This window comes from Bradyrhizobium sp. (genome assembly GCF_049519115.1).
Lineage (GTDB): Bacteria > Pseudomonadota > Alphaproteobacteria > Rhizobiales > Xanthobacteraceae > Bradyrhizobium.
The window spans coordinates 1-56,969 of the sequence record NZ_JBEKRB010000028.1; the positions used below are offsets into that span (position 1 = coordinate 1).

Below are 56,969 nucleotides of genomic sequence, written 5' to 3' on the forward strand. Positions count from 1 at the left end.
TTCGCTCCACGCTTCCTCCCCACACTCGGTCGCCCTCATGCAGTTGCGCTTCACTTCGCTCGTTGTGATCAACTCACGATGGGACTTGCACCCATAAGAGTGCGCCCATGCTGGGCGCACCACGCAAAAGAAAGCCCCGGCCTCATCCGGCGGGGCTTTCCAATTATTGGATCGGAACAATCAGGACTGGCTCGGTACTTTCTCAGTACTTGGCAACGAGCGGCATATTGAAGTGATAGTTGATGCGCGCCGTGACGAGATCGACATCCTGGCGGATGCGATCGTTACCAAACAAGGTACCCGCCGCGCCGGTGTTGCCGTTATTCAGGAAGGTGTAGGAATTGGTTTGCAGGAAGATGTGGTCGTATTCGATCGCAAACGACCAGTTCCTGGCAAAACCATATTCGAGACCGACGCCGACCGTACCACCCCAGCGGCTGCCGTCGCTGGTGCTGGAAACCAGGACGTTAGTGGTAGTCGTGAACGAGCTGTAGCGATCCGAAACCACCGCCGCGCCGCCCTTCAGATAGACGAGGAAGTTGTTCGCAGCGAAGCCGATCTGGCCGGTGAACAGGCCAAACACGTCAACCTTCGACTCGTTGGCAAAGGCTGGAAAGGCGACGCTAGTATTGCGGCCTTTCAGGTCTGCCTAATCGCCTTGCGCTTCAAGACCGAACACCCAATTCGTGCTCTGCCAGCGATAACCGATCTGACCACCGGCAACGCCACCGTCCGCGTTGTGGCATCCTTCCGCAGCGACGCTGGTATCAGAAAGTTCACACGCGCGCCGACGGCTTGCCACGTTTGTCGGCAAGCGTTGCTGAACAGGCACAGATTTGCCGACATCGCGGCAACATCGTGCATCACTGCGCGTTTCTCGCACAGGGTTCCCTTCGATCGCTGGCTTCGCTGAGCAAGTTCCCACTGTTGTGTTGATGTACGATTCGCAAAAGCGCATCTTGATTCGCTCTTAACGCCAAGATCGGCGTCGCGACGCACGCGCAGCGGACAAAGAAGCGCTGAAAGCGTTGTGGCAACAGCCGTCGCATCAGACGAAGCATGAGTGCGCCAGCGACGATGAATCGGCCGGTCTCTCGATGGATGAACCGAACTGCCGTTGATCAGGACCGGACCGACGTGCCCTCCTCCCGGATACCGCCCTGCAAGATCGATCTCGTCGGGTGCCGTTTGGCAGGGTTGGCCACTTGTGCTGGTGGAACCAATAAGACTAATTTTGAACCCAGATAGACGCGGGCAAAGACCCGCGCATCGGGGGAAACAGCATGATGTCTTTCTACGTCAACCGCCGCAGGCTTCTTCGATCGTCGCTCGCACTCGCGGCTGGGGGCCTTGCCGCTCCCGCGCTGACCGGGCGGGCGGAAGCAGCCGTGTTGAAATTGAAACTGTCCTCCTCGCAGGCCAACGATCCGAAGTTTGCCAACGGCAAGGTCTATTACGACAACCTCGTCAAGCAAATCGCAGCCGCGAGCCTTGCCGGACAGGTGGAAGTGACGTTCTTCCCCGACAATCAGCTCGGCCAGGAAATCGACGTCATCAACTCGGTCAAGCTCGGCGTGATCGACATGATGGTTTCCGGCTCCTCCATTGCCGCCAATCTGGTGCCGGTGGTCGGTACCTATGACCTTGGCTACCTGTTTTCGTCGTTCCCGCAGCAAACCAAGGCGTTTGACAACGGTGCGGCCGCGCCGATCGAGCAGGCGCTGCTCAAGGGCGCCAATATCCGCATCATCGCCTGGGCCTATAATTTCGGCTCCCGATCGGTGCTGGCGCGCAAGGCGGTCAACGCGCCGGAGGACCTGGCAGGACTGAAGATCCGCACCCTGCCAAACCCCGTGATCACCGAGTGCCTGCGCCTGATGGGAGCTGCCGCCACACCGATGGCGTTTGGCGAGATCTACACCGCGCTCCAGGCCGGCGTGCTCGATGGGCTGGAACATGACCCGCCAACCATCGTCGCCTCGAAATTCTACGAGACCGCGAAATTCTACTCGCTCACCCAGCACAATTTCTCGCCGCTCGCGATCTACTTCTCTGAAGCGACCTTCAATCGCATGCCGCCTGCGACGCGTGACACTTTCCTCGATGCAGCCAAAAAGGCGGCCGCCGACACCCGCGCCCATGGACTTGGCGTGGAGAAGGAAGCACTGACACAACTGAAGGACAAGGGCGTCACCGTAATCGATTGCGACCGCGAGGCGTTCCGCAAGCGCGTCGTCCCGCAGAGCGAAGCCTTCGTCAAGGCGCATCCGGACGCCAAGGGTGTGGTCGATTTGATCCGCGCCACCGCGGCGTGACGATGCGGAACGCGGCAATCACTTTGCCCGACGCGCCGGCCGCCGCCACGCGGCGGATCACCGGCACGCTGCTGAAGTTCACCGACACGATCGCGGCGGGCTTACTCGCCGCCGACCTCGCGGTCGTGATCTACTCGGTGCTGGCCCGCTCGCTGTTCATCGCCCCGGTCGAATGGGCCGACGACGTCGCACGCGGGCTGATGGTGGCCTCGAGTTTTTTTGGCGCGGCTTCCGCACTCGCCCGCGGGGAAAATCCCGGCGTGGTGTTTTTCCGTTCGCTGCTTCCAGAAAGCTGGCAGCGCGTCGTTGACGACGTGGGCGCCGCGCTGGTGCTGGTCGTCGCGGCCTACGTCGCCTTCCACGCCATCGAACTCGGCTGGATCACATCAGGCCAAACCACCGGCTCCGGCCTGCCATTACAGCTGACCTTCTACCCGATGGGACTGGGCGCGGCCTGCATGACGGTGTTTGCCGCCGAGATTCTGTTCGAGCGAGACTGGCGGCGTGTCTCTCGCGCAGCCGTCATTCTCGCCGTTGTGGTTGGCATCTTTTTGTTGGGCGATACGTTCGTCCCAGATGCCATGCCGTCCTCGGGCGCGCTGATGCTATGGGGCTTTGCGCTCACGCTCGCCGGTGGCCTCCCCATCGGCTTTGCGCTGGCGCTCGCGGCGCTGATCTTCATCTGGGCCGAGGGCACTCTGCCCGGCGTGATCTTCGCCCAGCAGATGGCCCGGGGCATCGACAATTTCGTGCTGCTGGCGATTCCGTTTTTCCTTCTGGTTGGCTACCTGATGGAAGCCAACGGCATGTCGGTGCGGCTAATCGAACTTTTACAACGCCTAGTCGGGCGGATGCGCGGCGGCCTGAACGTGGTGATGGTCACCGCGATGGTGCTGTTCTCGGGCATCTCCGGCTCGAAGATGGCCGATGTCGCGGCGGTCGGCGCCGTGCTGATTCCGGCATCGCGCAAATCCGGGCAGAACCCCGGCTCATCGGTGGCGCTGCTGGCGGCATCCGCCGTGATGGCCGAGACCATCCCTCCTTGCATCAATCTGATCATCCTTGGCTTTGTCGCCAATCTCTCGATCGGCGGCCTGTTTGCCGCGGGACTTCTTCCGGCAGCGTTGATGGCCGCGGCCCTGATCGGCGTGTCGGTTCTATTCGGCAACCCCTCGACGGCGCCTGTGCCTGCGCCTCAGAATCGCGCGGCGACGCGGCAGATGTGGCTTGGCGGCGGCGTTTCGCTCGGTCTGATCGCGATGATCTTCATCGGCTTCAAATCGGGCTTTGCCACCGCGACCGAAATCTCCGCCTTCGCTTCCTTATACGCCATCGTGGTCGGAGCTTTGGTGTTCCGCGAACTGACGGCGGCCGCCGCCTGGCGCAGCTTCGTCCACGCGGCCGCGCGCTCCGGGCTCGTGCTGTTCATCGTCGCGGCGGCGCAATCGCTCGCCTTTGTCTTGACGTTGCAGCAGGTGCCGCACGCCGTCGGCGAGTTCATGGTGGGATTGTCGCATGAGAGCGGTACCTGGCTCTTCATGCTGCTGTCGATTGCGATCCTGATCGCGATGGGCTCGGTGCTGGAGGGCGCGGCGGCGTTGATCATCTTCGGGCCGCTGCTGGTGCCTGTGGCCGGTCATCTTGGTATCGCGCCGCTGCATTATGGCGTGGTACTGGTGATCGCGATGGGCATCGGCCTGTTTGCGCCGCCGCTGGGCCTCGGGCTTTACGGCGCCTGTCTCATCGGCAAGGTTCCAGTCGAACAGACGGTACGGCCGATGCTGGGCTATCTCGGATTGCTGTTTGCGTGCCTTTTGATCATCGCCTTTGTGCCTGATATCAGCACGTTCCTGCCGAAGCTGATGGGTTATTGAACCGGGCAGTTGAACGATGAAAATTCTCCTCACCCACACACCCCATATGCGCGACAACTACTACGGCGCCCGCGCGCTTGCCGGTCTCACCTCGCTCGGCGAGGTGGTGCTGCATCAGGGTGACGAAACCCTCGAAGGCGAGAAGCTGATTGCGGCGGCGCGGGGATGCGACCTCATCGTGGCCGATCGCGCCACTGCCTTGCCGGCGCCAATTTTCGACGCCCTGCCCTCATTGAAAGCAGCGCTGCGCTGCGCAGTCGATATCCGCAACATCGACATTGCTGCGGCATCGATGCACGGCATCCTCGTCACCCGCGCCAAACCGGGCTTCGTCGAGTCCGTCACCGAGCTGGTGTTCGGCTTCCTTGTCGATCTCAACCGCGGCATCTCGCGCGCTACCGCCGCCTATCAATCTGGGCAGGCGCCGACTGCACACATGGGGCGGCAGTTGGCCGGCACCACCATCGGCATCATCGGCTATGGCGCGATCGGCCGTGCGGTGGCGCCACTCGCAGCGGGCATGGGCATGCGGGTGCTGATTTCCGACCCCTGTGTGACCGTCGATGAGCCGGACTTCGAGCAGGTCGATCTGGCGACGCTGCTCGCAAGCTCCGACCATGTGGTCTGCCTTGCGGTTGCCAACGAGGCGACCGAGAAACTGATGAACACCGAGGCCTTTGCGCGGATGCGCCGCAACGCGGTGTTCATCAACGTCTCGCGCGGCAACCTGGTCGACGAGACCGCCCTTGCCGCCGCCCTCGCCGAGGGGAAAATCGCCGGCGCCGCGCTCGATGTCGGCCGCGCTCCGGATCAGATGCCGACGCCTGCCATTGCAGCCATGCCGAACGTGATCGCGACGCCGCATATTGGCGGACTTACTCCGCCCGCCATCGAGGCGCAGGCGCTGCACACCGTGGAACAGGTGCGTGCTCTCGTCTCTCGCGCGGTGCCGGACGGCGCCGTCAATGCCGCAACCTGGACCCGCAAGATCTGATCGCGTTGAGACGACCGACGCTCAGACGCTCAAATCTGATCGCCGAAAGGCGCCCCTGTCACAAGATGATGACAAGGGCGCTCTTCGGCTCGCGGATGCGTTACTTCAATGCCCGTCAGTGCCACATGTGCTCGAATTGATGATGGTGACCGAAGCCGTGATCCGAGAACTCGTTGCCTCCGGTCTCCCCGATGGGCGAACTTCCGTTGCTGCCCTGCATGCCGCCTGCCCCGCTGCTTCCTGCGCCGCTGTTGCCTGCGCCGCCGCCGCCAGCCGCGCTACCGGAGTTACCGCTGATCGCCGCCGTCAAGGTTGCGACGGCCGCGCTGATCGCGCTCGAATGTCCGCCTTCCAGGGCCTGGACTAGACTGGCGATATCGCCGGCGATGGCACTGGAAAGCGTTGACGTCGAAGTTCCACCTGAATCGGTCCCGGAACCGGAGCTAGTAGAACCGGAGCTACCGGCCGACTGGGTCGCATTCGGATCCGGATTCGAGACCCCAAAGCCGTTGTTGGCCAGTCCGTCGACCGGGTTTGCCGTCGGGTTATCATTGCCATCAACCGCTCCGGAAACCGGAACGGTGGTTCCGGCGGTGGCCGCCCCCGTCGTGGTGGCGCCGGCGGCAGTGGTCGCGGTGCCTACGAACGAACCGCCTCCGGTCGGCAAATTGTTGCCTGAGACGTCGTTGGCGTCAGCAACAAAACCGACCCCTGCCGCGACCAACTGAGCGGCGTTGGTGGCATTCAGGCCGTTGGCCTCGACGCTTTGCAGGGCGGATACCGCGTTCGCGGTGTCGGTTTTGAGCGTACCTGAGAGCAATTCGTTGTCGAACCGATCGCCGAACACCCCGCCTTGCGAACCGGTGAAGCTCGCCCCAAACTCGTTGTAATTGTTGATCTCAGTGATCAGCGACTGGACTTGGGAAGCGGTCGGCTGAACCGTACCGTTGGCGATACCGCCAAGCGTCGTGTTCAACTGATTGGCTTCCGCAATGAACTGCGACCAGAAGTTGGTTTGAGCCTGGTTGTCCTGAAACTGCAGGATGGTGCCGCCGTGGTCGTTCACCCCGCCGATGCCATTGAGGTAGCCGGGCATCTCGCCAAATCCACCCGTGCTCGCGCCGAAGGTCTGATTTGGCTGCGCGCCGTTGTTGGCAACGGAAACGTCGCCGGCCGCGGTCGCCAGGGCGGCATCGTTATTCACGATGTCGACGATGTCGAGAATGTTGTCATTCGTCGACCGGGCGGCGTCATTGGGATTGGTCGCATACATCGGATCGAATTTGTTGATCTGCATTTCGATCTGGTTGAGCGCCGTTTCGAGGTGAATCGTCGTCAGGGCCTGCTCTTGTTGAGCCGTCAGCGCCTGTCCCTGCGGGGACATGCCTGCCTGCTCGTTCGCCTCGATGCTGGCGAGAGCCGTCGGACTGTTGATGATGTTCGTCAGGCCCGTCACGATCGCCTGCATGTCGGCGTTGAACTCGGTGAGATTGTTCGCATTCAATCCTCCGACCTCAAGATCGTGGGCCGCGTTGAAGACGGAACCGATCTGCGCAAGGGTCGGAGGCGCCGTGGCCGAGCCCTCGGCCGCTCCAAGGCTCGCGGCTGAATCGCTCCCTGTCGGCAGCGCCTGGAAGCCGACATTGGTAAAGCCGGTACCACTTTGGTAGGCCGCCCCGTTCAACGCGCTTGCCAATGTGGCATCGCCGTTCACTTCCGACAGAATTTGCTGCTGAGTAAGTGCGATGGTTCCTTGCGCCGCGACCTCGGCTGCGCTGTTGCCGACCGACAGCGGCGCCTCATGCTGCAGCGTCGCCAGCTGACCCTGCATGGTCTGAAGTTCGGCGATCAAGCCCGGATCTGTAATCGCCTGACCGCCAACGGTAATCGCATTCGGATTCGCCAGCATCGCGGTGACATCGGCCTGCACGGCGTTGATGTCCTGCAGATACATCGGCTCATAGGGCTGTTCATTGTTGGCACTCGACGCTTCGAGCTGGGTAGAACCTGTCCAGAGCCCGCCATCGGAAAGGCGGACCGCGTCGTTGAAAACCGCGCCGGCCTGCGCCAGATCGGTCGACGTATTCAGAGCGCCCGCAATCGTCGTGGTGAAGTCGTTGCCGACCTGGGTGATCGATACCCCATCCAACCCTTCAGTATCCCGGATCGTCGTTGGAACTGTGATCATTTTTATTTTCTCCCTCTGCCTCGCAACACCAAGTGCATCGCATTGTTTGCGGCGACTGTGTCAGGTTGGCGGCCTTGAGATGCCTTCGCTCGGGTATTGTCTGGACGATGACGAATTGACAACGAAACGCCCGTGAGCAAGTCGTCTTGCTCGGAAATGCGACAACGCTTCGCCGCCATCCTCGTGCCTCGAAATCACACGCGCTCCGTCACCGATGTCACGATGCGGCGAAACAAACGTCATGTTGCGCGACGAAATGTGCCTGCAAGGTTGGAAAAATGAGGCAACGCCATGTGCAGGCGCGCGAACAGACGATGTTTCGCGCGCGCAGGATTGTGGCAACGATCGAAATTACAAAAACGATTCACTGCTCGACGAAGGCGCGGCGCATCTGATCGGCGATCGGCTTGAAGAGATAGCTCATCATCGTCCGGCTTCGCGTCTGCATGAAAATCTCGGCAGGCATTCCCGGCACGAGCTGTTGACCGGCAAGTCGCCGGCGCTCCTGGTCCGACAGGACAACTCTCACCGTGAAATAAGGCGCGTTGGTCTGCTGGTCACGGCTGGTATCGGCCGAGACATAGGAGACGGAGCCGGTGAGCTGCGGCGTCACACGCTGATTGAAAGCCGAAAACCGGACAAAGGCCGACTGACCGGTACGCACCTGGTCGATATCCTTGGGTTGAAGCCGCGCCTCGATCTGCAAGTCTTCCGTATCAGGAACGATTTCCATGATGGTATCGCCGGCGCGAATGACTCCGCCAATGGTATGCGCGGCCAGCTGATGAACGACACCGGCTACCGGGGCGTGGATCTCGATACGGTCGAGCAGGTCGCGCGCCGAAACGCTGCGCTCAACGAGTTCGGCCTCCTTGCCCTGGGCTTCGCCAAGCTCTTTCACGACATCGGTGCGAAAATCCTGATCCGCGCGGACCATCTGCAACTGGGTCTCGCCGATCTTTGATTTCGTCTCGGCTATCGAGGACACGATCTGCCCGCGTTCGCCTTCGATTCGCGCGGATTCCCGCTGCAACGTCGTCAGCCGGGTCAGCGGAACGAGGTGCTTGTCATACAGTTCCTGCACGCCCGTCAACTCGCCCGCAATCAGTTCCAATTGCCTGGCCTTGGAATCGAGCTGCGCCTCGAGGCCCACGATTTCCTCGGTCAATTGCGCAACCCGACCCTGCAACAGATCCTTCTGGCTTTGGCGCGCGGTGAAGCGAGCCTTGAACAGCGAATCCTCCGACGCAAGCAGGCTTTTTACCGTCTCATTTCCCGAACGTGATGCAAGCTCTACAGGAACTTCTATCCGAGCAAGACCATCGCGCTCGGCCACCAGACGAGCGATTTTCGCCCCCAACTCATCGAGCTGCTTGCTCACCATTTGCAAGCCGGCTCGGGCCTGGGTCGCGTCCAGCCGCAACAGGAGTTCGCCCGGCTGCACCCGGCTGCCATCCTGTACACCGATGTCAGCGACAACGCCTCCGGTCGGATGCTGGATATTCTTGACGTTCGATTGCACGACGAGATTGCCGGGCACGACGACCGCGCCCGCGAGCGGTACGAACGCAGCCCAGCCTCCACCCAGAATCCCGCCAACCAGGAGAACCCGAAGGCCGACGCGCAACTCGTGTTCGAACGCCCATCGAACGCCCGTCTGCAGGCTGTGATCGGACCCGTCAGTGGGGGGCGCAGCACCGTCACGATCGAGAATGAAGGCGGCGCCCTCCATCAGACCGTTTCGGCACTTGCCGATCAGCTCCGCAACCGCGGTGTTGACCTCGGGCCGGGCGGCTGGCGCCGCGGCGCGGTCGCCGTCAACTTTCGGCAGCGGCGCATCCTCGCGCGAAGCGATGTTCGGCGCGGGCTTGCGCAGATCCATGTAGATGGGATCGCTCGGAAAGATAGGGGGACTTTGCCGGTGCGGTGGCCACACGACCGGCTCAACCGGGGGATTGCTGCCGTCTTCGGCCTGGACCGGAGCCTTGGTGCCGAACGACTTCATCCAGAGATCGATCGCAAGCTTGACGGTGCTCTTTGGTTTTCGTCTCGGACGAGCCGGTTGTGGTTTGCGCGGCGCCTGACGTTTCCGCGTTTCGCCGCGCCCGGACGAACCAGGCTGATTCCGGTTGTCGCCGCGCTCGCTATGGAGCGCTTGGCGCAAGCGCTGAAGTTCGAGAATCAGCGCTTCACCCTGCGGTCCGACGCGGTCGGCATCCGCCTCGCTGCGCCAGTTCCGATCAGATCCATCGAGGTGTCGATGATCTTGAGAGTACGGCATGGCTAGACGCTTTCCGGGGCTACGGCGCGCGGCGCAGGATTAGGCGCGGCGCGCGGCGCGGGATTAGGTGCGGCGCGCGGCTGCGGCCGGGCTGGCGCGCCTTGCGTCCTGGAGGCGCCCACGCGCGCGAAGACCTCCTGGCACGAGCCGAAGGCGATCGACTTTCCTTCGTAAAGCACGAGCGCCATATCCAACGCGGCAATCACGCTTGGACGATGCGATATCACGATGACGATGCTCTTGTTCTGCCGCAGGATCTTAATGGCGCGGCTCAACGCGTTCTCACCGTCGGCATCCAGGTTAGCATTAGGCTCGTCGAGGACGATCAGAAACGGGTCGCCATAGACCGCGCGTGCAAGTCCTACTCTCTGCCGCTGGCCCGCCGACAGCGACGAGCCGCCCTGACCGATCTGGGTCGAATAGCCATTGGGCAGCCGCACGACAAGATCGTGCACGCCCGAGATCTGCGCCGCCTTTATGATCGCCTCGGAAGTCGCGCCTTCATCGAAGCGACAGATATTTTCGGCGATCGTACCGTCAAACAAGGCGACGTCTTGCGGCAAATAGCCGATATGCCTTCCGAGATCCTCGCTTCGCCATTGATCAATCGCCGCGCCATCAAGTCGAACCGCGCCGCCCTTGGCCGGCCAAATTCCTACCAGCGCCTTGGACAGCGAAGTCTTGCCGGATGCGCTGGCTCCCAGCAAGGCCAATCCCATGCCGGCCTTGAGCGAGAAACTGACGCTCGAGACGATGGGCGTGTCGCTGGCAGGTGCGGTGACCGTGAGCTGCTGGACGGCGAGTTCGCGGCACGGGCGCGCCAAGGACACTGCCGGGACAGGAGGTCTCGCCGTTGCCTTGCAAACCTCGCGCAGCCGCGCGATGCCCTGGCGTGCGGCGACAAGCTGCTTCCAGCTGGACAATGCGACCTCGACCGGCGCCAATGCCCGTCCCATCATGATCGACGAGGCGATCATGATGCCGCCCGAAGCGCTGTCGGTGACGACCAGATACGCCCCCATTCCCAACATCCCGGACTGCAGGACATAACGCAGCACCTTGGCGCCCGAGCCGAGATTGGCGAACAGGTCGCTGGCGCGCATATTTTCCCGCAGGTATCGCTCGTTCGATTGCGACCACCGCGCCTTGAATCGATCCGTCATGCCGAGCGCGCGGATCACCTCGGCATTGCGCTGGATGGTACCCACGAGCTCCTGCCGCTGTGCGCTGGATTCCGTCGCGGCCCTGGCCGCATCGCGCGACAGGCGTTCAGTCAGGAACATCATGGCCACAATGGAGATGGTGCCGATCAGCGCGGTTACGCCGATCGCGGGGTGAAACAGAAACAGTCCAATCAGGAAGATTGGAATCCAGGGCATGTCCAGGAACGCCGTCGGACCCATGCCCGACATGAAGGCGCGAACCTGCTCGAGATCGCGCGATGGCTGCTGCATGGCCGACGGTTTCACGCCGCGAAGCGGCAACGTCACCAGCGCATTGTGGATCGCCTCCTGAAGGCCGACATCAAAAAGCGTCGCCACACGGCACAACATGCGTGATCGCAGCGCTTCGAAATATCCCTGAATCAGGTAGGCAAGCAGCACCATCAGCGAGAGACCCGTCAGCGTTGCAAGATTCCGGCTCGGAATGACGCGGTCGTAGACCTGGAGCATGTAGAGAGAGCCGGACAGCATCAACAGATTGATCACGCCGCTGAATGCGGCAATGCCGGTCATTCGTCGCGCGCTCTCGCGCAGACCGTACAATACAGGATCGCCCGCCGCCGAGGCAGCCAGCCAACTGCTCGGTCCGAACCGTAAAGTCTGTCGCAAACGATCTTGCACGGTGTTCCCCCTCTCTTCCGTCTCCTCGTCGTTCGCCAGTCCAACTTGCTTTGGCGACAGATGCTGTCCATTTTCCGGCAGCAATTGGACCGTGGACGGTCCCTGCTGCGGCTTTCTGACCACGAGACGATCGATCAAGCGAGCCAACTCGAAGAGTTCACTTGTAGACACGCGCGGCGGCTTCGAGCGGCACGACAGCGGCGTCAGGCGCGCCCAAACACGATGCAACGAGGATGCCGCGCGCCTTGATCGAAGTCATAGAATCGTCCGGCTATCACCTTGCTTGGGCAAGCATCGGCCCTTGTCTCGGCCGATTGACGCCATGAAACTGAATAACTCTTTATCCCGAACTGAATAACTCTTTATCCCGTTCCGTCGACGGTGTTGGCGGGACAGCGCCACATGCAACAAAAGGGAAAAAAAATGGCAAGCTTAGCATGCTTTGCGCATTCGCTCGGTAGTATGAAGATCGACAGGTAACCAACCACGCGCAAATCGGCACATCGTTCGCGGCGGCATCGCCGTTGGACGGCGGGGCCGCACGTCGACGAACAAGGAGATGATTTTGATCGCCGGCCAGGCGATCTCTCACGAGGGGGACGGATAGTTGAGTAAGCGTCAGTTTCGTACCGTACAGCCGCGCTTGGATATATCGAGTGTAAGGCCGTGTTACGCATCTGCCCGGCGCGCGACGGCCGCGCGCCGCACTGGACTTAGGAATCGCCGCTTTCGTAACGAGGGAGCGTGCGGATGAGACAACGCAGGACCGATTACGGCACGATCATCCTGCACTGGCTGCTTGTCGCAGCCGTCGGGGCTGCGTTTGTCAGCGGCCTGCGTATCGCGACGGAGGCGCCAGGCCGAACGTGGATCAACTTGTTCGACGCGCTGCTGCCGCGGACCAATGTCTGGACCCTGCACATCGAAGCAGCTATCGCGCTGGTCGCGATTGCGGTCGCCTATACGGTCTATTTGACCCGATCCGGCCTGAGCCGCCGTGTTCAACTGGATAAAATCCGTCTGCGTACCTTGATTGGACGAAAGCAAGGCCGGCTTGGTGCCGTCAGCGTCGTTCTTGCGTGGTTCTTCTTCCTCGCGATGACGATTCTGATCGCCAGCGGCGGCCTTCTCTATTTTGGTCTGCTCGCGGGCCAAAACGTGGCGGCCGCACATTGGTGGGCGAGCTGGGCAATTCCGGTCTTCACCTGCCTGCATATTCTCGTCCAGGTCATGATCGGCGGCACGTCGCAGCTGTTTCGTATTTTTCGTCCCCAACGCCTGCCGCCTCCTCCACCCCGCCTTGATGCAGTGGAACTGCTCACATTGCTCGTCGAACAGTCCGAGCAGCCGGCGCCGCAATCCCGGCAACCACACCCGCAGCGGAAGGCGGCGCCCGGCACCGCCAAGCAGCGCGACGCTACATTGCAATCAAACCCTCTCGTCGTTGCGGCGTCGGTAGCGATCCTCGGCACCTGGCTCATGATCGCAACGGACTGGCTAGTGGTTGACGGCTTGCGCGTGCACCGTATCGCGAGCGCGCAGGCCCCGATTCTTGACGGCGACACATCCGACCCGGCCTGGCGCAACATTCAGCCGTTCTCGCTGATGACCAATCAGGGCGACAATTTCGACGGCAAAGGCGAAACCAGAATCAATATCCGCGCGGTGCATGACGGCACCTGGGCCTATTTCCTGTTCGACTGGGACGATCCGACACGATCGTTGAAGCAACTGCCGCTCATCAAGCGGGCCGGCGGCTGGCAACTGCTTCACGACGGCTTTGAGCGAAGCGACGAGCATGCCTATAATGAAGACAAGTTCGCCGTCCTGTTTACGACGCTGGACCTGACATTGGCAGGCGACCACACCTTCCATGCGAGTCCGCAGCCGATTGACGGTGTGCCCGAGACGATGACCGGGAGAGGCTTGCACTACACGCCTGCTGCCGGAATTTACGCCGACGTGTGGCAATGGAAGGCCACCAGCACTGGTCCGAGCGGTTGGATGGATGACGATCATTTCGGTCCGCCGCTGGAGCCAACCCCTACGCAGTTACGTAACGCCGCCCCGTACAGGGGCGGGTTCGAGCCCGACCCGGGCACTGCGAACTATTTCAACAATTTCGACGCGCATCTGGATCCGGCGGACCGCGATCAATTGGTCAAGCCACTTCGGCTGCCGAAGGATCTCGCCGCAACATCAGCGGCAATGGGAACCATAGATCTCGATCCGGAGGTCGGCGAGAACGAAGGCGCGCGCTGGTTCATGACGGAGGCCGAATCCGTCCCGTATACGAGGGAACTGGATCGTCAGATACCGGTCGGCACCGTCATTCCCGGGGTCATCATATCCGGGGAGTTTTCAGGCGATCGCGCCGACGTTCGATGTGCGGGGCGATGGGCGTCCGGTCACTGGTCGCTCGAGGTCGCGCGCCGGCTCGATACGCACAGCAAGTTTGACGTGCCGATCAAGACGGGCGTCTTCATGCGCGTCGCAGCCTTCGACCACAGCCAGATCGCGCATACGCGGCACGTGCGACCCATTCGTATTGAGGTGGAGTAATGACAAAGATTTGCAAGGTGGACTTCAACAACGAGACGTTTCTCATGAATTGCGGCGATCTCCTGCTCGACGGCGCACTGACGAGTGGCGTCGAGCTGCCCTACGACTGCCGCAGCGGCATTTGCGGGTCCTGCCGGGTACGCCTCGTGGACGGCAAGGTATTCGGCGGCACCGATGAGAGCAGCGACATGATCCACGCCTGCCAGGCGCGGGTAGTCTCGGATCTCAAGGTGGTCGCCGAGCCGACCCCTGAACCGGTTTCGATACCGGCGCGCGTGTCCGAATTGGTCCGGCTCGCGCCCGACGTCGTCGGCGTCGGCCTTGAACTCCCACAGCCATTCCGGCATTTGCCGGGCCAATATTGCAAATTGCAATTCCGCGGTTTCGCGGAACGCTGCTATAGCCCGACCTACCCTCTCGAAGGCCCCCCGAATATTCGCCGGCTGCATTTTCACATCCGCCGCCTGCCGCATGGAACTGTATCATCGGCGCTTGGAAGCAAGATTTGTGTCGGCCACCGCGTCAGGTTGACGGGTCCATTCGGCAGCGCCTTTCACAGGCGCGAACATCGCGGTCGCGTGGTCCTGGTCGCCAGCGGGACAGGGTTCGCGCCGATGTGGGCGATCGCGGCTGCGGCCATCACCGAGCGGCCGCAGCGTGAGCTGACGTTTGTCGTTGCCACTCGAAAGCTGAAGTCGTTCTACATGCACAGCGCGCTATGCCGGCTGGCACGATTTCCAAATGTCACCATCGTCCCGGTCGTATCGGAACCGCAGAGCGTCTCATTCGCTATCAGAAGCGGCCGGCCGATCGATTACCTGCCGTCGCTATCGCCGGAAGACGTCGTCTATACGGCGGGTGCGCCCGCCATGACCGAAGCTGTGGCAGCGATCGCGAAGGCGGCAGGCGCCAGATGCTACACCGACCCGTTCTCTCCAAACGATAGCGGAGAATCCTACAACCTGATGGCACGTTTCGTCGGCTGGCTGGACGGTTCGAAAAAGGACCCCGAAATTCTGCACGCCGCGTAGGACGCGTTGTGCCCGCGCAGCCGTCACGAGCCGATCATCATTCCAGCGCTCGACGGCCTGACGCTCCGCCTGCCAGACAAACAAGTGTGATGCCGAAGTGCGGGCTTTTTAGCTGCGCCGCACCGGCCCCTAAACTCTGATCTCGTGAGGTTTGAGATTGGACGGATGGCACCCTCGGCGCTTATTGCCTCATAAACGTGAGCCACCCGAAAATACCAGGAAAAGCCGAGGGGCCGCGCCGCCAGCCGCGGCCAAAACGCCCGCGCGGTGGCATTGTTGTTGCAACGACGGACGGCGTTGAGCTTAAGGAGACACCATGGAACATCACCTGCCTTCGACACCCGGCAATGTGCATTGGGGTCTGTGGGATGCCGCGCTGCCGCCTGTCTTGAGGATCGCCTCCGGCGATCGCGTGACCATCGAGACGCTGTCCGGCGAGCCCGAGGACATGCCGGAGCCGGCGTCAGGCTTCCAGGTCTTGCCGGATCACAAGGAAGTCTTGGCAACGACGTCTCGCGGTCCGGGGCCGCATCTTTTGACCGGCCCGATTTATGTCGAGGGCGCTGAGCCCGGCGACGTCTTGGAGGTGCGTTTGCTCGACATCAAGTTTCGCACCGATTGGGGCTGGAATCTTCAGCTGCCGTTCTGGGGTACCCTGCCGGAGGATTTCCCCGAATTGCGGCGGCTCCATATCCCGCTCGATCGCGATCGCAACATCGCCAAGATGCCTTGGGGACAGGAACTGCCGCTCGCGCCGTTCTTCGGCAATTTTGGCGTAGCACCGGCGCCTGGATGGGGGCGGCTGTCCTCGACCCAGCCGCGCGCCTTTGGCGGCAACATGGACAACAAGGAACTTGGCGTCGGGACCACGACCTATTTCCCGGTCTTCGTTCCCGGCGCCTTGTTCTCGGCCGGCGACGGTCATGGCGTGCAGGGCGACGGCGAGGTTTGCTTGACCGCGATCGAGACGCCACTCACCGGCACCTTCGAGCTCCATGTGCGCAAGGACATAAAGCTGACGACGCCGCGCGCGGAGAAGCCGGACGCCTGGATCACAATGGGTTTTGACGAGGATCTCGACGATGCCGTCAAACAGGCGCTGCGCGACATGATCGCGCTGGTCTGCGAGCACTCCGGCATTTCCCGTCAGGACGCCTACACGCTTTGCTCGCTCGCTGCCGACCTGCGCGTCACGCAGATGGTGGACCTCAACAAGGGAATCCATTGCGTGCTGCCGAAAGCGCACCTGCCCCGCCGCTAGTGGTCCGATTCTAACATTTGTATACCGATTTGGTAGGCACTTTTGCAAATGTTAGAATCAAAGGACCACTCGCAAACATGGCTTTCCAGTGGAGTTTCTGGCTTTGACATTCGCATCTCGATTGCTGGGCTGCCGGGTAGCGAATGTCAAATCCACTCCACTAGCGCCGAAGGGATATTTCTCACCGTCCACGGATCTGGCAAGCGGCGGGTCTTTATCATTTGAGCGAGCGCCCCGGCAGTACCACCGGCACATGCGCCGACGAACTCACCACGCGCGGGGCACCATCGGAATAGGTCGGCACCCTCTCGCTCTGGCCTTTAATGAGGGCCTCCAGCACCAGAAAGAACTTCTCCGCAAGCATTGAGCGAACTCCTTTGTTCATCAATTCCCTGGATGCTGCGCCGGCTTTGTTTCAGCGCTGTTTCACGCGTCGCGCGAAACGGCTTCATCGGCCCCGCCAGGGCTGGCGCACCGTCACATCGCAGTGATGGGGCTCGAACCGGCGGACCAAACGTTCGCCCTCAACGGCTTCCTATGCTGACCGGCAAAGAAATTCTGTGAAATCATCGCCCTTTCGGTATTTCTTCCATAGTGACTCGTGCCGCAGTTTTCGTTCGACGGAAAGCTGCGCGGCAATACCAACCTGGACGAGAAGGAGAACGCCATGAAGATGACTCGCAGGGCTCTGTTGGGCGGTGTCGCTGCCGGAGCAACGTTCGGTCCGGCCATCGCGGCGTCTTCGACCGAGGCGTGGCCGGCCCGTCCGGTGCGGTTGATTTCGACCTATGCCGCCGGCGGCTCCAGCGACATTTCGCTGCGTATCCTCGCCGAGTATTTCGAAAGCAGGATGGGCCAGAAATTCTTCGTTGAAAACAGACCGGGCGCGGGTTCGACCATCGCCAACCAAACCGTCGCGCGGGCCGAGTCGGACGGCTACACGTTCCTCTATGCGGCCGCGCCTTACGAAACGGCCGAAGCCATGTTCGGCAAGCTCACCTATGACCCGCGCAAGGATTTGCGCCCCATCGCGATGGCGATGATCGTCCCGTTGTTTCTGATCGTCAACGCGAACGCACCCTACAAGACCCTCAAGGAGTTCGTCGCTTATGCGAAATCAAAACCGGATGGCGCGACGTTTGCGACGCCGACGCCCGGTAATCAACCGCATCTCGCCGCAGAACTACTCATGAGAACTGCCGGCTTCAAAGGCGTCGCTGTGCACTTCGGCGGCGATGCACCGTCCTACGTCGAACTTCTGGCCGGGCGTGTCGATGCGACTACCACCGCGCTGCCTGCGGCCCTGCCCCATATCAAAGCTGGTACGCTGCGCGTATTGGGATGTTTCTCCGATGAGCGCAGCTCCGTCTATCCGGAAGCTGCAACGCTGCGCGAACAGGGCGAAGACGTTGTCTCGCTCGGCTGGTACGGCTTCATGGCGCCCGCCGCCACCCCCGGCCCCATCGTCGAGCGGATGCAATCTGAAATCGCGCTAGCCCTCTCCGATTCAACGATCAAGGAGAAGCTGGCCGTGCAGGGTCTCGATGCCCACTACTTGCCAGGTCCGGAGTTCGGGCAATTCATCGACCGCGAGAGCGAGAAGTGGGGCAAGATCATTCGCGACGCCGGGATCAACAAGCAGTAAGCATCGGCAAGCCGATTTTGCGCGATGGCGCGCGAAGCAAACCCTCGCCCTGGCGGGCGAGGGTTATCAGCTCATTTCAGTTGATCGGCGACCTTATCGAGTCCGGCCTTGACGCAGGCTTCGTCCTTTTCGCCGCCGGGGGCGCCGGACGCACCGGCAGCGCCGAGGACGTCATCACCCAACTTGATCGGGAGTGCGCCGCGGTTGGCGATGACGTTAGTCAGGTGGATCAATCCCAGCGTCGGATCGGCCTTCAAACGGTCGACCAGATCGCCTGACGGAATCCGGAAGGTGCGCGCCGTGTAAGCCTTGCGGAAGCTGTTCTCGACGGTATGGGGTCCGGTATTGTCCCCGCGCACCTGCAAGATGATCTCCCCACTTCGGCCGACAACGGTGACCGACACGGCATAGCCGTTGGCCTTGCACGTTTCGATCGCCGTCTCTGCGATGGTGAAGGCGATGGACGAGGTCAGATCTTTATGGCTGAGCAGTTGCGCGCTCGCCGGCGTGGCCGCAGCGCAGGCGGAAACCAGAGCCAAAGCGGCAAAACGAATCCCAAACGATCGCATCGTTGTACTCCCTGAGTTTTTAGCGCCCATTTTAGAGGCTTAGACTTCGTTTATGCACCGGTTCGAGACGATAACTCAATGGCCCGAACTCAATTGGCCGAACTCAATTGGTCTGCCCGGCGCGGGGAAGCAATTTCACGATCTGAAAAGCTAGCCGATCAGTAGGTCGACGGATCAGGCGAGTCCGTCGGCTTCTCGAAGGCGTGCTTCAGCGCCGGGCTCATCGGAATGTTCAGATTGGCGCCCTTCGGCGGGATCGCTTGCGTGAACCATTTGGCGTAAAGCGCCGCCATCTCGGGACTTTGATAGAGCGCAGATGTCGCGGCATCGGCAACGGCCTTGAACGCCTTGTCATCCTTGCGCAGCATGATTCCATATGGTTCAGGCTTGGAGAACGCGTCCTCCGAGATCACGAAAGTCTTTGGATCCTTTGCGTTGGCAATCAGACCCGCGAGCACGATATCGTCCTGGACGAAGGCGACTGCCCTGCCCGTTTCGACCATCAGAAACGCCTCGCCCTGGTCCTGAGCCGGGACGATCGTCATCCCCAAATTCAATCTGTTATTGAATTCGAGCGCCTGCTTGATGTTGGTCGAGCCTGCCGGAGCGACGACCGTCTTGCCCTTGAGGTCAGAGATCGAGCCGATCTTCGATTCGACCTTGGAGACGAAACGGCTCGCTGTCAGAAAATGCGTGTTGGTGTACCAGACCTGCTGTTGCCGCTCGGCGTTGTTGGTGGTGTTGCCGCATTCGAGGTCGATCGTGCCGTTGGCCATGAGCGGAATGCGTGACGGCGACGTCACCAGCTGATACCGCACCTCGAGTTTGTCCAGCTTCAGTTCGCGCTTCACCGCCTCGACAATCCTGGCGCAGATGTCCATGGCGAAACCGACCGGCTGCCGCGTGTCGTCGAGGTAGGAGAACGGCACCGACGCCTCGCGGTGCCCGATGGTGATATAGCCAAGCTCCTTCACCTTCAAAAGCGTACCGGTGAGCTCCTCGGCACTGGCGGCTGCACGGCTTGAGAGAAGTGCTGCGAAAGTCAGCGCCACGAACAGGTTTTTGCGCAACTTAATTCTCCGTCGCCGATTTTGGCCTGTCGCCATGCTTCGCGATATCGGGGAATTTTGCAAGGCGCCGAGGAGCAGATCGGCGATGTCACCGCCGGTCGAAGCTGAAGTGAGGCGCGTCCGGCCGTCACCGCCTGCTTCGCCCATCGCTCTATCAAAGGTTGCCGAAAAGATCCTGCCAACACGCAAACGTGTTCTTGACCTCACGCAACTCTTCGTGGCGACCGGGCTTGGTCTTCCGAAACAACCTTCGTTGTTCAGAGATTGGGAGACTAAAATGCTTCGCAGAACATTGATTGCATTTACTACTGTCGTTGCGCTTGGTTGCGTGCCGTTAACTTCCAGCGCCTTCGCGGCCGGCAAAGCCGGCGGTCACGGCGGCGGCGGACATGCGGCTGCAGGTCGCGCCGGTGGCGGACACGCCATGGGCGGACGTGCCATGGGTGGTCGCGCCCATGTTGGCGGCGGACGCCAATTTGCCGGTGGGCGTCGTGGCGGACGCGGTTACGGCGGCGGCTATGGTTACGGTGGCGGCGACTATGGATGCAACGGCTATTACGATGACTACAATGGCTGCGGCTACAATCCAGGCGCGGCTATCGTTGGCGGCCTGGTCGGCGGCGCCCTGAATGGCTTCGGCGCTTACTGAATAAAGCTACCGTCGCTCAAACTACGCAAGAAGCCGGGATCAAATCCCGGCTTTTTTCATGTCTGCACCAATGGCGATGCTGTCTCGTCAGGTTTGTTCTCAAGCCAAACGAGTCCTGGACCGGGCCAGTTTAGAAATATTTTGAAAACCAAGCGGGATACGCATGGCTGGCTCTGGTAGGCTGGGCACAAAGAAAGGCAGCGCCGACCGTTTGACGGGGGGAAATGAAGATGAATCGATACCATCGCGGAAAGCGAAATCATCTCAGCCATATTGTTCTGTTCTGCGCCGCCTCTGTTGCTGGGCCGGCGATGGGTGGCGAGAAACCACCCCTCGCTCCCGATCAGCCGCCGGCGCTGACGATACCCTCAAGGGTTTCCGCGGTGGTCGAATTCGGATTACCGGCGGTCGCTTCCGCCATCGAGCGCGACATCCCAAAACGGCTTGCCACCATAGACGAACGCATCGGTTGCGTTAACAGGCGGGTTCTGGTGTTTCGGATCAGGGCCAATTGTGACGTCGACGGTTTTGTCGACCGCGGACAGATGTCGCTCTCAGGCCGCGGTGATCGCGTTGTCGGCTCCGTTCCGATCTTTGGTGCCATCGAGGGCCAGGGTGCCAACCGGTTTACCGCCCGCATTCATGGCGACGCCGAGGGACGGGCTATGGTGGAGGTCGAATCCCGACCGAAGCTGACCAGGGACTGGTCGGTCGACCTGAATTTCAGTGACTCCTTCCATTGGACCGAGCCTCCGATCCTGCACGTTCTCGGGCGCGATATTGCGCTGACAAAATACGCCGAACCAGGCATTCGAAAGCAGCTCGGCCGCATACGACAGCACGCCCAAGAGGCGGTGCGGCGGCTCGACCTGCATGACAAGGCGGCAAAGGCATGGGAGCAGGCGTTCCAGCCGCTCCAGATTTCGCTGGCCCCTCCGATCTGGCTGCAGATTACCCCGGCGAGTGCGGCCTTCGCCGGTGTCCATGCCAATGCCAAGAACCTTTCGGGCTCGCTCGAATTGACCGGCACGGCCCAAACGTTGGTCGGCCAGACGCCGTCCGCCGTGACGCCGACGCCGCTGCCGCCGCTCGGCAGTGATATCAGTCAGCCCGGCACGTTCGACATCCTGCTGCCGGTGCGCGTCAGCTATGACACGCTACGCGACAAGATCATGCAGGCGGTTGCCGCCAGTCAAGCGGCACCGATCGTCAAGGAGATGCAGATCTATCCGTCGTCCGGCAAACTCGTGATCGGCGCTCGGCTCGCCAAGCCCGGCGATACCGACGCAGCCGCCGGCGAATGGGTCTATTTATCCGCCGCTTTGAATGTCGATGCCGGTCAGCAATCGATACGGCTTTCCAATCTGGCGGTCGATAGTTCGTTGCCTGAGGGATCGGAGGCGGCGCAATTGCAGAACCAGGTTTTCGATCAGCTAAAGCAAATCCCCGACATCGGATATGGCGTCGCGTATCAAAACCTCCTCAACGCCGCCAATGAGCGGCTGAACCGGCCGTTGAAGAATGGCTTCCGCATGGAAGGGAATCTCAGCAGCGCCAATCTGGACAGCATCCAGCTCCTGGCCGATGGCGTCAGCATTGCGCTCCGCGTCAGCGGCGATCTCAAAATCCTCTATGGATTGTAAGCCATGCCCGCGATGTTCAGGTTCGCTCTTGTCATCGTGTGCCTGCTCGCCGCTACGGCTGCCGCGAACGCACAGACCGCTTTCTATCGCGCGCCGCCATCCGCGGTTGCGGGGGCTCCGGGCACGCTCATCCGGCAAGAGGCGATCGACGGAGCCCCACTCGGCGCCAAGACCTACCGTATGCTCTATCGTTCGACCGGTATCGACAACAAGCCGATCCTGGTCTCCGGCATCGTGATCGTGCCGCCGGGCGATCCGCCGCCGGGCGGCCGGCCGATCGTGGCCTGGGCCCACCCGACGTCGGGGGTGGTGCCGCGCTGTGCGCCGTCGCTGGCGATCTTCCTGTTTCAGCAGATCCAGGGGCTGCGTTCATTCGTTCGCAACGGATACGTGGTCGCCGCGACCGACTATCCCGGATTGGGCACCGAGGGACCGCATCCCTATCTGGTCGGTGTCAGCGAGGCCCGCGCGGTGATCGACTCCGTGCGCGTCGCCGCCTCATTGCCCGGTGCCGGTGACGGCAAAAAGTTCTTGGTCTGGGGCCACTCGCAAGGAGGACATGCCGCTCTGTTCACGGGCATCATCGCGAAAGCCTACGCTCCGGAATTGGAGCTGCTCGGTGTTGCGGCGGCGGCTCCGGCCACGGATCTCGTGACGCTGATGAACGAGGATATCGATACCGTCGGTGGCAAGAACATCACCGCGATGACGCTGTGGTCCTGGCAGCGAGTGTTTAACGCGAATATGGACAAGGTGGTCGATCGAAGAGCCCTGCCCGCCATCAACCAGCTCGCCAAGGAATGCATCGAAGGACCGTTCGACATCAGGACGCGCCAGCGCACCGAGCAGCCGCTGGAGCAATATTTCCTGACGACCAAACATCCTTCCGACGTCGAACCCTGGCATACGCTGCTGGCGCAGAACTCGCCCGGTACCTTGTCTCCCGAAATTCCGGTTTTTCTCGCGCAAGGGACCGACGACGTCATCATTCGACCCAAGGTCACCCAAGATTACGCCGCTGCACTATGCGCCGCCGGCAGCAAAGTGCGCATCCTGTCGATGCCGAACATCGGCCATGGAAGGGCAGCTCAGGCCAGCACTGAAGCGATGCTGGATTGGACGAGTGGACGGTTTGCGGGGACAGCCGCCCCCGACGACTGTTCCCGGTAATGGATGTTGATCGGCTCTGACGGCCTGATCGGCGGCGCCTTGAACGGCTTCGGCGCTTACTGAATAAAGCTACCGTCGCTCGAACTACGCAAGAAGCCGGGATCAAATCCCGGCTTTTTCTTTGGCTAACCCAAACCGATACGCGTCCTCAGTTCCGGCTTCCCGCTGAGAACATCGATCAGCCAATGGACGCATCGCTCAGCAGCGTCCAGGGTATCCGCCGGCGAAAGGTAGGCAACGCCTGAGTAATAGTGCACGGGCGTCCACTGCCCGCCATCTTCGACGTCCCGCCGAAATTCCTCGAACCCGTAGCTGCCATTTTCTCTTGAAAAGAAGTCCACGCATCTGTCGTGCTCGGGATTTTCGATGCTGATAAAAACAATCCACGACTTATCGATGCGCTGTGACATGAAGCTCGCTTTTTCGGCGATGCGTCAGGATGAAAGTCTGAGAACTCCGGGGATCAGTGGCTGTCGCCGCCGCGGCCGCTCCAGTTGCTCCAGTTCACGCCGGTGAGACTTCCGAAGTCGGTCGCGAGCGGCCGCCTGGTTTGCCTGTCATACGCCGCAATACAGTGCTCGGACTCGGCAATCTTCCGTTTCAGCTCGGCGATGGTATCGGACATTTGCCCGCGACGGCCGGCGATTTCGCCTGTGGTGAACCGGGCGGCTTCCAAAGCCTTCAACGCCTCGCGGTTTTTCCTGAGCTGAACCCTGTGCCACGCAACGCTGCTATCGCTGTCTGCAACCATGATCCGGATTCCTGATTCGCCATGATCATATCATTGCATGCAGGCCGAAAGGCAGCCGTGTGGGTTGCCGAACGGGCGGCAATTGCGGCTGGGAACTCCGGGGCGTTTGTCCGTCTGTTATATTCTCCGCCTGCCCCAGCGGCGTCCGTAATAGCCGCCACCGAGCAACCGAAGCAGCAGCAGAAGGACAACAGCGCCGATAAAGGCGTTGATGATCAGCGCGACAATGCCGACTCCGAGATGAATGCCAAGTTGCGGCAACAGCCAATCGCCGATAAAGGCGCCGATCAGGCCGACCAGCAAATCGCCGATCAATCCGAACCCGCCCCCTTCCATCACCCTGCCCGCCAGATATCCGGCAACGATTCCGACGAGGATAATTACGAGAAGGCTTTGATTGGAGAGGTGCATTGCTTTGTCTCCTGAGAGGGTACCCCGGGTAATGCCGATCGATGAGCGTTGTTCCCTTCGCGGGTGGATTCGATTTGACGTTGGCGTTGCGGCTAATCGCGCTTGACGGACATCACCGATTGCAACCGGACATGACGTTTCGCTGCCCGCGGCGAGAGCGGCACAGCAGCCATTCCGGAAAATGGGTTGTGCAGCGCACCATCACTCATATGTGTTTGCTGGACTAATGAGGTGCACTGCGTGGCTAATATGAATGCTGATGCTTTGGTGTCGTCACGGCATCAGCCGATGGGCTTTCCGGAATTCGTCATCGTGATCGCTTCGATCATGGCACTGAATCCGCTGGCGATGGACATGATGCTGCCGGCGCTACCGGACATCGCATCGGCATTCCACATCACCACCCTGAACAAACCGCAGGAAGTCCTGTCGGCATTCCTGATCGGTTTCGGCATCGGCCAATTCATCATGGGCCCGCTTTCGGACCGTTTCGGCCGGCGTCCGGTCCTGATCGACGGCATGGCGCTATATTGCATCGCCAGCCTTCTTGCGATCACGGCGTCGTCGTTCGAGACATTGTTGCTGGCGCGGGTGCTGCAAGGGCTCGGCACTTCCGCGACCCGCGTGATCGCAACCTCGGTCGTCCGCGACTGCTACGTCGGCCGCCGCATGGCAAGCGTCATGTCACTGGCGATGATGATTTTCATCGCGGTGCCGGTGATCGCGCCGTCGTTGGGTCAGGCCGTGATGCTGTGGACGCATTGGCGCGGCATCTTCATCGTCTTGATGGTGTACGGCGTGCTGGCGCTGATCTGGAGCGCGGTGCGGATGCCGGAAACCTTGCCGGAATCCGAGCGCAAGTCGCTGGCTTTTTTCGACGTGCTCGGCGCCTTTCGCCAGACCGTAACCAACCGGCAAACCCTCGGTTATGCGCTGGCGGCCGGCGGCGTGCAGGGCTCGCTGTTCGCGTTCGTATTCGCATCCCAACAGGTGTTCACCGAGATTTACGGGCTTGGGCACTATTTTCCGCTGGCGTTTGCAGCCGTCGCGATCGGCATTGCCATCGCGGGTTTTCTCAACGCCCGTTTCGTCGGCCGCATCGGCATGCGCGTGATCTCGCATGGCGCGCTGGTCGGCTTTGTCGCGGTGGCCGGCATCATGCTGCTGGCGGCGGAACTGCACATGCTGCCGCTGCCATTGTTCATGGCACTGTCGGCCCTGATGATGTTCGCGTTCGGATTGACGTTCGCCAATTTCACGTCACTCGCGATGGAGCCACAGGGGCATATCGCCGGGACCGCGTCGTCGCTCTATGGATCGATCACGACGCTGCTCGGCATCGGCATCGGCACCACGATCGGTCAAGCCTATGACGGCACGCTTTTGCCGTTTGCTACCGGATTTTTCCTGTGCACGCTGGCGTCGCTCGCGGTCGTGCTGGTCGTGGAAAAGGGCCGGCTGTTCCAGCCGCATGCGAGGCCCGTGACGTAAGCGATGAGAGCCGCCTCACGCCGGGCGGCGTGGCACGATCGCAATCGGATTGAACGTATAGACCGCCTCGCCGTTCTGGTTGAACGCGGTCCATTTGACCCGCGCAATGCCCTGAGGTTTGGTTTTCGACGGGATCAGTTCGGTCACCTCGCCTTCGAGATGAAGCGTATCGCCCGGCCGCACCGGCACCATCCAGCGCAGCTCGTCGACGCCGGCGCCGAACAGCGGATGCGGACCAAATGGTTTGGCAGTGAGCGCCAACCGCATCGAAATCGCCGCCGTATGCCAGCCGGAAGCGGCAAGCCCTTGCAGAATTGTGTCCTTGGCCGCCTCGTCGTCGATGTGAAACGGCTGCGGATCGAACTCGTTGGCAAAGCGCAAGATCTCTTCCCGCGAGACGGTCTTGCTTTCGCTTTTGAAGCGCATGCCGACCTTCAGGTCGTCGAACCATTCAACCATGATCAATTTTCTCCAACGGAGCGCATAGCATCTGCACTGGAGCGAAAACAAAAGACTTATTGTCGCGGCGGGAATATCCCTTCCGGAGAAGAGTCTATCATGCAAGGGACCGCGTTTGCCCAAAGCCATTCGGGAGGGCCGCATGACAAGATCGGCGATCCGATTTTTGACATTGATCGTTTGTGCAACAACGCTGGCGGCCGCGCCAGCCGAGTCCGGCACAAGCCACGGCAGACACATCAAAAAGCACGGTTTCTGGATTGTCCGTCCGGCGTGGCTAGGTGTCAGCCCGCCCGCTCAGTCAGGGGAAGTTTGCCCGGGCATAGCCCGAAGTTTTGAGTGCAAGATATGGCCTCCTCCGATCGATCAGGACCCCGATCGGAAAACTTCAGGCTCCGACGGTGCCTGAACGCTCTAGTCCCGGACGCGTTGCAGCGTAAAACGGTGCAACCCAGAGCCAGGACCCACGCCCCGATCGGATGGACCCCGGATCCGCAGCGCAGCACCGTAGCGCGTCGCAGACGCGCGTAAACGCGCTGATGGTACTGCGCCGCATCCGGGGAACGCGCGCCATTTATACGATAGCGCCGTTCGCTAACGGCCTCGCTTTCGCTCGGCCTGCTCGGGCGCTAACCCAGATTCAATTCCTTGAAGAAGTCGTTACCCTTGTCATCGATAATGATGAAGGCCGGGAAATCCACGACCTCGATGCGCCAGATCGCTTCCATGCCGAGTTCGGGATATTCGACGACCTCGACCTTCTTGATGCAGTGCTCGGCGAGATTGGCCGCTGCGCCACCGATCGAGCCGAGATAGAAGCCGCCGTGCTTCTTGCAGGCCTCGCGCACCGCAACCGCGCGATTACCCTTGGCGACCATCACCATCGAGCCGCCCGCGGCCTGGAACTGATCGACAAAGGAATCCATGCGTCCCGCGGTGGTTGGGCCGAACGCGCCGGACGCATAGCCTTCCGGCGTCTTGGCGGGACCGGCGTAATAGATCGGATGATTCTTGAAATAATCCGGCAGCGGCTCACCCTTCTCCAGCCGCTCGCGCAATTTCGCATGCGCCGAATCCCGCGCCACGATCATGGTGCCGGTGAGCGACAGCCGCGTCTTGATCGGATGCTTCGACAACGTGGCGAGAATGTCCTTCATCGGCTGGTTGAGATCGATCTTGATCACCTCGCCGCCGAGCGCCTGCTCGACTTGCGGCAGATATTGCGCCGGATTGTGCTCGAGCTCCTCGAGATAGACGCCGTCCTTCGTGATCTTGCCGAGCACCTGGCGGTCGGCCGAACACGACACGCCAAGCCCGATCGGGAGCGAGGCGCCATGGCGCGGCAACCGAATGACGCGGACGTCGTGGCAGAAATACTTGCCGCCGAACTGCGCGCCGACGCCAAGGCTTTGCGTCATCTTCAATATCTCTTGCTCCATCTCGAGATCGCGGAAGGCATTGCCGTCGGGCGAGCCATGGGTAGGCAAGGCATCGAGATAGCGTGCGGAAGCAAGCTTCACCGTCTTCATGCAAAGCTCGGCCGAAGTGCCGCCGATCACAATCGCCAAGTGATAGGGCGGGCACGCCGCGGTGCCGAGCGTCAGCACCTTTTCCTTCAGGAACGCCAGCAGGCGGTCCTTCGTGAGCACCGAGGGCGTGGCCTGAAACAGGAAGCTCTTGTTGGCGCTGCCGCCGCCCTTGGCCATGAACATGAACTTGTAGGCCGAGTCTACTTCTGAAGAGCCGCCCTCGGCATAGATCTCGCACTGCGCCGGCATGTTGTTGGCGGTGTTCTTTTCCTCATACATCGACAGCGGCGCCACCTGCGAGTAGCGCAGATTGCGCCGTAAGTACGCATCGCGCGCGCCTTCCGAGAGCGCGGCCTCGTCCTCGCCGTCGGTGATGACGTTACAGCCCTTTTTGCCCATAATGATCGCGGTGCCGGTGTCCTGGCACATCGGCAGCACGCCGCCGGCGGCGATGTTGGCGTTCTTCAGGAAATCCAGCGCCACGAACTTGTCGTTGGAGCTTGCCTCCTTGTCGTCGAGGATCGAGCGCAGCTGCTTCAGATGCCCCGGCCGCAGATAATGATTGATCTCGCCGAAGGCAGCTTCCGACAACGCCCGCAGCGCCTCGCGTGACACCACCAGCATGTCCTTGCCGAGCACCTTCTCGACGCGCACGCCCTCGGTCGTGATCTTCTTGTACGGCGTGTTGTCGCTGCCTAACGGAAACAGCGGGGTGTGCTTATAGGGCGGAACGGGCTTTTGCTGATCGGGAAAGGCTGACGCGGCGTTCATGGGTGGCTCGCATGGCTTTTTTAGGCCGGACGCCGCTCGAAAAGGCGCGCCGGCAATCCCACCGTTCTAAGCTCTTTTGCGCCAAAAGGAAGATTGAAGGTGAGTGGCGGGTAGCTGTCATGCCCGCGGCAAAAGCGCGAAGCGCGTCTTCGCGCTAGATGTCGCGGGCATCCACGTCTTCTAGGCGGCTTCGCTGCCATACGCGAGCCTCACCCCTTCCCTTCCTGCTTCTCTGCATAGGCGTCCACCAGCGCGCGGATCATGCGCTGGTACGGGATACGGCGCTGGCGGGCAGCGCGCTTGAAAAACGCCACCGAACGCTGCGATAGGCTCAGCGTCACCTTCACGTTATTCTCGCGCAGCACTAATTTGTCCGGCGACGGCAGAAAATCCTCGACGATCCTGACCCGGCCGATCTCGCCTTTGCTGTACTCAACTGTTGGCTTTTTCATAGATCGCTTTTCCTTTCCGCCAGTAACCCGCTCCGAAAATCCTGATCCTTTGGTTTCGCCACGTGAAGCGCACCGTCATGACGGCGCCCTCGACCCGGCCAAAAACAGAAGTAGCGACGCTCGCCACCGCTGTGGCCGAGGTCCTCCGCGATCACGCGCAGCGGATCAAGAAACGCATGCTGGGCGATCTCGAACCCGACGCCATGTTTTGTTCGATTGGCCCTGTCCTTGACAAGATCCCACTCGAAATCTGACATCGGCCTGAACCATCGGTTTATATGTATTTATTACCATACTTTTATATGGTCGAAAAGCCCGATAACGGACCCCGGCGCAACGGAATTCGAGGCCCTGGCTGGCTGCAGGTACAGGGCTTTGCCTTATCCTGACTTCCAAAGAAAACAAAACCCGACGCTTGCACTCACCGCCCGCTTGAGGCTTTGATGCCGGGAATTGAGGGGCTGCCATCATGAGATTCCGACGACCGTTTCGCCGACCGTTCCTGCTTGCCGTGCTACTTGCGGTATCATGCGCACTTGCCGCCCCGCCGGCGCGGGCCGACCGCTGCACGGATATCGCGAACCAGCTCAAGGAACAGGTCGACAATCTGAAGGTCGGCATCACCGCGGCCAACATCATCTATCTGTCGCATCCGCTGGCCAAGGAAATGTCGCTCGGCTGCGCCAACCGCAAATACGCCAACGAGCTCTACGTCAAGGGCGACGGCCGCAAGCCGAAAGCTGAATTTCTGGCCTTTGTCGCCGGCGCCGCTGCGATCGTCTTTACCCTGCCGAAGGACGAGTTGCTCAAGGGCGTTTCAGGCTGCATGTCGCGGATGGGTATTTTCCGCGGCGACGACGTCTCGATCCGCTACCGCCGCCTCGACATGAACTGCACGCGGACCAAGACCGACGCCGCGATCGCGATTTCGCGCGGACTGGACCAGTAGGCAAAGGGTCAGACCGCTAGCGGCTCGTTCACCATGCGAACGTGCGTGCGCCCGATCGCTCAAATTTTAACGATTGGATTCACAAGGCCTTCGGTCCTGCCCGCTCAAGGTGCGCTCTGCTCCGTGTAGCAGGATTTGAAATTCATGAGCGTTTCAAGCATCAATTCGCCGTCCGCGCCGCTGCCCTACAACTATCTCGACAACAACACGCAGCCTGCTGCGATTGTTTCGCCAGTTGTGACTGATAACACCGATTCAAACGACGCCAGCCAGACCCAGCCGCCGGCCCCTGCGCCGCTGCCGCCCGGACAGGGAACACGGGTCAACCAGCTCGTCTGAGCTCCCGCCGCTAGTTGTCGAACGGCACCGCGATCACCAAGTGTCCCCTGAAAGGGAGGACGCCGGATGGTCGCGAAATGGCTGTTGCAGAGTCTCGCCTGGACCGCCGCTTTCGCCGCGCTGCTGTTCGTGCCCGCCGGCACGCTTGATTGGCCGGCAGCATGGGTTTTTGTCGGCGTGATGCTGTTGATCGGGTTCGGCTGCGGGTCGTGGCTTGCCAAACACAATCCGGAACTCCTGGCCGAGCGCATGCGCTCGCCGATCCAGCGTGATCAGCCGGCCGCCGACAAAAAGATCATCGCAGTTCTCGGTTTGACCTTCCTGAGCTGGTTCATCGTGATGGGGCTCGACGAGCGCTTTCATCCCTCCCGCATGCCTGTCGCCCTGCAGGCGATCGGGCTTGCGTTCCTGCTTATCTCGACTGTCCTGATCATGCGGGTATTTCGCGAAAATTCATTCGCGGCTGCGGTGGTGAAGGTTCAGTCGGAACGCGGCCATCACGTCATCTCAACCGGACCCTACGCTTTGGTTCGGCACCCGATGTATACGAGCGCGCTCGTCTTCTTCGTCGGGAGCGCGCTGCTGCTGGGATCGTGGTGGGGCGTCGCGATGACGCCAGTCTTCGCCATTCTCTTTGGCATCCGTACCCGGATCGAGGAGAATACCTTGACGACCGGACTGCCCGGATATGCTGACTATGCGGCGCGGGTGCGATATCGTCTCGTGCCCGGAGTGTGGTGAGACCGATGCCCGACACCAAAACCCTGACCGGCGGTTGCCATTGCGGCCTGGTGCGTTTCGAATGCACCACGGATCTTGCGATGGTGACGGCGTGCAACTGCTCGATCTGCACCAAGCGCGGCCTGCACTTCGCTTTTCTCGCGCCCGCGAGCTTTCAGCTGCGCGCCGGCGAAGACAACTTGAAAGAATACCTCTTCAACAAACACGCCATCCGCCATCAGTCGTGCAGCGATTGCGGCGTCGAGGTGTTTGCTCGCGGCAACAAGCCGGACGGAACGGCCGTGATTGCGCTCAATGTCAGCTGCATCGACGGCATCGAACTTTCCAGCCTGAAGATGACACCGATGGACGGCCGGAACCGGTTGTGATTGATCGGGGCGTGAGAAGCACGAGCCCGGAATGACGAAGCGGGTCAAGCATCCAGCTCCTTGTAATAGCGGAAGATGCCGTCCGTGTTGAAGGCAATCCGGCGTTCGCTGGCAACATAGGCCCTGATATTGGGACGGGCGGCGATGCGATTCCGCAGTTCGATTAGTTCTGGAATTTTTCGCTCGAAGGCCTTCATCCGGTTCGGGAAAGCATAACGCAGCCCCTCGACCAGTTGGAACAGCGACAGGTCGACATAGGTGAGCTTGCGCCCGGTGACATAATGCCCGGAACTCCCCTCCAGCAAACGCTCGAAATAGCCCAGATATTTCGGCACGCGTTCGTCCCAGAATTCCTTCGTGCGCTTTTTCGCTTCGCTCTTTTGATCCTCATAATAAAGCGAAGGGCCAAGCGGATGATGGGTATCGTGCACTTCCACAACGAAATCCGCGATCGTCAGTTGAAGCTGATGCACCCAGAGCTTGCCGGCTTCGGTTTTCGGCGCAAGGGAATGGCGCGCGCCGAGATAAAGCAGGATATTGGCGGTCTGCCCGATCACGACCTTGCCGGCCTTGAGAAAAGGCGGCGCGAAAGGCGGCGTGCCACCCCCCTTCTCCATTATCCGCATAAGGGCTGCCGTGCCACGCTCCCGCGCCACATCGACGTAGCCGGCACCGGCCTCTTCCAGCGCGAGACGGACATATTCGCCGCGCCCCTGGATCGACGGCCAGTAGTAGAGTTCGTACCGCATCGAAATGCCTTTTCAGTTCAACCGTACTCTAACCTTAACGTGCGGTTAAAGTGACCCGCACCTGAAGGAATTGTCCTAAACAACGCCCGCCTTCCGCCGGTGTTTCTTACAAAATTTCAACGCTATTTCGCGAAGTCCGCCGGGTTGGACCACCAGACCGTTCCCAATTAACTCGGCCGCACTAGGGTAGTGGCAGGAAACAATTCGCATGCTCTACTCCACCGTCGAAAACTTTGCCTATCAGCAGACCCTCGTCGCATTTGCAGGCGCAGTATGCCTGTTTGGCACCTGGGTCGGCATGCGCCATTTCGCGCGCGCCCGCGCTACCGAAGGCGCGACCCGCCGCGGCTGGCTGTTCATGGCGTCCGTCGGCACCGGCGTTGCGCTGTGGGCTTCCACCTTCATCTCGATCCTGGCGCTTGATCCTTTGCTCGTGAGCGGATTCGAACCGGTTGCCACCGGCGCGGTTCTCCTCATCGCGGTCGCCGCCTGTTTTGTCGGTTTCGAGATCGGCAGCCGGCACTTTACGCTGGCGCCGGAGGCCGGCGGCCTTGCTATGGGCGTCGGCATCCTTGCCATGCATCTGGTCGGCTTCAAGGCCTGGCATATCAAGGGCGATTTCCACTGGAACGCCTATGGCCTCGCCATGACCTTTGTGCTCGGACTGAGCCTGAGCGCGCTCGCCGTCAACCGCGCCAACCGTCCGGTGACGCGCTGGTGCCGGCATGGCGCCGCCATCGTGTTCGCCTTCATGATCTGCGCGATGCACTATTCGCTGACCGCTGCGGTAACGGCCGCGCCGGACGCCTCGGTGATCCTGCCGGCCTATCTCGTGCCCGCCGATACACTCGGCATCGCCGTGGTCGCGGCCGTTCTCCTCGTCATCGGCAACGGCTTTTCGACCTATATCATCGACCTGCGCGTGCGAACGGAATCGGCCGACCGTATTCATCAATTGTCGTTCAACGACACCATGACCGGGCTGCCCAACCGCATCGCCTTCAACGAACGGCTCGCCTTTGATAGCGCTGAGGCCCACGAAAAAGCGCACAGGCTCGCGGCCTTCTCGATCGACCTCGACGGCTTCAAGGACATCAACGATCTCTACGGCCACGGCGCCGGCGATCTGCTCCTGATCGACGTTGCGACGCGCATGCGCAAGCAGCTTGGAGCGAGTGAATTTCTGGCGCGCCAAAGCGGCGACGAATTCCTGGCGCTGACGACCTCGAGCAATCACCCGAACGATGCCTATGCGTTTGCGGAGCGGATCTCGCAGGCCTTTGCCGAGCCGTTTACGGTCCAGGGTTATGCCGTTCGCCTCACCGCCTCGATCGGCTTTTCGGTATTCCCGACCGATACGCCGGAGCGCGACCAGCTCCTGAGCAATGCCAAGCTCGCGATGCACCGGGGCAAGAGCGGGCAATCCGGCTCGATCTGCATGTACAGCCTCGAAATGGACGACAGCGCCCGCAAGCGCCGGGCGCTCGCCCGCGATCTCGAACATGCGGCCGAACGTGACGAGCTGTTCTTGAACTATCAGCTCCAGATGTCGCTCAATGACGGCAAGATCTGCGGCGCCGAAGCCTTGATGCGATGGAAACATCCAAAGCTCGGCATGGTTTCGCCGGCGGAATTCATTCCGCTGGCCGAAGAAACCGAAGCGATCTTCGAAATGGGCGAATGGGCCTTGCGCGCCGCCTGCCGCGATGCCGCGGAGGGAAAGATTCCCGGAAACGTCGCGGTCAACCTCTCGCCGGTCCAGTTCGGCCGCGATGATCTGGCCGAGATGATCCACGGCATTCTCCTGGAAACCGGTCTGCCGCCAGCGCGTCTTGAGGTCGAAGTCACGGAATCGACCATCATGTCGGACCAGAGCCGCGGCCTGCATATCCTGCGCAAGCTGAAAGCCATGGGCATTACGGTTGCTATGGACGATTTCGGCACCGGCTATTCGTCGCTGGCGACGCTGCACGCCTTCCCGTTCGACAAGATCAAGCTCGACCAGTCGTTCGTCAAACGGCTGCCGCACGATGAAGCCGCCGCCGCCATCGTCCGCACCGTGCTGGCGCTCGGCGAAAGCCTGCACATGCCGGTTCTGGCCGAAGGCATCGAGACCGAGGCGCAATGGAATTTCCTGGCGCATGCAGGCTGCGCCAAAGGCCAGGGCTATCTGTTCGCAAGGCCCGCGGCGGTGTCGCAATTGTCCACGGCGATCAGCGCTGCCGCCCGCTTTGCCCGCGACTCGGTACCAGCCGTCGGCGTCGCGCGCGCGACTGTGGCGGCCTAACTCCCACTAGCAAGACGACTGTACGATATGCTTTGGTGGTTTTGCCGACCCACCAGGAAGCTTTCAGAATCATGAGCAAGTGGTTGAGCCCGTGCCTGTTCGGCCTTTGCGCGGCGCTGGCTTTTTCGCCGCCGACATCGGCTGCGCAAACCGAGCCGCCTTGGCATGCCGACCTTGCCGAAATCCGCCAGGTCGCCGGAATGATCCCGGGCCCGCGGCCGCTGCGCGTCAACGTCATCAAATTTGCCGAAAGCCGGCGCACGAAGAATTTTGCGGTCAAGGGCCTGCCGGCCGGGCCCAGCGTGCAGGCACGCACCGCCTATCAGATCGTCTATGCCGACGGCACCATCATGGTCGATACCGGCATGGATCTCGCCACCCATCGTTTTTTCGGCCGCGGCGTCGAGGAGCCATATTTTCCGGAAGCCGAAGCGCGCGTGGCGCGCGCTTTACAAAAAGCCAAAGCAATCGTCGTCACCCATGAGCACGGCGACCACATTGCCGGCCTGATCAAGAGCCCGTCCTTCAACGAACTCGCGCCAAAGACCGTGCTGACGCGCGCGCAACTGCAAACGCTGATCAACGAACCGCAGATGCCGGAATTGCGGCCGACGCCCGAGATGGCTTCGCGTTTTCGCGTGATCGATTACGCCAACGCGATGGCGGTTGCGCCGGGCATCGCCTTGATCAAGGCGCCCGGTCATACGCCAGGCTCGCAGATGGTGTATGTCGCCTTGCAATCGGGCAAGGAATTGCTGCTGGCAGGCGATGTCGCCTGGCACATGGACGGGGTGCGCTTAAATACGGGCAAGGACGCGCCGTGGATCAAAGAACCTGCGGAACTGATGGCCGCCGAGCTCGACTGGCTCAACGGCCTCAGCCGCACCGAGACCAACCTTTCGATCGTGATCAGCCACGACGACGACCAACGCCGCGCCTATATCGAACAAGGCGTGCTCGGCGACGGGTTCGAGTGAAACCGCACCCGGCGCCGGATTGAAAACCGCACCGGCGTCGAAGGTTTATGAAATCTCAATATCGGGAATGAGTGGGCCTCGCGGGGCCAGAACGAGACGGTTGGCTCACCATTAACGCTTCGGTAACCGACGTTGATAACGCGACTTCCACCCGCGGCCTGTAATCAGGGTTTTCCGGGGGGAAGGGAAAATGCAGAAGACGCTTCAGAACGAAGACTTCGTCAAAACCCGCAAAGCGGCACCAGCCGGCTCCATCAGCGAATCGGCCGTTCGCCGCGATCCCGTTCGATGGCTTATTGCTTGCGGTATCCTGCTGATCGCGACGATCGCGATCGGAACCGCCGTCATGGTCGGTAATTTTCGTGAGCGCGGCCTAGAAAGTAGCGAGCGCGAGCTTGAAAATACCGTGCTTCTGCTCGCTCGCCACTTTGATCAGCGGCTTGGCGATTTAACGGTCATCCAGAACGACCTTGCCGCGCTCGCACGTTCGGCGACATTCGCCTCGCCCGAGCTTTTCAAGCGTCATATGTCGACGCACGAAACGCATTTGATGATGAAAGCCAAGGTCAGCGGTTCTTCCGACGTTTCGGCGGTAAACGTCTATGACGCCAGCGGCTCACTCATCAATTCATCGGAAACCTGGCCCGCACCCGCGATCAACATCGCCGATCGAGCCTATTTTGAAATTCTGAAATCGGGATCCGCCTCACCACCCTACCAGATCCAGCTGGTACGCAGCCGTTTTACTGGAGGGCTGGTAACGATTGTCGCCCGCAAAATGACAGGACCCAACGGCGAATTCCTGGGAGTTGCCACGCGAGGACTGGCTCCAGCGAAATTCGAGGATTTTTTCTCGTCTGTTACGTTGGGAACAGAAGCCGCGATTTCAATGTTCGATCAGGACGGGACGATGCTGGCGCGGTATCCCCATGTCGAAGAGCTGATCGGGCAGAAACTAAAGACAGCCTCCTTGTTTCGGACGATCATGTCCGGCACGGATCATAATACGTCGCGCATTACCAGTCCCGTGGACGGTCAGGAGCGATTGGTCTCGGTGCGCCGATTGAGCCGCTTCCCGATATCTGTGGTTGCGACAACGACCGTGGCGTCGGCACTTGCGGATTGGCGAAATCAAACCAAATTTCTGGTCGCATCTGCGATTTTGTCTGCGCTTGTGATCGCCGGTATTCTCTTTCTGATCGTCAAGCAGTTATCGCGGCAACATCAGACGTCACGAAAGCAATTGACGCTGGAAAAGCTGCGGCTTGATACCGCAGTCAACAACATGACGCAGGGTTTGACGTTATTCGACGAATCCGGCCGGCTCGACGTCTGCAATCAGCGCTACATCGAGATGTACGGGTTGTCTCCTGATATCGTGAAGCCCGGCTGCCATTTTCGCGATCTGATGGCGCATCGATTGGAAATCGGGTCGATGGAAGGCGAAGTCGATCAGGTGTGCTCCACGATCTTGCTGGACATGGCTCTCAATAAAACCATCATACGGTGGACCCCTGACGGCCGCTCGATTCAGATCACGTACCGGCAGGTGGAAGGCAGTGGCTGGGTCGCCACTCACGAGGACATAACCGATCGCAAGCAATCTGAAGATCGGGTCGCCTATCTGGCGCATTACGATGCACTGACCGGCCTGCCCAATCGCGCGCTGTTCCAGGATCGGCTCCAACAGGAACTCGGCAAGATTCAAGGCGGCGAACAAATCGCCCTGCTCTACATCGACATCGACGAATTCAAGAGCGTCAACGACTCATTGGGTCACCCGGTCGGCGATGAGCTCTTGAAAGGCGTCGCCTTGCGCTTGAGCAAGTGCATCCGCGAGACCGATCTGATCGCAAGGCTCGGCGGCGACGAATTTGCGATCGTTCAGACCGGCATTCAAAATCCGGCGGACGTGTCCGATCTTGTCTCCAGAATTCACGAAGCGATCCGCGATCCCTTCGAATGTCTCGGCCACCAACTCGTTACCGACGCCAGCATAGGCATCGCGATCGCGCCTGCCGACGCCAGCGAGTCCGACCGGCTGCTGATGAAGGCCGACCTGGCGCTGTATGGCGCCAAGGCCGACGGCCGCCGGACCTATCGGTTCTTCGAGCCGGGCATGGATGCCCGCGCCAAGGCGCGGCTCACCCTGCAGCGGGATCTGCGGCAGGCGATGACGGATGGCGGTTTCGAGCTGCATTACCAGCCGCTTGTCAATCTGGCTAGCGGCGAAGTGACGGGCTGCGAGGCGCTGTTACGCTGGCGCCATCCCGAGCGGGGCATGGTTTCGCCCGCCGAATTTATTCCGATCGCCGAGGACACCGGCCTGATCAGCCAGCTCGGAGAATGGGTACTCACGACGGCCTGTGCCGAGGCAGCTACCTGGCCGGATCACCTCAGGATCGCGGTCAATGTCTCGCCGATCCAGTTCAGGAGCCCTATTTTCGGGCTCAAGGTCGCTGCCGCGCTATCGGCGTCCGGCCTGGCGGCAAACCGGCTGGAACTCGAGATCACGGAGGCGGTCCTGATCCGCGACGACGAGGCGGCGCTGACCATATTGCACGAGCTTCGTGCGCTCGGCGTCCGTATCGCGCTCGACGATTTCGGCACCGGCTATTCTTCGTTGAGTTATCTGCAGCGCTTTCCCTTCGACAAGATCAAGATCGATCGCTGTTTTGTCAGCGATATCGCGGAAAACGATGGCTCATCGGCGATCGTGCGCGCCGTGGTGAACATCGCAGACGCACGCAACATGACCACGACCGCGGAAGGCGTCGAGACCGAACAGCAAAGACAGCTGCTCCATGTTCTGGGCTGCACCGAGATGCAGGGCTATCTGTTCAGCCGGCCGCGGCCTCTCGCGGAAATCAGAACGCTGCTTTCGCAGTCAAAACGTCTCGCGACAGCCTGATCTCTGATCATCGAGCGAGATGCGACCTTGTCCTCCGCCCTCGCGCGGATTGACGTAGGCTTGAACCAACTCTCCGGCAGACTGTGCTAAGAACCGCCACCTTGTGGAAAACTGGAAACGTGATGAAGTGGCAGAACTGGATATCTCTGACCATCGTTGCAATGATCTTGCCGTCCGCGGCCTTCGCCGATGAATGGCCCGGCAGTTTCCTCGCCCGTGTCGAGGCCACGGCGTTGATTGAGACGCTGAATGCCGAGTTGCTTTCGAACCCGAGCGCGACCCTGACGCTGGAGCGCTGGTGCGGCGCCCACCGGCTGGCGACGGAGGCAAAGGTTTCGGCGCATCTCGTGCGCGGCGAAGATCGGCAGATCGCGCCGGAGGACCGCCAGCGATTCGCTGTTAGCGCTGACGAGCCGGTACGTTACCGGCGCGTGCAATTGTTTTGCGGCGATAGACTGCTTTCCGAGGCCGACAATTGGTATGTGCCCAGCCGCCTCACGGCTGAGATGAACCGGCTGCTTGATGAAACCGACACCCCCTTCGGGCGCGCGGTGAAGGATCTTGAATTCCAGCGCCAGACGCTCAAGGTCACGCCGCTGTGGCGGCCGTTGCCCGAAGGATGGGAGCTGGAAGCGGCACAAAAGGACGGTACGGGCGCCCTGGCTGTGCCCGACCATGTGCTGGAGCATCGCGCCATTCTTTACACAAAGGCGCGGTTGCCGTTTTCGATCGTGGTCGAGACCTATACAAAGCATATGTTCGATTTTCCGCTGAACGCTGCGAAGTGATGGCCGCGACGCCGGATGAAGTATGGCGCGGCCGAATCGCGGGCGCGCTTCGAGAAACATTTCGAAACAACATTTTCTTTCAAAAAAGCGGCGAATCACGGCCCATGGCCTTATGGCAACTCAGAATATCCTGGTTGTGGAAGATGATCGGGAGACGCGGACCCTAATCGCGAGGTATTTGCGCGCCAACGGCTGTAATCCAATTGCGGTGGCCGATGGCCGCGAAATGGTGCGGATGATGGCCGTTTGCCGCGTCGATGTTCTCATTCTTGACCTGATGCTCCCGGGTGAAGGCGGCCTTAGTCTCTGCCGCAAGGTGAGAGCTGAATCCTCCTCACTTCCGATCATCATCCTCACCGCGCGCGGCGACGACGTCGACCGTATCGTTGGCCTCGATAACGGGGCGGATGATTACCTGCCAAAACCGTTCAATCCGCGCGAACTGTTGGCAAGGATAAACGCCATTATACGGCGGCAAGCTTTCGGCCACAGCGCTCGTTTGATCGACGACGCGACCGTACTTGCGTTTCTTGGCTGGCAAATCGACCTTCGTCAGCGCGAAGTGCGGAGCCCCAATGCCGCGAGCATCGCCATGACAGGTGCTGAATTCAACCTATTGCAGACTTTTTGCGAAAGAGCTGGACGGGTACTTTCCCGTGACGACTTGCTCGATCTGACCCAGAGCCGTGACGGAAGCGCTCTGGGGCGGAGCGTCGACGTCCTGGTAAGTCGCATCAGGCGGAAAATCGAAGCCGATCCACAAAATCCCTCGATCATCAAGACGGTGCGTGCCGGGGGATACATGTTTACGCCCAACGTCGAGGTTATCGCGCACTCAGCGAGCAACTGATGAGAGACGCGATCGCTTTTTTGAATCTAAAGCGGATCAGCGGTCAGATAACAGCACTGGTGCTCGCCTCCATCGTCACACTGCATTTGATTGTCACCACCGTCTTTCTGATCCACCAGCCAGATCCGCAATCGCGGCATGAGAATCCGTTTCTGCACAATCACGATCTGGCGGGTGTGGCCATGCATCTGCTTGGCGCAGCGACACCAGCCGAGCGAGCCGGTCTCATCGCCGTCTTCTCGCGGTCCGATCCTCAGCTGGAGATCGAGGCGCTGCCGCGCGGTTCCGTTCCGCCACCAGAAGATGCTCGCCGAAGCAAGCTGAGGGATCTGCCGCCCTGGTTCAGAGACGATGTCAGGATCTTTGCGATTGATCCCGATGGAGACAATCCCAGGATCGGTTTTACGTTGCCGGACGGGACCGCGGTCGCCATGCGGCTGAAATCGGACGGCCATCGGCCGCCGTTCTGGGCTGGCCCGTGGATGATGACGCTGTTTCTGGCGGCCATCAGCGTTGTCTTGCTGAGCCTGTGGGCTGCGCGCGCCTTGACGACGCCACTTTCGTCCTTTGCCGATGCTGCCGAAAATTTCAGCCTTAGCCGCACGCTGAGCTCGCTGCCGGAACGTGGCCCTGAAGAAGTCCGGCGCGCGGCACGCGCCCTCAACCGGATGCACGATCGCATCGCCGGTCTGATGGACGATCGCACCAAGATGCTCGCGGCGATCAGTCACGATTTGCGCACCCCGATTACGAGAATGCGGCTGCGTTCCGAATTCATAGATGATGAAGCGCAGCGCGATCGCATGTCGGCCGACCTCGATCAGATGCGATCGATGCTGGATTCGGTGCTCTCGTTCCTGCGCAACGACCGCAAACTGGAGGTCATGACGCTGGTCGACATCGCGACCGTGTTGCAGCTCATCGCCGACCAATTTACCGATATGGGTCACAGCGTCACTTATGTCGGTCCCGAACACGCCATGGCCATGGCGCGACCGGATGATATCCGCCGCAGCATCACCAATCTGGTGGAAAATGCGGTCAGGTTCGCAAACAGCACAACCGTTCGGCTGACTACGTCACAGGATCACGCGGTCATCGATGTCGACGACAACGGGCCCGGCATTGCCGAAACCCAGAAGGGCAAGGTGCTTGAGCCTTTCGTGCGAGGTGACGACGCCCGGAACATGGACGATGCCTCAGGCTTTGGCCTCGGACTGTCAATTGCGCGGGCCATCGCGCTTGCTCACGGCGGCACGCTGTCGCTCCATGACCTGGCGCCTCGGGGCTTGAGAGCCAGAGTGCAATTCCCGCTCAACGAAAGCATCCAGCTCCGAAAAGCCTCGTGAATTCGCGCTTCAGTCGGCCCGTATTCTTCAAAAACGAGCCACCTGACACGAAGGAGACATCCGGATTTTTGTTTCAATCTGGCAACAGGGAGAAACCTGAAACAACCGGAAATAAACCCGCCGCAGCCCGGTAAGATTGAGTTAATCGAGCCCGCCTAACCATCGTGGCATCTTATTTGGCGGGAGAATTCGATGTCATCGATTTCATCAATCGGCTCCAATCAGTACGCTTACACCAGTCCTCTTCAGCAGCTGGACTCAGAGCTTCAGTCCGAAGTGTCGGCCGGCACGATCAGTTCGTCCGATGAGTCCGCGCTGTCCTCGGCGCTCACAAGCATCAACGATTCGCTGACGTCCGGTCAGTCCTCGTCCAGTTCTTCCAGCTCCACGAGCAGCAGCGGAGATACCGGTCCCGGAGATATCAAGTCCAAGATCACAAGCCTTATCCAGGCTCAGGTCTCCAGCGGCGCCCTGACGAGTTCTCAGGCCACTGAATTGCAGAACCTGTTCACCAACACCTTTGCCAATGGCCCGGGCGGCGCCGGCGGTCAGGGTGGCCCCGGCGGTCCCGGTGGACCCGGGGGCGCCGGTGGACCACCGCCCGGCCCCCCTCCGGGCGGCGGTCCATCGGGGAGCGGCGGTTCATTGTCGTCGTCTTCGAACAGCCTGGCCTCAGAAATCGAGCAGTTGATCGACAGCAGCTCGTCGTCTTCAAGTTCGAGCGACTCGTCGTCGAGCAGCAGCTCGTCATCCGACAGCAGCAATTCGTTGAGCAACGTCCTGCAAGACTTCTTGAAATCGCTCCAGGATGCTCAATCCTCTTCGTACGGAGCCAATGGCGCCGCGACAGCGTCCAGTTCAAGCTTGTCGGCGCTGTTCAACTATCAGGCCTGATCTTCCAAAAATACGATCTTAGAAAAGATACCTGGCCGCTGAGGCGGCATGGCACAAAATCGCTCCTCCCTCTCCTACAAAGAGAGGGAGGAGAACCGCCGATCAGTTCGCGGCGAAACAGTACAGCAAGCCGTCGCCGCCGGTGCTCTTGAGATCGGCCTGCGAGCAGCCGCCATCCGGGCCGCGCGAGGGATGCGACGAGTTCCAGGATTTCGAGGCATCGTCGTCGCGCAGGCCGATGCGGTCGATATGGCCCATCATCGCCGCGCCTTGCGTCGAGCTCGTCCAGTTCTTGCAGGTACGGTCTTCACCCGCCGCAAACGCGGTGCCGTCGGCTTGCGAACCCGTCAGCGCGTCATGACGGTTCGGCGTATCGCCACGGCCGTTGATCACCTCGCCCTTTTCGCTGAGCGCGGTTTGCTTGTTCAGGTTATTCGACGCGCTGTGCAGATCGGCAACGTCCTTGGCGATCACGACGCCTTTCGAATTCTGCCACGGTCCCTTGCCGATGCGGTCGCGCGCATTGACTGCGGGCTTGCCGTCGGCGGCCTGCGTCGAGAGATAAGCGTGCCAGGTCTTGGCAGTCGCGCCTGCGGCGCTGGCAAGTGTCGCACACTGCTTGTCGGCACCTTCGATACCACCGAGGTCTGCGCCCTTGCCCGGACCAGCCGAGGTGACGAAGAACGTGGTATTGGCCGATTGGGCCTGCGCTGGCGCCGCTACCAGGCTCGCGAACAAAGCCATGGCCGAGACAACACCAAGACGCGAAATGTTTTTAGCGAGAACAGACATTGAAAATCCTCCCATTTGTTTTTTGATTCAACCGGCCTTTTTTCATCGATCGTCTGACGATAATGCAACCCTTTATGACCGACATTATTCCGTTTGCGCGACGCACAAATGAAAGGGCGCCGCGGTAAAACCGCAGCGCCCGCTCACGTCACAATTCTTCACACAAAGTAATCAGGTCTGCTGGATCGCCGACAATTCCCAGTTACTGCCGCGCGGGCGCAGGAAGGTCCAGACCTCGGTGACTTCCTCCGGCTGCCCGTTGCCCTTGACGACGCGGCCGCTGGCGCGGTCGAGCGTGGTATCGACCAGCGAGTAACGCATCGCGACGCTCGCATAGTCGGTCTCGCCCTCGCGCCAGGCCTCGGCGAGATCGCCTTGCAGAAGCCGCGTGCCGGCAACCTTGTTGACGACATTCTCCGCTTTGTTCTGATCGAGATCGCGGGTGAAATACGACACCATTTCCGGCGTCGCCAGCGTATGAAGCCGCGCGACGTCCTCGTTCGACCAGGCGTCCTGGACTTCGCCAAGCAGCCGCTCGAAGGCTTCGTAATCGGCGGGAAGAATCTGGACCGGCGCACTGCCCGATCCAAGTCCAAACCCGGTCCCCGAGCCCGACGTCGCCTGGGCACTAAGTGGCGAAGGCCCGCCGGCATAGGCAGTCTGCGTCACCTGACGGCGCTGCCACCACGACATTGCCAGCCGCACCAGGAACACGATCAACCCGATCTGCAGGATCAGCCCGATGATCGACGAAAATCCGCCGATGCCGCCGAACAATCCGCCGCCGAACAGCATGCCGAGAAGTCCGGCGCCGAGGAACCCCGCCGCCAATCCGCCGAACAGACCCATGCCCGGACGGTTGAAGAAACCGCCGCCGCCGGTGCCCAAACCGGGGCTGCCCGGTTGCGTAATGGTACGATTGAACGGCTGCGCGGTGCTGGGCGCCGTCGAGGTCGAAGGCGGCGCCGAGAACGTCCGCGCGCCGCGCGAGCCCGAGCTGACGCCGCCGCCGACCCGCGCATCAGCCGACGTGGCCGCAGTAACCAGCGGCAAGGCAAGCGACAAAACGACGGCAAAGGCCTGCATGAAGCCGAGAACACGTGGCCTGAAATTCATGACGATATTCCCTTGAAACCCGCGCTGCCATGGTCTTGATGCCCTGGGGACAGCGCCTCCCTTAGGTGGGCAGGGTCGCTCAAAAGGGAAGCCGCAGCGAGGGGGACAGGCTGCGGCCCTGCGTCGCGGGCCTGATCGTCACACCAGGTCATGGCAACGCGATATCAACCTTACTGCGGCGTCATGGTCTCCTTCACCGCGGCCACCAACTGGCTCAGCGTGAAGGGTTTCGGCAGGAAGGCAAATTGCTGGTTCTCCGGCAGGCTCTTCTCGAAGGCGTCTTCCGCATAACCTGAAACAAAGATGATCTTCAGGTCGGGGTTCTTGCCGCGCATGGTTTTGAGCAGCGTCGGCCCATCCATCTCCGGCATCACCACGTCCGAGACCACGAGATCGACCGCGCCCTCTTTTTCCTCCAGCGCTTCCAGCGCCTCGACGCCGTTGGAAGCCTCGATCACGCTGTAGCCACGCGAGCGCAGGCCACGCGCGTTGAGCGAACGCAGGCCCTCCTCGTCTTCGACCAACAGGATCGTGCCCTGCCCGGTCAGATCGGTGCGGGGCTTGGCCTCAGTGGACGCCTCCTTGGCCGCCACAGGATCGCTCGCGACTTCCTTCTCGGGATGATGCCGCGGCAGGAAGATGCGGAACGAGGTTCCCTTGCCGGGTTCGGAATCCACATAAATGAAACCGCCGGTCTGTTTGACGATGCCGTACACCGTCGAAAGCCCGAGGCCGGTGCCTTTGCCGACTTCCTTGGTCGAGAAAAACGGCTCGAAGATCTTGTCGACGATCTCGGCCGGAATGCCGGTGCCGGTGTCGGTGACATCGATCCTGACATATTCGGCCGCCGGCATCCCCTTATAGGCGAGCTGGGTAGCTTCGTCGGCCGTGACATTGGCCGTGCGTACCGAGAGCTTGCCGCCATCGGGCATCGCATCGCGCGCATTGACCGCGAGATTGACCACCACCTGTTCGAACTGCGAGACGTCGACCTTCACCGGCCACAGGTCGCGGCCGTGGACGAGGTCGAGCTTCACTTTTTCGCCGATCAGACGGCGCAGCAGCATGGTGAGGTCGGACAGCGCATCGCCAAGGTCGAGCACCTGCGGCCGCAGCGTCTGGCGGCGCGAGAACGCCAGCAGCTGGCGCACCAGTGTGGCCGCCCGCGTCGCGTTCTGCTTGATCTGCATGATGTCCTGGAACGACGGATCGGTTGGCTTGTGCGCGTTCAACAGGAAGTCGTTCGCCATCATGATCGCCGACAGCACGTTGTTGAAGTCGTGCGCGATGCCGCCGGCGAGCTGGCCGACCATGTCCATCTTCTGCGACTGGTTGATCTGGTTCTCCAGCGCCCGGCGCTCCGTCGTCTCCAGCATGTAGACGATCGCGGCTTCCGCCTCGCGTTCGTCCTCCTCGACCGAGGTGACGAAGAACTGCGCCCAGCGCTCCTTGGTGCCGTCGAGCATGACCTCGACCGGCGCGATATCGCCCTGCCCCTGCGCTGCCTGATTGATCGCCGCGACCAGAAGGTTGCGGTCGCGGGCGTTGACAGTGCTGAAAATCGATTTGCCGGCCGCACCGTCGGCGCCGAGGCCCTGTGACAGTTTGGCGAACCTGGCATTGGCGCGGACGACCGCACCTGACCGGTCGACGGTCGCAATCGCCATCGGTGTATGGTCGAAGAAGCGCATGAAGCGCACTTCGGCGGCCCGTTGCGGGTCGGCGCGCTCGTCGCGCGCGCGGCTGATGACGAGCGTCCGCGAGGCGCCGGGGACGCCATCGGCGCCGAAAGCAAGCTTGTGATAAAGCCGCGCCGGCATGGTCTTGCCGGTGCGCATGCGCAGATCGATATCGAAGACTTCGGTCGTCACCTCGCCCGGCACCGGCGTCACCGAGGTCAGGAGCGCGGCGCCATCGCCGGACACGATGTCGGTCAGTTTCAACCCGCCCGATCCGATCTCCGCCAGATCGTAGTCGAGCCAGTTGGCGAGCGTCGCATTGACATAGGCGACCTCGCCGGCGGGGTTGACCGAGAAGAAGCCGCACGGCGCATGATCGAGATATTCGATCGCGTGCTGCAACTCCTGGAACACGTCCTCCTGCCGCTCGCGGTCGCGGGTGATGTCGGCGATCGACCACACCGCATATTTCGCCTCACGTTTGCTCTGGCCGAGCGGACGGACCCGCATCCTGAGCCAGCGGCCGTGGTCGCCGTTGGTGCCGGCGAGACGGACTTCCTCCTGCTGGCGTTTGCCCTCGCGCGCCGCCTTGAGCAGCCGGAACACCGCTTCCGAGACGTCGGGATTGCCGATGAAAACCCGCTCCACCGGGCGGACATCTTGCGGGTTCACCGCGCCCGTGAGCGCCAGATAGGCCGAATTGGAATAAGCGACATGGCCGCTCGGGTCGGTCACGGCGATCCCGTCATAGGCGAGATCGGCGATGCGGCGGACCACCGGATCATCGATCGAACGGTCAACGAAGCGGATGATGCCGGCGGCAAAAGCGAAGAGATTGAACAGGCCGACCATGGCAAGCAGAGCCAACAGGCCCAGAATATAAGGCTGCGCCTGCGCCCGCCCGATGGTGGTGAGCGCGACCGCGACCGCAACGATGACGCCTGCGACCAGCAGCACCAGCAAAATGCTGCCGCCCCGCCGCACCGGCTCGTGGGCGGTGGCCGGTCGCGGGGCGTATGGGTCAGATTCGGCGGTCATGAGAAGGAGAATAGCCTGTCGACACGGGTAGGACGCACCATATGTACGCTAGTGTGGCTTTGGTTCAGAAGTCCGCATCATTTCTGACGCAAGTTCGTCATGCGGACTTCTGAACCAAAGTCACACTAGATCAATAGATTAGCTAGTGTCCTTTCGATTCCGAAGTTCGAAACGTGGCTCCGCAAAATGCGACGAACTTCGGAATCGGGACACTAGATTCGGCGTTTCTCCCCCTGAGTGCCCCAATCGCACCCGTTAGCGCAAGCCGCCGCCGGGGTAATTCGCAGTTCGACCCAGCCCCTACACAGGAACCGGCCACGTCACCGCCGGCCGGACAGGCCGCGCCGCAGACCCATCACGTAGCCGATGATTTCGGCCACCGCATGATAGTGTTCCACGGGTATCTCCTCGTCGATCTCCACATTGGCATAGAGCGCGCGCGCCAACGGCACGTTCTCGACGATCGGAATGTTATGCTCGCCTGCGATTTCCCTGATCTTGAGCGCGATCAGGTCGACGCCCTTGGCGACGCAGATCGGGGCCGGCATGCCGCGTTCGTAGGACAACGCCACCGAGTAGTGGGTCGGGTTGGTGATGATGACGGAGGCCTTGGGGACTGCGGCCATCATGCGCTTCTTCATGCGCTGCTGCCGCAACTGCCGGATTCGACCCTTGATGTGCGGATCGCCTTCGGACTGCTTGAATTCCTCCTTCATCTCCCGCAGCGACATCTTCTGTCGCTCGTACCATTGCCGGTACTGGAAGAAGTAATCCGCAATCGCGACCACCGCGAGCATCGCGACGACCGAGCCCATCAGATGCAACGTCAAACTGACCACCACGCCCAACAGCGCGGACGGATCGAACCGCAGCATCGACTCCAGACGATGCCGCTCCGGCCACAGGATCGCGGTCATGACCGCACCAAGTGCAATTAGCTTGAACAGGCCCTTGGCGAAATTCGCCAGCGCCTGCTTGCCGAAGACGCGCTTGGCGCCCTCCATCGGCGAAATCTTGGAGAATTTGGGCGTGAGCGATTCGGCCGACCACACCAGCCGGTGCTGCAACATGTTGCCGGCGATCGCCGCGATGATCAGCATCAGGATCGGCAGGCCGAGCGCGGCAAACAGCACATATTCCAGGTTCTGCATCAGCATCAGAAGACCCGGACCATCGACGCGGATCATCCAGGAATTGGCGATGATATTCTTCAGAGGCGTCTGGATGTCACCGATGGAACCGGAAAAGTTCGAAATAACAAGGGTTGCGCCTGCAATCATGAACCAGGTGTTGACTTCCTGGCTCTTGGCGACGTCGCCGCGCTCAAGCGCATCGTCGAGGCGTTTTTGGGTGGGGTCTTCTGAGCGTTCGCCGCCATCGTCCTCATCGGCCATGAATCAAGAAGCCCTTACTTCAGAGGGATCATGTCGTGCATGACGGCGATAAAGTAGTCGAGGAAACTTCCCATCATGGCCGTCAGTACGACGCCAAAGATCAGAAACCCCGCCAGAATCGAGAGCGGCACGCCCACGAAATAGACCTGCATCTGCGGCATCAGCCGCGCCAGCACGCCGAGGCCGACGTTGAAGACCAGGCCAAAAACCAGAAATGGCGCAGACAGTTGCATGCCGATCTTGAAGGCGGCCGCGAAGGCGCGGGTGGCGAGTGCGGCGACGTCGCCGCTCGGCATCACCTCGCCCGGCGAGAAGATCGAATAGCTGTCGTTGAGCGCGGCAATGACCAGATGGTGGCTGTCGGTCGCAAACAGCATGGTGATGCCGAGCAGCGTCAGGAAGTTGCCGATCACGACGCCCTGCTGGCCCTGCGTCGGGTCGACCGAGGTCACAAAGCCAAGGCCGAGCTGCTGGGCGATCACGGCGCCTGCGACCTGAAGTGCCGCCAACGTGACCCGCGCGGTAGCGCCGAGCACGATGCCGATCAGGATCTCGTAAATAAACATGACCAGAAGCGCAGAGAGCGTGTCCATATTGACGTGGTAGTCCGCGCGATGCAGCGGCACGATGATCAGCGTGAGCAAAAGCGCGATCGCAATTTTGATGCGCACCGGGATATTGGATTCGCCCAACCCCGGCAGCAGCATCACCATGGCGCCGACGCGGGCGAACACCAGCATGAAGGTCGCCGCAAGGGCCGGCAAAAGCGAAATGTCGATGCGCATAGGCCGAGCGTCCCGGCTCCATCATTCGCGGCGACACTTGAGCGAATGTCAGATCTACCGCGCGGCCCATGATGCCATCAGCCGCCGATGATTCGCGATGATATCCGCATCATATGACTGTGTAGCGAGTCGGCCATGAATGGCAGCGCCAGCAGCAGCGTGATGAAAATGGCGAGGATTTTCGGCACGAAAATCAGCGTTTGCTCCTGAATCTGGGTCAGCGCCTGGAACAGCGACACCACGACGCCGACCACGAGCCCGACCACCATCAGCGGCGAGGACACCACCACGATCGTCCAGATCGCGTCACGCGCCACATCGAGGGTTTCTGCACCGGTCATTTTAAGCTTTCCGTTCGAGTGGGCCGTCATTCCGGGATGGTCCGAAGGACCAGACCCGGAATCTCGAGGTTCCGGGTTCCCGCTTCGCGCGACCCGGAACGACGAGAAAAATCAGATCGCCATCTTCATGATGTCTTCGTAGGCCGCGATGACCTTGTCGCGCACCGACACCAGCGTCGAGACCGCCACGTCGGTCTCCGCCACGGCCGTCACGACGTCCATCACGTTGGCCTTGCCGGATGCCATCGCTACCGTCTGCGAATCGGATTTGCGCCCGGCATCGAGCACGCCGCCGACGGCGTCTTTCAACACATCGCTGAACGACGGCCCGCCGGCATCGGTCGGCTTGGCGGCCGCTCCGGTGTCGAGGGCGCGGGCGGCCGCGGCGTAAGCATTGGCGGCAATTGCAGGTGAAGCCATGGGTTAAACCTTCCTGTCAGGCCTTCAAGATGTCGAGCGTGCGCTGGATCATCCGGCGCGTGGCGCCGATGATGTTGAGGTTGGCCTCGTAGGACCGCTGCGCTTCCCGCATGTCGGTCATTTCGACCATCGGATTGACGTTTGGATATTTGACGTTGCCGGCGGCATCCGCCGACGGATTGCTCGGGTCGTATTTGACGTGAAACGCCGACTGGTCGGGTCTGATCTTGCCGAGTGTCACCACCTGGGCATCCATCGTGCGGTCGAGCGCGGAAGAAAAAGTCGGCACCTTGCGGCGGTAAGGATCGCCGCCCGCGACTGCCGACGTTGAATCGGCGTTGGCGATATTTTCCGAGATCACCCGCATGCGGCCGGCCTGGGCGCGCAAGCCCGAGGTCGCAATGCCCATCGAGCGGACGAAGTCGTTCGCATCGTTTGCCATGCGCTTGTCCTGTTGTTAGCCGTTACGACCGCGGATCATGTGCTAGCCCTTGCCGATCGCGGTTTTGAGAAGATGCAGGCTCTTGCTGTAGAGCGAGGTCATCGCCGCATAGTCCATCTGGTTGGCGGAAGTCTTGAGCATCTCGTCTTCGAGATTGACCGCGTTGCCGGCGGGGCGCGTCAGAAAACCGGCCCTGCGATTCTGATCGAAGGTCGGGTCACCGCCGTCGGGCGCAATGTGACTGGCGCTGGTGCGCGCGATCGGCAGCGACGCGGCCCCCCCGTCGACCTTGCCGCTGCCGACTTCGAATTTCGGCTCGATCAGGTCGCGCGGCTTGAAATTGGGCGTATTGGAATTGGAGACGTTTTCCGCCAGCACCCGCTGGCGTTCCTGGTGCCACTGCATCTTGGTACGCAGGATCGACAGGGCCGGAAGGTCGTTGATGGGCATCGCCGCGCTCCCCTTGGCCAGCGGCCCGATCGGGACACTGGCGGTAGGCAGAATTTGCCGCGTGTATGGTTAACAGCCGGTTAAGATTGCGCTGGCCGGGAGTTCGGCAGATTTGCGCCAGGATCGAATCGGTTCGAGCGCAATTTCGCCACGAATGCTGCGTTAACCAACCAAATCATTGGCATGGTCCCGTCGAGAAGTCGTTTTGGCCCTGCCGATTCATGGGTTATTAAGACTGTCGGGACGGCAGCTTTTGCCGTGGGACGTTAACTTGGGCCAGACGTGAGCTAAAGCCAGACTTTAAGGACTTCATTGGCGTCACGAGGCGGCTTGGGCGGCGCCTCGGACCATAGAAGCCCTTAAAAACGCGGTTTGCCGGGGACAAATTATGCAGGCACTTACATTCTTCTTCGCGTTTGTGGCGGTCTTGGCGCTGATCGGCGTCGTGGCCTGGCTGATCCGCCGATTCGCCTCCAACCGGCTCGGTGCCAACACCCAACGCGGGAGGATGCCTCGTCTGGCCGTCATCGATGCGGCCGCGGTCGACGGACGACGGCGGCTTGTGCTCGTTCGGCGCGACAACGTCGAACATCTCTTGATGATCGGCGGTCCGACCGACATCGTCGTCGAACCCAATATCGTGCGCGCCATGCCCGGCCGGGATCAATTGCCGCCGCGGCCGGCCGTCGCCAGCGCCGCCGCCAGCGCAAGCGCGGATGCGCAGCCCCGGATTGTGCCACTGCCCGACCCGACCGGCTGGGGCGATGCGGAAGCCGCCCGCGCCGAACCGTTCGATCACGCTGAGCCGCAAATGCCCGAGCCGCCGCCGCGCCCCTCACGGCCGGCCTTTGCTGACGAAGTGCGCCGCGCCCCACGCCCCGAGCGGGTCACAGATCCGCTCGCCGGCTTTGCGCCCGAGCTGATGGGCGGCCGCTCCGAAGCGCGCACCGAACCACCGCCCGCTCCGCGCATGCCCCGAAGCGAGCCGATGATGCCGCGTCCCGCGCGGCCGGTTGAAGTGGCGCCCAAGCCGCCGGTTCGCGAAGTACGTCCCGCAGCCCCGCCCCCGATGCCAACCTCGGCACCTGCGATGTCTTCGGCGGATCAAAATCTTGCCGAGATGGCCCAGCGGCTCGAGGCAGCACTTCGACGCCCCGGAGGCGATGCCGTTGCGCCCCCGGTCGCGCCGGAACCGCCGGCTGCCCGCGCAACTCCTCCCCGCAGCGAGCCGCCGCCGGCGCCCGCGGCGCCCAGCCCGAAGAGCGGCTTCGACAATCTCGAAGACGAAATGGCTTCGCTTCTCGGCCGCCCGAAGACTCCTTCGTGAGGGCCGCAGGCCCTCCGCGTAGAGTTGTTTTATTTTTAGCTACTATCGTTACCGCCGGGCTGCTGGCTGCGCCCGCATGGGCGCAAGACATCAGCATCAATCTCGGCGGCGGCCAGGGCAATGGCGGCGTCACCGAGCGCGCGATCCAGCTGATCGCGCTGTTGACGGTACTGTCGGTGGCGCCGTCGATCCTGATCATGATGACGTCGTTCACCCGCATCGTCGTCGTGCTGTCGCTGCTGCGCACCGCGCTTGGCACCGCAACCGCGCCGCCCAACTCCGTCATCATTGCGCTGGCGATGTTCCTGACCGCCTTCGTGATGGGACCGATCCTGCAAAAATCCTACGACGATGGCATCAAGCCGCTGGTCGCCAACCAGCTCAGTGTCGAGGAGGCGTTGCAGCGGGCGTCGGTGCCGTTACGCGGCTTCATGCTGAAGAACGTCCGCGAAAAGGACGTCAAACTGTTCATGGACATGTCCGGCGAACCGCCGCCGGCGACGCCGGATGCGTTATCGCTGCGCATTCTGGTGCCGGCCTTCATGATCTCGGAGTTGAAGCGCGCGTTCGAGATCGGGTTCCTGTTGTTCCTGCCCTTCCTGATCATCGACCTCGTGGTAGCCTCGGTTTTGATGTCGATGGGCATGATGATGTTGCCGCCGGTGGTGGTGTCGCTGCCCTTCAAGCTGATCTTTTTCGTGCTGGTCGACGGCTGGTCGCTGGTCGCCGGCAGCCTGGTGCAAAGCTACGGCGGAAACTAGTCCTTCAGCTCATACTGCTTGCCGAGCTGATCGCCGATCTGCACCAGCATGGCGACGCATTCGGGATAGCCGGGTTTGGCCACGGTTCCCGCGTCCGCGGCCGCGCGGAACTCCCAACTATCGGCGTTGGAGATCACCGAGATCTCGATTCCATCGGGACAATCGGCATGGACCTTGAGCTCGGCGCGCGCCATGGCGATCAATTCGGCAGCGGACTTGACGGGCTTGCTCATGGGGCACCTTGACTGGTTACGAAGCGAAGGTGGCGTCTACCGCGACATCTGTCGAGCGGAATAACGGCGGCGAGCCTCGGCGGCCGCCTACTTCGCCGCCCTCGCCTGCTTGGTTCCGACGATCGCCGGCAGCGATCCGGTCGACACCGGATCGGCTTTCGTCGTCGCCGGCGGCATGATCGCGCGCGCGGTCGCGTCGGGATATCGCGTCTTCATCTCGCGCAGGAATCCTTCCAGCGTGTCGACGCTCGCGGCCATCTTGGCGATCGCGGCGAAGTCGGCGTTGCTGGAGCCGACCGGCTTGCTTGCGATCTCGAAGGCGGCGCGGTCCGCATCCCCGCTCATCAGCGGCAGGTATTTTTCGCGAAAGCGTGTCAGCCCGATGGTATCCTCGGCCAGCGCATAACCGACTACCGCGCGGATGATGTCGCTCTTCTCGGCAGCGCCAAGCGGTTTGAAGTCGCGCCAGCGATCGGCGTAATAGAGTTCGATCTGTTCGGCCGACTCGCGCCACTTCCGCGCCGCCCAGTAGATATCGGAACGCAGCCGGACCGCTTCCTTGCCCGTGACATTGGAAACGATGTCGAGCGCGAGGTCGTGACGTCCGACGTCGCTTTGCGCGCGCGCCTCGAGCAGGAGGCGCTGCTGGCGCAATTCGCCGGAGAGATCGGCGATGCGGGTCGAACGAAGCGCGATAATGGCGCGCTCCGGCTTGCGGTTGGTGAGATAGACCATGGCCAGGCGCGCAGCGACCTGCGCACGCGCCGCACCTTCGAGCCGCTTGTCGACCTGGTATTGCAGCAGTTCAGCGGCCTGATCGAGCAGATCGACGGCCACCAGGCGATCGGCGAGACGGCGGATCATCTCGTCGCCGCGCCGGCCGATCGGCGTCAGTTCGCGAAACTCGTAGAACATTCCAAGCGCATCGATTGGCGGAAGGTCGTCGCCCTTCTGACCGAGAAAGAGCTGGGCAAACAGCGCCGACGCCGCATCCTGGCCCTGACGGGAGATTTCCAGATTCGGCGCCAGAAGATTGGCGATCCGCACCGCGCCAAACGACTCGGCAAAGCGGCCGGAGTCGGCATAGATGCGCGCCAGCATTTCCAGCGCCTGCACTTCGAGCGTGTCGCCACGCCAGGTGATCGCCAGGGTCTCGAGTTCCTTCAGCGCATCTTCCGGGCTGATTTCGTCGCGCCTTTGCCTCAGCGCGACTTGCAGCAGCCGCGCCTCCGTCGCCGCCGGGCGGTTGGACGAGGCGGCGGCGCGCTTATATTCGTCGAGCGCATCCTTGTCGTGACCGAGGCCCTCGGCGAGCCGGCCGCGCAGCACGCCGACCGCCGCCGCCTGCTCCGGCGCGGTCCCGATCACATCCAGTTCGCTGGCGCGCTTGGCCGCCCCCGGATAATCCTTGACCTCGATCGAGGCATGCATCGCATCGGCAATCACGATGCGCTGCAAGTCGATCGGCAGCGACGTGATGGCGAATTCGGCGCTCTTGAACTTCTCGCGCGCGTCCGCCCATTTTCCCTGACGCGCGCTCGCGATCGCCTTCCAGAGCTGCGAGTCGTAATTGGCTCCGATCGCCGGACTGGCGAGATCCTTCAGTCCCCGCTCGGGACGGCCCATCAGGATGTTGGCCAGCGCATGAACGATCAGGACGGATGGGTCTTCGCTGCCCTGTTTTTCGTCGGAGAGCTCCAGGTTGAGCACGCCGACGGCCTCGGGAAACATCGCGCGCGCCATGTAGAAGCGCGCGAGATCGAGCTGCGCCGATGTACGCGCCTCCGCCCCGCCGGCAGCCGCGGCACCCGCGGCCTCGATCAAGGCATCGGCCCGCTCGTTGAAGGTTCCTTCCTGGTTCTTGCGCCATTCGCGAAGATCGAAGATCGGCCGCACCGCGGTGGGCGCGCGTTCGGCGCCGCTATCGGCCGGCGACAGCGTCAGGCCGCCGGGTTTTCCCAAAACCACCTTGTCGGGACCGACATCGGCTGTCACCTCATCGGAGTTCGGACGGATCGCCACGCCGTGAATCGATTCCAAGAGCGACAGTTCGACAAAATCCTGCCGCTTGATGAAACCGCGCGCCGGCGCCTTAGCCGTCACCACGAACAGGGTGTCACCGGCGTCCGGATCGGTGAAACGATGAAGCATCCCCGCCCCTTGCATCGGCACCGTGACATTGGCGAGCGAGGGGTCGGCGATGTTTCGGATCGCCGAGAGTGCTTGCGACGGCGACTGCACGGTATCGGCAAAGGTGACGGTCCAGTTGGTGCCGGTGGCGAGATCTTCGCCCGCGAGCGAAGGCAGTTGCGGGCGGTTGAGGCGGAAGCGCACCGCCTGGCCGCGGTCCTGCGGCACGACGCTGACATCGGCAACCGCAGCGCCGCCCTGCCCGCGGATCGATTCGACGTCGATCGGTTTTTTAGAATCGAGCATCAGCCAAAGCGTATCGGCGCGCCGGAACAGCGCCGCCGCCGTCCCCGTCGGCAATGAAAATGTCAGATGGAGCCCTGCGCCGTCGCGCAGCACGCTGACATTGCTTGGGGCCGGCTCCGGCTTGGCCTCAGCGGGCGCGGCCATCGCTGGTGCGGTGGCCGGCTTCTTGGAAGGCATTTCAGTTGCCACCGGCGCCTCGCCGGGCGCAGCCACGGGCGGGGCCGCTTCCGGCGCCGCCGCCATCTTCGGCGCGGGCTCGACAGCGAGTTCGGGAGCCACTTGCGCGGCAGGCGCTTCCGCCGCATGAGATTCCGAAAGTTGCGGTTGCGGCGCGGCCGCCAGCTTCTCCATCATCACCGGTTTTTCGGCTGCCATCACCGGTTTTTCTGGCGTCACCGGCTTTTCGGACACAACCGGCTTTTCGGCCGGCATAGCCGTTGCCGGCGCTGGAGCTGCGGGCACCGGTGCAACCGGCGTCACAGCCGCCGCGGGTGCGGGAGCTGCGGCCATCGACGGCGCGGGTTTTTCGGCCGCGTGTGCCGCTGGCGCATGCGCCGCATCCGCGGCCTGTGGCAGCACCGCAGCCTTGTCGGCCTGCTGGAAGGCGACGTCGATGACGTAATTCTTGTCTTCGCGGAAGGAGTGGACGTCCACATCCCCCAGCATGACAAGTTCTACCACCGCGGTTTCGCCTTCGATCTTCTGGCTGATCGAGGACACGTTCGGCGGCGCCGATATCTTGGCGTCGGCTAGATCGAACGTCAGTGCCTTGCTGAACATCAATTTGAGTTTCTGTTCGTTCAGCACCGAGGATACGCCGACGCCGTCGGGCATTTCGAAGATGAAGCGCACGAACGTCGGCTGCACCGAGGCGCGGACCCGCACCGGCGGACGTTTCTTGGCCTCCGACATCGCGCGCTGCTGGCGCAGCTCGCGCTCGGCCGCGCGGGCACGTTCGGCGAGTTCGCGCACGACGTCCTGGGGAAGGCTCGGCGGCGGACCGTTCCAGGAATCCGGCAACAGGTCGACGTACAATCGTTCGCCGGCCGTCATCGTATTAATGGTCACTTTGCGCGACAGCGACAGGCGGATCGCGGAACCATCCGGATCGCGCCGCGCCGATCCGACATAGTCCGGGACAGCATCCGCCACCTTGTCGACGACAACATCGACGGGACGTTCGAACCGGATGACGATGATCGAGCCCGCCGTTACCACTTCCGAGGTGACGTCTTCGGCGAATTTCACCACCAGCCGGGCATAGCCGCCGTCGGACGAAAGCGTGGCTTCCGCCTTGACCGGCTCCTTCGCCCACGCGTGAGCTGAAAAAGCCAGCACGGCCAATGCACCAAACACGAAAGTTGCCGCGGAACGCGAGGGCTGCGCGAGGCCACGCGCGAGCGCTTGCGCGGAGGCGCGCACTCGCGACCAAAATCCAGCGGCAGCCATTCGCGCCATTCCGGTTAAGTCTTTCAGTTCATCCGATCGCCGTCGGCCCGCCAGAAGGCGCGCCGTAACACTAGAATTCGCGATTTAACGGCCTATTAAATATGTCCGCTAATTCGCCTTTTGCGGTTGAACCATCCTGCCTTC

Annotated in this window: 50 protein-coding genes and 1 pseudogene (1 of these 51 running past the window's edge); 24 read left to right on the top strand and 27 right to left on the bottom strand. The window is 61.6% G+C overall.

The genetic code is table 11. The features are described from left to right. Positions 1 to 202: 202 nt before the first annotated feature. Positions 203 to 754 (bottom strand): annotated as a pseudogene (locus ABSE61_RS20425) (outer membrane protein); the annotation flags it as partial. 529 nt (positions 755 to 1,283) lie between these two features. On the opposite strand from ABSE61_RS20425, the gene ABSE61_RS20430 reads away from it, so the two are divergent. The 3 genes from ABSE61_RS20430 to ABSE61_RS20440 are packed head-to-tail and all read left to right on the top strand — an operon-like array spanning position 1,284 to position 5,183. Continuing rightward, complete coding sequence (locus tag ABSE61_RS20430; RefSeq protein WP_423872945.1) at positions 1,284 to 2,315, top strand: TRAP transporter substrate-binding protein; 1,032 nt, start codon at positions 1,284 to 1,286, stop codon at positions 2,313 to 2,315. A 2-nt stretch (positions 2,316 to 2,317) separates the two neighbouring features. Next, complete coding sequence (locus ABSE61_RS20435) at positions 2,318 to 4,189, top strand: TRAP transporter large permease (protein WP_423872946.1); 1,872 nt, start codon at positions 2,318 to 2,320, stop codon at positions 4,187 to 4,189. A 16-nt stretch (positions 4,190 to 4,205) separates the two neighbouring features. Next, the gene (locus ABSE61_RS20440; protein ID WP_423872947.1) at positions 4,206 to 5,183 is read left to right on the top strand and encodes an NAD(P)-dependent oxidoreductase; all 978 of its coding nucleotides are present in this window, start codon (positions 4,206 to 4,208) and stop codon (positions 5,181 to 5,183) included. A gap of 115 nt (positions 5,184 to 5,298) precedes the next feature. On the opposite strand, the gene ABSE61_RS20445 is transcribed toward ABSE61_RS20440, so the two are convergent. The 3 genes from ABSE61_RS20445 to ABSE61_RS20455 all read right to left on the bottom strand — a co-directional run bounded on the left by ABSE61_RS20445 (position 5,299) and on the right by ABSE61_RS20455 (position 11,388). Next, positions 5,299 to 7,371 carry a hypothetical protein gene (locus ABSE61_RS20445; protein ID WP_423872948.1) on the bottom strand — a complete coding sequence of 691 codons (2,073 nt, stop codon included), beginning with the start codon at positions 7,369 to 7,371 and terminating at the stop codon, positions 5,299 to 5,301. Between the two features lie 364 nt (positions 7,372 to 7,735). Beyond that, positions 7,736 to 9,652, bottom strand: a complete 1,917-nt coding sequence (locus ABSE61_RS20450; protein WP_423872949.1) for an HlyD family type I secretion periplasmic adaptor subunit — start codon at positions 9,650 to 9,652, stop codon at positions 7,736 to 7,738. Positions 9,653 to 9,654: 2 nt separating this feature from the next. Then, on the bottom strand, positions 9,655 to 11,388 hold the full coding sequence (locus tag ABSE61_RS20455; protein ID WP_423873014.1) for a type I secretion system permease/ATPase: 1,734 nt from the start codon (positions 11,386 to 11,388) through the stop codon (positions 9,655 to 9,657). A gap of 858 nt (positions 11,389 to 12,246) precedes the next feature. Here ABSE61_RS20455 and ABSE61_RS20460 point away from each other — a divergent pair. From ABSE61_RS20460 to ABSE61_RS20470, 3 genes are all read left to right on the top strand, one after another. After that, positions 12,247 to 14,058, top strand: coding sequence for an ethylbenzene dehydrogenase-related protein (locus ABSE61_RS20460; RefSeq protein WP_423872950.1), 1,812 nt, complete (start codon positions 12,247 to 12,249; stop codon positions 14,056 to 14,058). Further along, positions 14,058 to 15,089, top strand: coding sequence for a 2Fe-2S iron-sulfur cluster-binding protein (locus ABSE61_RS20465; protein WP_423872951.1), 1,032 nt, complete (start codon positions 14,058 to 14,060; stop codon positions 15,087 to 15,089). Before ABSE61_RS20460 ends, ABSE61_RS20465 begins: the two co-directional genes overlap by 1 nt. A gap of 316 nt (positions 15,090 to 15,405) precedes the next feature. Then, on the top strand, positions 15,406 to 16,350 hold the full coding sequence (locus ABSE61_RS20470) for an acetamidase/formamidase family protein (RefSeq protein ID WP_423872952.1): 945 nt from the start codon (positions 15,406 to 15,408) through the stop codon (positions 16,348 to 16,350). A 217-nt stretch (positions 16,351 to 16,567) separates the two neighbouring features. Here the strand turns inward: ABSE61_RS20470 and ABSE61_RS20475 are convergent, their stop codons facing one another. Further along, complete coding sequence (locus ABSE61_RS20475) at positions 16,568 to 16,714, bottom strand: hypothetical protein (protein WP_423872953.1); 147 nt, start codon at positions 16,712 to 16,714, stop codon at positions 16,568 to 16,570. Between the two features lie 303 nt (positions 16,715 to 17,017). Between ABSE61_RS20475 and ABSE61_RS20480 the strand changes: the two genes are divergently transcribed. Next, positions 17,018 to 17,995 carry a Bug family tripartite tricarboxylate transporter substrate binding protein gene (locus ABSE61_RS20480; RefSeq protein ID WP_423872954.1) on the top strand — a complete coding sequence of 326 codons (978 nt, stop codon included), beginning with the start codon at positions 17,018 to 17,020 and terminating at the stop codon, positions 17,993 to 17,995. A gap of 71 nt (positions 17,996 to 18,066) precedes the next feature. Here the strand turns inward: ABSE61_RS20480 and ABSE61_RS20485 are convergent, their stop codons facing one another. Continuing rightward, entirely contained in the window at positions 18,067 to 18,564 is a 498-nt protein-coding gene (locus tag ABSE61_RS20485; RefSeq protein ID WP_423872955.1) for a GlcG/HbpS family heme-binding protein, read from the bottom strand. Positions 18,565 to 18,722: 158 nt separating this feature from the next. Then, on the bottom strand, positions 18,723 to 19,670 hold the full coding sequence (locus ABSE61_RS20490; protein WP_423873015.1) for an amino acid ABC transporter substrate-binding protein: 948 nt from the start codon (positions 19,668 to 19,670) through the stop codon (positions 18,723 to 18,725). Positions 19,671 to 19,911: 241 nt separating this feature from the next. Here ABSE61_RS20490 and ABSE61_RS20495 point away from each other — a divergent pair, with 241 nt between their 5' ends. The 3 genes from ABSE61_RS20495 to ABSE61_RS20505 all read left to right on the top strand — a co-directional run bounded on the left by ABSE61_RS20495 (position 19,912) and on the right by ABSE61_RS20505 (position 23,096). Beyond that, entirely contained in the window at positions 19,912 to 20,283 is a 372-nt protein-coding gene (locus tag ABSE61_RS20495) for a hypothetical protein (protein ID WP_423872956.1), read from the top strand. A gap of 230 nt (positions 20,284 to 20,513) precedes the next feature. Then, entirely contained in the window at positions 20,514 to 21,926 is a 1,413-nt protein-coding gene (locus ABSE61_RS20500; RefSeq protein ID WP_423872957.1) for a DUF4403 family protein, read from the top strand. Between the two features lie 3 nt (positions 21,927 to 21,929). Then, the gene (locus ABSE61_RS20505) at positions 21,930 to 23,096 is read left to right on the top strand and encodes an alpha/beta fold hydrolase (RefSeq protein ID WP_423872958.1); all 1,167 of its coding nucleotides are present in this window, start codon (positions 21,930 to 21,932) and stop codon (positions 23,094 to 23,096) included. Positions 23,097 to 23,221: 125 nt separating this feature from the next. On the opposite strand, the gene ABSE61_RS20510 is transcribed toward ABSE61_RS20505, so the two are convergent. The 3 genes from ABSE61_RS20510 to ABSE61_RS20520 all read right to left on the bottom strand — a co-directional run bounded on the left by ABSE61_RS20510 (position 23,222) and on the right by ABSE61_RS20520 (position 24,258). Then, positions 23,222 to 23,506 (bottom strand): hypothetical protein, encoded by a 285-nt coding sequence (locus ABSE61_RS20510; RefSeq protein ID WP_423872959.1) that lies wholly within the window; start codon positions 23,504 to 23,506, stop codon positions 23,222 to 23,224. A 53-nt stretch (positions 23,507 to 23,559) separates the two neighbouring features. Further along, positions 23,560 to 23,847: a hypothetical protein gene (locus ABSE61_RS20515; protein WP_423872960.1), complete on the bottom strand. Its 288-nt coding sequence runs from the start codon at positions 23,845 to 23,847 to the stop codon at positions 23,560 to 23,562. Between the two features lie 117 nt (positions 23,848 to 23,964). Continuing rightward, complete coding sequence (locus ABSE61_RS20520; RefSeq protein ID WP_423872961.1) at positions 23,965 to 24,258, bottom strand: GlsB/YeaQ/YmgE family stress response membrane protein; 294 nt, start codon at positions 24,256 to 24,258, stop codon at positions 23,965 to 23,967. A gap of 240 nt (positions 24,259 to 24,498) precedes the next feature. On the opposite strand from ABSE61_RS20520, the gene ABSE61_RS20525 reads away from it, so the two are divergent. Then, entirely contained in the window at positions 24,499 to 25,749 is a 1,251-nt protein-coding gene (locus ABSE61_RS20525) for a multidrug effflux MFS transporter (protein WP_423872962.1), read from the top strand. 15 nt (positions 25,750 to 25,764) lie between these two features. On the opposite strand, the gene ABSE61_RS20530 is transcribed toward ABSE61_RS20525, so the two are convergent. The 4 genes from ABSE61_RS20530 to ABSE61_RS20545 all read right to left on the bottom strand — a co-directional run bounded on the left by ABSE61_RS20530 (position 25,765) and on the right by ABSE61_RS20545 (position 29,217). Continuing rightward, the gene (locus tag ABSE61_RS20530; RefSeq protein WP_423872963.1) at positions 25,765 to 26,208 is read right to left on the bottom strand and encodes a MaoC family dehydratase; all 444 of its coding nucleotides are present in this window, start codon (positions 26,206 to 26,208) and stop codon (positions 25,765 to 25,767) included. Positions 26,209 to 26,837: 629 nt separating this feature from the next. After that, on the bottom strand, positions 26,838 to 28,508 hold the full coding sequence (locus ABSE61_RS20535; protein WP_423872964.1) for a fumarate hydratase: 1,671 nt from the start codon (positions 28,506 to 28,508) through the stop codon (positions 26,838 to 26,840). A gap of 209 nt (positions 28,509 to 28,717) precedes the next feature. Beyond that, positions 28,718 to 28,960, bottom strand: a complete 243-nt coding sequence (locus ABSE61_RS20540) for a hypothetical protein (protein ID WP_423872965.1) — start codon at positions 28,958 to 28,960, stop codon at positions 28,718 to 28,720. Further along, on the bottom strand, positions 28,957 to 29,217 hold the full coding sequence (locus ABSE61_RS20545; protein WP_423872966.1) for a BrnT family toxin: 261 nt from the start codon (positions 29,215 to 29,217) through the stop codon (positions 28,957 to 28,959). The genes ABSE61_RS20540 and ABSE61_RS20545 overlap by 4 nt, the downstream gene beginning before the upstream one ends. Before the next feature lie 212 nt (positions 29,218 to 29,429). On the opposite strand from ABSE61_RS20545, the gene ABSE61_RS20550 reads away from it, so the two are divergent. The 4 genes from ABSE61_RS20550 to ABSE61_RS20565 all read left to right on the top strand — a co-directional run bounded on the left by ABSE61_RS20550 (position 29,430) and on the right by ABSE61_RS20565 (position 31,357). Further along, positions 29,430 to 29,909 carry a hypothetical protein gene (locus ABSE61_RS20550; RefSeq protein ID WP_423872967.1) on the top strand — a complete coding sequence of 160 codons (480 nt, stop codon included), beginning with the start codon at positions 29,430 to 29,432 and terminating at the stop codon, positions 29,907 to 29,909. A gap of 144 nt (positions 29,910 to 30,053) precedes the next feature. Beyond that, on the top strand, positions 30,054 to 30,248 hold the full coding sequence (locus tag ABSE61_RS20555) for a hypothetical protein (protein ID WP_423872968.1): 195 nt from the start codon (positions 30,054 to 30,056) through the stop codon (positions 30,246 to 30,248). A gap of 66 nt (positions 30,249 to 30,314) precedes the next feature. After that, positions 30,315 to 30,989, top strand: coding sequence for a methyltransferase family protein (locus ABSE61_RS20560; RefSeq protein ID WP_423872969.1), 675 nt, complete (start codon positions 30,315 to 30,317; stop codon positions 30,987 to 30,989). A 5-nt stretch (positions 30,990 to 30,994) separates the two neighbouring features. After that, positions 30,995 to 31,357 carry a GFA family protein gene (locus ABSE61_RS20565; protein ID WP_423872970.1) on the top strand — a complete coding sequence of 121 codons (363 nt, stop codon included), beginning with the start codon at positions 30,995 to 30,997 and terminating at the stop codon, positions 31,355 to 31,357. 44 nt (positions 31,358 to 31,401) lie between these two features. On the opposite strand, the gene ABSE61_RS20570 is transcribed toward ABSE61_RS20565, so the two are convergent. Further along, positions 31,402 to 32,106 carry a glutathione S-transferase gene (locus ABSE61_RS20570; protein WP_423872971.1) on the bottom strand — a complete coding sequence of 235 codons (705 nt, stop codon included), beginning with the start codon at positions 32,104 to 32,106 and terminating at the stop codon, positions 31,402 to 31,404. A gap of 208 nt (positions 32,107 to 32,314) precedes the next feature. Here ABSE61_RS20570 and ABSE61_RS20575 point away from each other — a divergent pair, with 208 nt between their 5' ends. From ABSE61_RS20575 to ABSE61_RS20605, 7 genes are all read left to right on the top strand, one after another. Then, on the top strand, positions 32,315 to 34,393 hold the full coding sequence (locus ABSE61_RS20575) for a putative bifunctional diguanylate cyclase/phosphodiesterase (protein ID WP_423872972.1): 2,079 nt from the start codon (positions 32,315 to 32,317) through the stop codon (positions 34,391 to 34,393). 71 nt (positions 34,394 to 34,464) lie between these two features. Then, positions 34,465 to 35,370, top strand: coding sequence for an MBL fold metallo-hydrolase (locus tag ABSE61_RS20580; RefSeq protein ID WP_423872973.1), 906 nt, complete (start codon positions 34,465 to 34,467; stop codon positions 35,368 to 35,370). Between the two features lie 190 nt (positions 35,371 to 35,560). Continuing rightward, positions 35,561 to 38,281 (top strand): bifunctional diguanylate cyclase/phosphodiesterase, encoded by a 2,721-nt coding sequence (locus ABSE61_RS20585; RefSeq protein WP_423872974.1) that lies wholly within the window; start codon positions 35,561 to 35,563, stop codon positions 38,279 to 38,281. A gap of 122 nt (positions 38,282 to 38,403) precedes the next feature. Beyond that, entirely contained in the window at positions 38,404 to 39,069 is a 666-nt protein-coding gene (locus ABSE61_RS20590; RefSeq protein ID WP_423872975.1) for a chorismate--pyruvate lyase family protein, read from the top strand. Positions 39,070 to 39,181: 112 nt separating this feature from the next. Beyond that, positions 39,182 to 39,919 (top strand): response regulator, encoded by a 738-nt coding sequence (locus tag ABSE61_RS20595; RefSeq protein ID WP_423872976.1) that lies wholly within the window; start codon positions 39,182 to 39,184, stop codon positions 39,917 to 39,919. After that, positions 39,919 to 41,268 carry an ATP-binding protein gene (locus ABSE61_RS20600; protein WP_423872977.1) on the top strand — a complete coding sequence of 450 codons (1,350 nt, stop codon included), beginning with the start codon at positions 39,919 to 39,921 and terminating at the stop codon, positions 41,266 to 41,268. Before ABSE61_RS20595 ends, ABSE61_RS20600 begins: the two co-directional genes overlap by 1 nt. Positions 41,269 to 41,460: 192 nt before the next feature. Beyond that, positions 41,461 to 42,162: a hypothetical protein gene (locus tag ABSE61_RS20605; RefSeq protein WP_423872978.1), complete on the top strand. Its 702-nt coding sequence runs from the start codon at positions 41,461 to 41,463 to the stop codon at positions 42,160 to 42,162. Positions 42,163 to 42,264: 102 nt separating this feature from the next. Here the strand turns inward: ABSE61_RS20605 and ABSE61_RS20610 are convergent, their stop codons facing one another. The 9 genes from ABSE61_RS20610 to flgB form a co-directional block, all read right to left on the bottom strand. Further along, on the bottom strand, positions 42,265 to 42,906 hold the full coding sequence (locus ABSE61_RS20610; protein WP_423873016.1) for a lectin: 642 nt from the start codon (positions 42,904 to 42,906) through the stop codon (positions 42,265 to 42,267). 219 nt (positions 42,907 to 43,125) lie between these two features. Next, on the bottom strand, positions 43,126 to 44,070 hold the full coding sequence (locus ABSE61_RS20615) for a Tim44 domain-containing protein (RefSeq protein WP_423872979.1): 945 nt from the start codon (positions 44,068 to 44,070) through the stop codon (positions 43,126 to 43,128). Positions 44,071 to 44,240: 170 nt separating this feature from the next. After that, positions 44,241 to 46,787: a cell cycle histidine kinase CckA gene (gene cckA, locus ABSE61_RS20620; RefSeq protein ID WP_423872980.1), complete on the bottom strand. Its 2,547-nt coding sequence runs from the start codon at positions 46,785 to 46,787 to the stop codon at positions 44,241 to 44,243. 320 nt (positions 46,788 to 47,107) lie between these two features. Beyond that, the gene (gene flhB, locus ABSE61_RS20625; RefSeq protein WP_423872981.1) at positions 47,108 to 48,181 is read right to left on the bottom strand and encodes a flagellar biosynthesis protein FlhB; all 1,074 of its coding nucleotides are present in this window, start codon (positions 48,179 to 48,181) and stop codon (positions 47,108 to 47,110) included. A gap of 14 nt (positions 48,182 to 48,195) precedes the next feature. After that, complete coding sequence (gene fliR, locus ABSE61_RS20630) at positions 48,196 to 48,966, bottom strand: flagellar biosynthetic protein FliR (RefSeq protein ID WP_423872982.1); 771 nt, start codon at positions 48,964 to 48,966, stop codon at positions 48,196 to 48,198. Between the two features lie 77 nt (positions 48,967 to 49,043). Then, positions 49,044 to 49,307, bottom strand: a complete 264-nt coding sequence (gene fliQ, locus ABSE61_RS20635) for a flagellar biosynthesis protein FliQ (protein ID WP_423872983.1) — start codon at positions 49,305 to 49,307, stop codon at positions 49,044 to 49,046. Between the two features lie 111 nt (positions 49,308 to 49,418). After that, positions 49,419 to 49,727 (bottom strand): flagellar hook-basal body complex protein FliE, encoded by a 309-nt coding sequence (gene fliE, locus ABSE61_RS20640; protein ID WP_423872984.1) that lies wholly within the window; start codon positions 49,725 to 49,727, stop codon positions 49,419 to 49,421. Positions 49,728 to 49,743: 16 nt separating this feature from the next. Beyond that, on the bottom strand, positions 49,744 to 50,169 hold the full coding sequence (gene flgC, locus ABSE61_RS20645; RefSeq protein ID WP_423872985.1) for a flagellar basal body rod protein FlgC: 426 nt from the start codon (positions 50,167 to 50,169) through the stop codon (positions 49,744 to 49,746). 42 nt (positions 50,170 to 50,211) lie between these two features. Beyond that, complete coding sequence (flgB, locus tag ABSE61_RS20650) at positions 50,212 to 50,619, bottom strand: flagellar basal body rod protein FlgB (RefSeq protein WP_423872986.1); 408 nt, start codon at positions 50,617 to 50,619, stop codon at positions 50,212 to 50,214. A 388-nt stretch (positions 50,620 to 51,007) separates the two neighbouring features. Between flgB and ABSE61_RS20655 the strand changes: the two genes are divergently transcribed. Continuing rightward, positions 51,008 to 51,946 carry a flagellar biosynthetic protein FliO gene (locus ABSE61_RS20655; RefSeq protein ID WP_423872987.1) on the top strand — a complete coding sequence of 313 codons (939 nt, stop codon included), beginning with the start codon at positions 51,008 to 51,010 and terminating at the stop codon, positions 51,944 to 51,946. After that, the gene (gene fliP / locus ABSE61_RS20660) at positions 51,943 to 52,707 is read left to right on the top strand and encodes a flagellar type III secretion system pore protein FliP (protein WP_423872988.1); all 765 of its coding nucleotides are present in this window, start codon (positions 51,943 to 51,945) and stop codon (positions 52,705 to 52,707) included. Before ABSE61_RS20655 ends, fliP begins: the two co-directional genes overlap by 4 nt. Here fliP and ABSE61_RS20665 read toward each other — a convergent pair. The 3 genes from ABSE61_RS20665 to ABSE61_RS20675 form a co-directional block, all read right to left on the bottom strand. Beyond that, on the bottom strand, positions 52,704 to 52,940 hold the full coding sequence (locus ABSE61_RS20665; RefSeq protein ID WP_423872989.1) for a hypothetical protein: 237 nt from the start codon (positions 52,938 to 52,940) through the stop codon (positions 52,704 to 52,706). The two genes, fliP and ABSE61_RS20665, sit on opposite strands and share 4 nt — an antisense overlap. Before the next feature lie 87 nt (positions 52,941 to 53,027). Then, positions 53,028 to 56,834, bottom strand: coding sequence for a tetratricopeptide repeat protein (locus ABSE61_RS20670; RefSeq protein ID WP_423872990.1), 3,807 nt, complete (start codon positions 56,832 to 56,834; stop codon positions 53,028 to 53,030). Between the two features lie 99 nt (positions 56,835 to 56,933). Further along, positions 56,934 to 56,969 carry the 3' end of a MotE family protein gene (locus tag ABSE61_RS20675; protein ID WP_423872991.1) on the bottom strand. Its footprint extends 723 nt past the window's final position, so the window shows 36 of its 759 coding nt (coding positions 724-759); its start codon lies beyond the right edge, outside the window; it ends in the stop codon at positions 56,934 to 56,936.

Coding starts and splice junctions, on each gene's coding strand:
- ABSE61_RS20430 (WP_423872945.1), top strand. CDS start 1,284: ATGATGTCTTTCTACGTCAACCGCCGCAGGCTTCTTCGATCGTCGCTC.
- ABSE61_RS20435 (WP_423872946.1), top strand. CDS start 2,318: ATGCGGAACGCGGCAATCACTTTGCCCGACGCGCCGGCCGCCGCCACG.
- ABSE61_RS20440 (WP_423872947.1), top strand. CDS start 4,206: ATGAAAATTCTCCTCACCCACACACCCCATATGCGCGACAACTACTAC.
- ABSE61_RS20445 (WP_423872948.1), bottom strand. CDS start 7,371: ATGATCACAGTTCCAACGACGATCCGGGATACTGAAGGGTTGGATGGG.
- ABSE61_RS20450 (WP_423872949.1), bottom strand. CDS start 9,652: ATGCCGTACTCTCAAGATCATCGACACCTCGATGGATCTGATCGGAAC.
- ABSE61_RS20455 (WP_423873014.1), bottom strand. CDS start 11,388: ATGACCGGCATTGCCGCATTCAGCGGCGTGATCAATCTGTTGATGCTG.
- ABSE61_RS20460 (WP_423872950.1), top strand. CDS start 12,247: ATGAGACAACGCAGGACCGATTACGGCACGATCATCCTGCACTGGCTG.
- ABSE61_RS20465 (WP_423872951.1), top strand. CDS start 14,058: ATGACAAAGATTTGCAAGGTGGACTTCAACAACGAGACGTTTCTCATG.
- ABSE61_RS20470 (WP_423872952.1), top strand. CDS start 15,406: ATGGAACATCACCTGCCTTCGACACCCGGCAATGTGCATTGGGGTCTG.
- ABSE61_RS20475 (WP_423872953.1), bottom strand. CDS start 16,714: ATGCTTGCGGAGAAGTTCTTTCTGGTGCTGGAGGCCCTCATTAAAGGC.
- ABSE61_RS20480 (WP_423872954.1), top strand. CDS start 17,018: ATGAAGATGACTCGCAGGGCTCTGTTGGGCGGTGTCGCTGCCGGAGCA.
- ABSE61_RS20485 (WP_423872955.1), bottom strand. CDS start 18,564: ATGCGATCGTTTGGGATTCGTTTTGCCGCTTTGGCTCTGGTTTCCGCC.
- ABSE61_RS20490 (WP_423873015.1), bottom strand. CDS start 19,670: ATGGCGACAGGCCAAAATCGGCGACGGAGAATTAAGTTGCGCAAAAAC.
- ABSE61_RS20495 (WP_423872956.1), top strand. CDS start 19,912: ATGCTTCGCAGAACATTGATTGCATTTACTACTGTCGTTGCGCTTGGT.
- ABSE61_RS20500 (WP_423872957.1), top strand. CDS start 20,514: ATGAATCGATACCATCGCGGAAAGCGAAATCATCTCAGCCATATTGTT.
- ABSE61_RS20505 (WP_423872958.1), top strand. CDS start 21,930: ATGCCCGCGATGTTCAGGTTCGCTCTTGTCATCGTGTGCCTGCTCGCC.
- ABSE61_RS20510 (WP_423872959.1), bottom strand. CDS start 23,506: ATGTCACAGCGCATCGATAAGTCGTGGATTGTTTTTATCAGCATCGAA.
- ABSE61_RS20515 (WP_423872960.1), bottom strand. CDS start 23,847: ATGGTTGCAGACAGCGATAGCAGCGTTGCGTGGCACAGGGTTCAGCTC.
- ABSE61_RS20520 (WP_423872961.1), bottom strand. CDS start 24,258: ATGCACCTCTCCAATCAAAGCCTTCTCGTAATTATCCTCGTCGGAATC.
- ABSE61_RS20530 (WP_423872963.1), bottom strand. CDS start 26,208: ATGGTTGAATGGTTCGACGACCTGAAGGTCGGCATGCGCTTCAAAAGC.
- ABSE61_RS20535 (WP_423872964.1), bottom strand. CDS start 28,508: ATGAACGCCGCGTCAGCCTTTCCCGATCAGCAAAAGCCCGTTCCGCCC.
- ABSE61_RS20540 (WP_423872965.1), bottom strand. CDS start 28,960: ATGAAAAAGCCAACAGTTGAGTACAGCAAAGGCGAGATCGGCCGGGTC.
- ABSE61_RS20545 (WP_423872966.1), bottom strand. CDS start 29,217: ATGTCAGATTTCGAGTGGGATCTTGTCAAGGACAGGGCCAATCGAACA.
- ABSE61_RS20550 (WP_423872967.1), top strand. CDS start 29,430: ATGAGATTCCGACGACCGTTTCGCCGACCGTTCCTGCTTGCCGTGCTA.
- ABSE61_RS20555 (WP_423872968.1), top strand. CDS start 30,054: ATGAGCGTTTCAAGCATCAATTCGCCGTCCGCGCCGCTGCCCTACAAC.
- ABSE61_RS20560 (WP_423872969.1), top strand. CDS start 30,315: ATGGTCGCGAAATGGCTGTTGCAGAGTCTCGCCTGGACCGCCGCTTTC.
- ABSE61_RS20565 (WP_423872970.1), top strand. CDS start 30,995: ATGCCCGACACCAAAACCCTGACCGGCGGTTGCCATTGCGGCCTGGTG.
- ABSE61_RS20570 (WP_423872971.1), bottom strand. CDS start 32,106: ATGCGGTACGAACTCTACTACTGGCCGTCGATCCAGGGGCGCGGCGAA.
- ABSE61_RS20575 (WP_423872972.1), top strand. CDS start 32,315: ATGCTCTACTCCACCGTCGAAAACTTTGCCTATCAGCAGACCCTCGTC.
- ABSE61_RS20580 (WP_423872973.1), top strand. CDS start 34,465: ATGAGCAAGTGGTTGAGCCCGTGCCTGTTCGGCCTTTGCGCGGCGCTG.
- ABSE61_RS20585 (WP_423872974.1), top strand. CDS start 35,561: ATGCAGAAGACGCTTCAGAACGAAGACTTCGTCAAAACCCGCAAAGCG.
- ABSE61_RS20590 (WP_423872975.1), top strand. CDS start 38,404: ATGAAGTGGCAGAACTGGATATCTCTGACCATCGTTGCAATGATCTTG.
- ABSE61_RS20595 (WP_423872976.1), top strand. CDS start 39,182: ATGGCAACTCAGAATATCCTGGTTGTGGAAGATGATCGGGAGACGCGG.
- ABSE61_RS20600 (WP_423872977.1), top strand. CDS start 39,919: ATGAGAGACGCGATCGCTTTTTTGAATCTAAAGCGGATCAGCGGTCAG.
- ABSE61_RS20605 (WP_423872978.1), top strand. CDS start 41,461: ATGTCATCGATTTCATCAATCGGCTCCAATCAGTACGCTTACACCAGT.
- ABSE61_RS20610 (WP_423873016.1), bottom strand. CDS start 42,906: ATGGCTTTGTTCGCGAGCCTGGTAGCGGCGCCAGCGCAGGCCCAATCG.
- ABSE61_RS20615 (WP_423872979.1), bottom strand. CDS start 44,070: ATGAATTTCAGGCCACGTGTTCTCGGCTTCATGCAGGCCTTTGCCGTC.
- cckA (WP_423872980.1), bottom strand. CDS start 46,787: ATGACCGCCGAATCTGACCCATACGCCCCGCGACCGGCCACCGCCCAC.
- flhB (WP_423872981.1), bottom strand. CDS start 48,181: ATGGCCGATGAGGACGATGGCGGCGAACGCTCAGAAGACCCCACCCAA.
- fliR (WP_423872982.1), bottom strand. CDS start 48,966: ATGCGCATCGACATTTCGCTTTTGCCGGCCCTTGCGGCGACCTTCATG.
- fliQ (WP_423872983.1), bottom strand. CDS start 49,307: ATGACCGGTGCAGAAACCCTCGATGTGGCGCGTGACGCGATCTGGACG.
- fliE (WP_423872984.1), bottom strand. CDS start 49,727: ATGGCTTCACCTGCAATTGCCGCCAATGCTTACGCCGCGGCCGCCCGC.
- flgC (WP_423872985.1), bottom strand. CDS start 50,169: ATGGCAAACGATGCGAACGACTTCGTCCGCTCGATGGGCATTGCGACC.
- flgB (WP_423872986.1), bottom strand. CDS start 50,619: ATGCCCATCAACGACCTTCCGGCCCTGTCGATCCTGCGTACCAAGATG.
- ABSE61_RS20655 (WP_423872987.1), top strand. CDS start 51,008: ATGCAGGCACTTACATTCTTCTTCGCGTTTGTGGCGGTCTTGGCGCTG.
- ABSE61_RS20665 (WP_423872989.1), bottom strand. CDS start 52,940: ATGAGCAAGCCCGTCAAGTCCGCTGCCGAATTGATCGCCATGGCGCGC.
- ABSE61_RS20670 (WP_423872990.1), bottom strand. CDS start 56,834: ATGGCGCGAATGGCTGCCGCTGGATTTTGGTCGCGAGTGCGCGCCTCC.